Origin of the sequence: Actinocatenispora comari (genome assembly GCF_017312725.1) — a bacterium.
GTDB classification, from domain to species: domain Bacteria; phylum Actinomycetota; class Actinomycetes; order Mycobacteriales; family Micromonosporaceae; genus Actinocatenispora; species Actinocatenispora comari.
Window position 1 is genome coordinate 1 of record NZ_BOPO01000047.1, and the last position, 41,218, is coordinate 41,218.

The following is a 41,218-nucleotide window of genomic DNA, read 5'->3' on the forward strand; positions in this document are numbered from 1 at the left end:
CTCCGCGATCGACGGATACTCCCGGCTGGCCTACACCGAGGCGCTACCCGACGAGAAAGGCGCCACCGCCGTGGCGTTCCTCGCCCGAGCGCGGGTGTTTCTGGCCGCACACGGCATCAGCCGCATCAACCGGCTGGTCACCGACAACGGCGCCTGCTACCGATCGACCGCTTTCGCCCGCGCCGTGGCAGACCTCGGCCGCCACCAACGAATCCGGCCGTTCACACCCCGCCACAACGGCAAAGTCGAACGCTACAACCGCATCCTGGCCGACGAACTGCTCTACGCCCACACCTGGACCTCAGAACACGCCCGCACCAGCGCCCTGACCAGCTGGAACATCCACTACAACTACCACCGACCCCACACCGCCATCGGCAACCAACCACCCGCCACCCGACTCCACACCACCGTCACCAACGTCCAGACCGCGAACAGCTAGCAGGTCTGGCGGCGGGGCTGGCAATGCCTGTGTCGAGGTGGGTACTGGCGCTGGGTCGGTGTTGGTACGGGACACGAAGGACCGGGACGGTGGGACGTTGAGCGTGTCGCCGCGGGCGTTCCGGGCGTTCGTGACCGAGGTCAAGGCGCGGTACTGACGCCCCGAGGCCCGGCCGCACCCGGCTCGGTAGGGTGACGCGGTGCGTCTGTTGATTGCGGTTTGTCAGGTCGACTACATCGGGCGGTTGACCGCCCACCTGCCGATGGCGCCGCGGCTGATCCTGGTCAAGGCGGACGGTTCGGTGTCGGTGCACGCCGACGACCGGGCGTACAAGCCGCTCAACTGGATGAGCCCGCCGTGCCGGCTGACCGAGGAACCCGGCCTGTGGCGGGTCATCAACAAGGCCGGTGAGGAGCTGCGCATCACCATCGACGAGGTGTTGCACGACTCCGAGCACGCCCTCGGCAAGGATCCCGGGCTGCAGAAGGACGGCGTCGAGGCGCACCTGCAGGAGCTGCTGGCCGAGCACCCGGACACCTTCGGCGCCGGCTTCACCCTGGTACGGCGGGAGTACCCGACGGCGATCGGCCCGGTCGACCTGATGTGCCGGGACGCGTCCGGTGCGTCGGTGGCGGTGGAGATCAAGCGGCGCGGCGAGATCGACGGCGTCGAGCAGCTCACCCGCTACCTGGAACTGCTCAACCGCGACCCGCTGCTCGCCCCGGTCGCCGGCATCTTCGCCGCGCAGGAGATCAAGCCGCAGGCCAAGGTGCTCGCCACCGACCGCGGCATCCGGTGCGTCACCGTCGACTACCACAAGCTCCGCGGCATCGGCTCCGACGAGCTCACCCTCTTCTGACCGCCGGAGCGAAGAGCCGGTTGAGGTGGGTGTCGAGCGCCGCGACGAGCAGCGCCGCCCGGCGCTCGGCCGGTAGCGCCAGGGACTGGACGACGAGGCCGTCGACCACCGCCAGCAACAGCGCGGCCTCCAGGTCGGGATCGCGGTCGACAGGCAGCTCGCCGCTGGTCTGCGCCTCGCGCAGCAGCTCGGCGAAGCCGGTACGCAGGTCGGCGTCCAGGACGGCGTTGCTCGGCCCGAGGGTCGGCGAGGTGGCGGCGGCCGCGGTGAACGCCAGCCACACCCGCGCGGCGCGTTCCCGTTCCTCGTCGAGCGGCAGCCACACGTGCAGCAGGCCCCGCAGTACCTCCCGGGTCGGGCCGTTGGTGTCGACCTGCTCGGCGCGGGCCACCACGTCCGCGCTGACGTGCTCGAACGCCGCCGCCAGCAGCTCGTCCTTGCTGCGGAAGTAGTACTGCACCTGGGCCAGCGACACGCCCGCGGCGGTGGCGACGGTACGCATGCTCAGCGCGGCGAACCCGTCCTCGGCGATCACCCGCAGGGCGGCATCCAGCACGTGCGCGCCGCGCCGCGGTGGCGCGGTGTCCATCTACCGGCGGCCGTCGCCGTGCCGGGTCGACCGGCTGGCCAGCGCCAGCCCGGAGACCACCACCTCCAGTCCACCCAGGACCAGCAGCACCAGGCCGACCTTGCTCAGGGTGACGACCGGGGTCTCGACGCCCTCGGTGGTCAACCAGAGCACCAGCCCGACCAGTGCCATCGCCACGCCCACCATCACCGACGTCACGTGCTGTCGCATCGTCTCGCCTCCCGCCCCCCATACGTTCGTACAGGTCGATCGTACAGGGCGGTGTCGCCACGCAGCCGGGGTCGGGGTGCTGAGCGCCCCGGCCGCGGCGCAGAGCCGGGTTGCCGGGGTGGCTCATGATCTGGCTGTGGCGATGGCATCCGAGCAGCAGCGGTCCGGCCGGCGCAGCGCCGATCTCGTCGTGGTGCGCCGCCGCGACCTGCGACGCCGGTGGCGCACGCCGGGCCTGGTCGCCGGCGACCCGACCGCACAGTGGAATGCGCCGGGCCCGGTGTCCGGGGCGGTACCGGGGAGCACGCCGGGGTTCGTCCCGGGCCGGCCCGCGGCGTGGCGGCCACCGGGACGCGCGACCGGCGACGGCGTGCCGGCGTGGGGGTCGGACGGCACGGCCGACGCGCGGCGGCTGGTGCGGGGCGCGGCCGGCACCCTGGGCGTGGATCTGCGCGGCAGGTCCGGCGCGTCCGGTCGAACGGTGCCGCGCGTGCGTCGCGGTGCGGTGCACGGTGCGGCGGGGGATCCGCGGTACCCGTCGCCGCGGGAGCTGCGCAAGGTGCTGTCGTTCGGGCTGGATCTGGTGCTGCACCTGGCGATCGGGGTGGGTGTCGCGGCGGCGTTGCTCCGGCTCGGGCAGCCGGCCGTGGTCGGCGCGGTGGCCGGGATCGCCGGGTTCGTGGTCGCCTCGGCAGTGCACCGGATCGTGGTGCAGCGGTTGACCTCCGCGACGCTGGGCAAGGCGATCACCGGGCTGCGGATCATCCGGGACGACACCGGAGGCCCGGCGACGACCGGGCTGCTGGTCATGCAGTGGCTGTTCGGCGTGCTCCTGATCGTGGCCGGCCTGTTCAGCTGAGAACTCGCTGCCGGAGGCTGGGCCGGCATCGCAGACCCGTGGCCGGCGTGTTCGGCCGAGACGCGACCGCGCACGCGGCCGGCTGCTCCCGTCCGGCCCGAGGCCGCGACAGCGGGGTCAGGGGCGGACGAGGCCGTCGATGAGGCGGTCCAGGGTGCGGTCGAAGACCTCGTCGGCGTCGGTCGGCTCGGCCGGGGTCGACATCGCCCGGGCCAGGTGCGGGTAGTCGCCGCTGGCGAGCACGCTGGCGAGGTAGCTGGCCTGGTCGGCACGCCAGCGTTCGATGAAGTCGCCGCCGTCGGTGCCGGCGCCGGCCGTCTCGGCGTAGGTGTACGCGAAGCCGTTGAGCAGCGGCACGATCTCCATCCCGGCCGCCGGTGTCACCCCGGCACGCTCCAGTATAGACAGTGCGAAGTCCAGGTACCGCAAGCCGTTCGGGCCCAGTGACGGCAACCGGCGCAGCGCCGCGGACAGCCACGGGTGCCGCTTCGCGGTCCGGTACTGGCTGCGCACGGTGGCGCGCAGGTCGGCCCGCCAGTCGTCGGTCGGCTCCGGCAGCGCCAGCTCGCCGGCCACCTCGTCGATCATCAGGTCGTACAGCTGGTGCTTGCCCGGCACGTAGTTGTACAGCGACATGGTGCCGGCGCCGATCCGGCCGGCGATGCGGCGCATCGACACCGCGTCCAGCCCGTCGGCGTCGGCGATGGCGACGGCGGCGCGGGAGATGTCGCGGCGGGTGTGGGTGGGCCGCGGGCCGCGCGCGCCGCGCTCGGGCCGCAGCCAGATCACCGCCGGCTGCTCGGACGACACGGTGCTCACCACCCCCTCGGGCGACAGCCTAGGAGACCCGCGATAGCTGCGTACAGAGTACGTAGTATTCTGGGATCAGAAACAACGTACGACGTACCCAGTGGAGGCGGCATGAACGACGACGCCACCGTCGTGGCCCGCGGGCTGCGCAAGCGCTACGGCGACACCGAGGCGCTGCGCGGGCTCGACCTGCGCGTACCGGCGGGGACGGTGACCGGCCTGCTCGGCGTCAACGGCGCCGGCAAGACCACCGCGGTCAAGATCCTCACCACCCTGACCAGGCCGGACGCCGGCGAGGCGACGATCGCCGGGTACGACGTGGTGCGCGCACCCGAGCAGGTGCGCCGGCGGATCGGACTCACCGGTCAGCACGCCGCGGTCGACGACAAGCTCACCGGCCGGGAGAACCTCGCCATCTTCGGCCGGCTGTACCGGCTGAGCGGCCGCGCCGCGCGCACCCGCGCCGACGAGCTGCTCGCCGAACTCGATCTCGCCGATGCCGCCGACCGGGTGGTCTCCGGCTGGTCCGGCGGGATGCGGCGGCGCCTCGACCTCGCCGCCAGCCTGATCGTGCGGCCACCCGTGCTGTTCCTCGACGAGCCCACCACCGGGCTGGATCCGCGCAGCCGCAACGCCATCTGGGCCCGCGTCACCGACCTCGTCGCCGCCGGCACCACCGTGCTGCTGACCACGCAGTACCTGGAGGAGGCCGACCGGCTCGCGGACCGCGTCGTCGTGCTCGCCGCCGGGCGCGCTCTCGCCGAGGACACCCCGGAGGCGCTCAAGCACGGGCTCGGCAGCACCGTCGAGGTGGTCGCCGCGGCGGCCTCCGCGCTGCCCGCCGCGGCCCGGGTGCTGGCCGGGCTGACCGGCGCCGAACCGGACGTCGAGCCGGACACGCTGCGCCTCACCGCCCGCGCCGGCGCGCCGCTCGGGCTGCCCGCCGTCGTGCGCGAGCTCGACGCCGCCGGCGTGCCGGTGGTGGACGCGAGCGTGCACAAGCCGACCCTCGACGACGTCTTCCTGCACCTCACCGCCGCGGAAGGGAGCCTCGCATGAGCCGGCTCAGCGGTACGAGCACGCACCCGCCCGCCCTCGAAGGGAGCCTCGCATGAGCCAGCTCAGCGGTACCGACAGCGGGCCTGCCCGGGTGACCTGGGCGCTGCGCGACGGGCTGACCATCGTCCGGCGCAACGTGCTCTACCTGCGGCACGCGCCCGGCCTGGTGATCCTGATGGTCGCCGCGCCGATCGTGCTCACCCTGCTGTTCGGGTACGTGTTCGGCAGCGCCATCCAGCTGCCCGGCGGCGGTGACTACCGGGAGTACCTGGTGCCGGGGCTGTTCGCGATGGTCGCCGCGAACGGCGTGATCGGCGCCGCGTCGGTGGTCGCCACCGACGCCGGCCGCGGCGTGATGGACCGGTTCCGGTCGCTGCCCGCCTCCCGCCTCGCCGTACCGTTCGGGCACGCCGGCGCCGACTCCCTCGGCGGCGCGATCGGGTTCGCCGGCATGGCGGTGTGCGGCCTCGCCGTCGGCTGGCGAATCCGCGGTGGGGTGCTCGACGCGGTCGCCGGCTTCGCCCTGCTGCTGCTCTTCCGGTACGCGGTCAGCTGGGTCGGCGTGCTCCTCGGCCTGTCGGTACGCAACGAGGAGGCCGCCGGGCAGCTGTCGATGCTGGTGATGCCGATCGGCATGCTCGCCAACACGTTCGTCCCCACCGACGGGATGCCGGCCTGGCTGCGGGTGGTCGCCGACTGGAACCCGGTGAGCGCGGTCGCCGCGGCCAGCCGGGAACTGTTCGGCAACCCGACCGGGACCGCGCACGGCGCCTGGCCGATGGAGCACCCGGTCCTCGCCACGCTCGGCTGGTCGGCCCTGCTGCTCGCGGTGTTCGTCCCGCTCTCGGTCCGCCGCTACCGCACCGCCCGCTGAGCCGAGCCGGCCCGCCGCGGCCGGTGCCCGATGTCCGGGGCCGGTCGTGGCGGTGCCGGCGGTCGCAGGTCAGCCGCGGCCGTGCAGGAAGCGGACGAGCTTGGGGATCAGCGCGTCGGTGCGCGGGCCGCGGCGGAACGACATGATCGGCATCGGGGTGCGGAACCGGCGGCGCGCGATCGCCTTCGGCCGGGCGAACTCGCGCAGCCCGTCGGCGCCGTGGATGCGGCCGAAACCGGAGTCGCCGACGCCGCCGAACGGCAGCGCCGGCAGCCCGACGAAGCTCATCCCGCCGTTGATCGAGGTCATCCCGGACCGCAACCGGGTCGCCACGTCCATCCCGGAACGGCGGGAGAACACCGCCGAACCCAGCCCGTACGGGGTGGCGTTGGCGCGGCGGACCGCCTCGTCCAGGTCCGGTACCCGGGTGACGGTCAGGGTCGGCCCGAACGTCTCCTCGCGCACCGCGGCCGAATCCTCCGGCACGTCGAGCAGGATCGTGGGACGCACGTACGGCGGGTCGACGGCGTCGTTGCCGCCGAGCACGGCGGTGCCGCCCCGTTCGAGCGCGTCCGCGATGTGCCGGCGGATGATGTCGAGCTGGCCGGGCATGGTGATCGGACCGAGGTCCGCCTCGTCGTCCGAGCCGACCCGCAGCCGCTTCGCCCTCGCCACCAGCTTGTCGACGAACGCGTCCGCGACCGACTCGTGCACGTACACGCGCTCGATGCCGATGCAGGTCTGGCCGGCGTTGCTCATCCCGGCCCAGCAGGCGGCGTCGGCCGCGTCGTCGAGGTCGGCGTCGGCCGCGACGATCATCGCGTCCTTGCCGCCGCACTCGACCAGCACCGGGGTCAGCGTCTCGCTGCAGGCCGCCATGACCCTCTTGCCGGTACGGGTGGAGCCGGTGAACGCGAGCTTGTCCACGCCGGACGCGCACAGCGCCGCACCGGTGTCGCCGAGCCCGTGCACCACCTGGAACACCGGCTCGTCGCCGACCACCTCGGCGAACGAGTCGACCAGCCACTGCCCGACCGCCGGGGTGTACTCGCTGGGCTTGAACACCACCGCGTTGCCGGCCGCGAGGGCGTAGGCGATCGAGCCCATCGGGGTGAAGACCGGGTAGTTCCACGGGCCGATCACGCCGATCACGCCGAACGGCTGGTAGGTCACCAGGGCGCTCTGGTCGGGCAGCAGGATGCTGCCGCCGACCCGGCGCGGGCCGAGCACCCGGCGGGCGTGCCGGGCCGCCCAGGCGACGTGGTCGATCGCCGCGGTGATCTCGATGACCGCGTCGGCGACCGGCTTGCCGCCCTCGTCGTGCACCACCCTGGCCAGCTCCGGCATCCGCCGGGCCAGCGCCGCACGCCACCGGCCGAGCCGCTCCGCCCGGCCGCCGAAACCCAGCCCGGCCCACCAGCGGGCCGCCTCACCGGCCCGCCGCACCGCGGCCCGGACGTCGGCGTCGTCGGCCACCGGGAACTCGCCGACCAGGGCACCGGTCGCCGGATGGGTGGACCGGAGCCGCCCGCCCACCACCACCGGCAGCCCCGGTGTCTCGGTCTCCGCTGACTTGTGCACCTCGGCGGTCATGCGGCGAGTGTAGGCCGAAACCGTACCGGGCGGTAACCGCCGTTCGGGCCGATCGCCCACCGGTGGCGGCAGCGCCGATCACCCGCCGGGGGCGGCGGTGGAGACCTGTCCGGGCTCAGGCGCCGAGGGCCAGCTGGAAGGCCGCGAGCACGTCGTGGCACAGCGCCGGCGGCGGGGCGGCGCAGATGCGCCGGGTGTCCGCGTGCGCGCTGCGGATCGACCCGCCGCGCCGGACGAGCCGCAGGTAGCCCGCCGGGCTGCGGACCACCGCGTCGCCGCAGCCGACCGGTACCGGAGCGGCCTCGGTCGCCGGGCCGCTCGCGGTGCCGGCGGCGAGCTGGACGAGGCCCCGCACGTACCGGGAGTCGTGCAGGGCGCCGCGGTAGGCGACCAGCAGCGCGGTGTCGAAGTACTCCGGGCCGAACCTGTCCTGCCAGTCGGGGTCGAGCTCGACGTCGACCACCCGGTCGTCGGCGCCGAGCGTGACCCGGATCGTGCCGGACGGGTCCGCGCAGCGAAAGTACGACGGCGGCCGCTCGCCGAACGCGCGTACCTCGGCGATGGCCCAGGCTCGCAGGTCGCGCCGGGCACCGTCGCGCCGTGCGCGCGCCCGGACGTTGTTCACGGCCATGCTCCTGGTCCTCCTGCTGCGCTCGGCGCCGGTCCGCTGAACGGTACTCAGCGTCGGCAACCGGACGGGGGGGACGAGCAGGCAGTGTTCGGTCGAGCATGTGGTATCGCCGACACCACGGTCGACCGAGCTGCCCGGCCCGCCGGTGATGAGCACGGCCGGCCCAGGTCGGTGCGGACCGGCCGCGGCGGGGCGGCCCGGGGCCGTCGGCGGGCGCGGTCAGCGGGGGAGCGGGTCCGGGCCCGCGGTGAGGGCGGCGCGGGCGGCGGCGAGCTGGGCGGTGAGCGGGAGCATCCCGTCGACCACCGCGTCCGCGTGCGCCGACGACGGGGCGACGTATCGCTCGAACCGTTCCCGCCCGTGGCCGAGGTAGCGGCGGGCGAAGTCGGCGAGGGCGGGCGGGTCCGGCTCGGCGCCCTGCCGCAGCATCTTGCGGGCCAGCCGGACGTCGGCCGGGACGTCGAGCCACAGCCGGAGGTCGCAGCGCTCCCGCAGCGCCGGCAGCGCCAGGACGAGGTGGCCCTCGACGACGGCGCCGCCGGTCGCGGCCAGGTCCCGCAGCACCGCCGGCACGTCGACGTTGTCCGGGTCGTTGCGGTCCGGTATCCGCCGCCCGTCGACCACGACCCGCCGGGGCCGCGCGCGAAGGTACCCGTCCAGCGACAGCACCGGCAGGCCGAGCGCGCCGGCCAGCGCCACCGCCAGCGTCGTCTTGCCGGCTCCGGGTCCGCCGGCGAGGCCGACGATCATGCCGGGACGAGCCGCCGTGCGCGCAGCCGGTCGTAGTACGGGCGGTGGTGCGCGGCGAACTCGGCGAGCAGCGGCGTGTCGTGCACCGTGTGCGGATAGCGCGTGGCGGTCGCCGACAGGCCGGTGGAGGCGGCGACGTCGGCGTGCCATTGCGCGGTACGCCGCCACTCGGTGCGCTCGCCGGCACGCCAGTGCAGTGCCTCGGGCCGGAAGCCCAGTCCGACCGCGGCGCAGTACGCGGCCATCGTCGCGTCCGGGTGGGCGGCGAGATCGGCCGCGTCGACCACCGCCGGCGGGGTGTCGGCGTGCGCGGCGGCCGCGTCGTACAGCTCGGCCAGGTGTTCGAGCCCGAGGTCGGCGCGGCACATGTCCGGGTCGATCGCGTAGAACGACGCGGCGATCTCGGCCGGGTCGCGGATCAGGAACGTGTGCCGCACCTCGGCGAGGAAACGCTCGTCGGCGAGCACCGCCGGGTACCGGTTGTCGGTGGTGTCCTTGAAGAACACCCGGTCGGTGGCCGACGCCGCCCGCAGCGCGGCGATCAGCTCGGCGTGGTCGCGTACCGGTCCGGCCGGGCCGTCGGTCTCGCCGTGGTCGGCGACGTTGCAGAACGGCTCGTGCAGCGCGAGCAGGTCGCCGCGTTCCACCATGGCCCGGAAGAACGCGGTCGACCGGGACCGCGGCGCGCTCCACAACGCGATGATCATGGCGCCTGTCTACCGAACCGCGGCCCGGCCCGCAACGCGGTACCGGCCGGGGTCAGCTCAGGTGGTCGGCGACGATGCGGCGGGCGACGGTGGCGGGGGAGGGCAGCTCGCCGCGCTCGGCCAGGCCGCGGTACCGGGCCTGGTCGGGGAACCAGACGTCGTCGCTGGTGCGGATCAGCGCCTGCATCTCGGTGTCCATCACGCCCGGGTTGACGCTCGCCACCCGCACCCGGTCGTCGTCGGCGTACTGCTGGGCGAGCGCGGCGAAGAACATCTCGCCGCCGGCCTTGGTCGCGCAGTAGGTGGCCCAGCCGTCGACGACCCGGTGCGCCGCGCCGGACGAGACGAACAGCACGGTGGTCGGGCGGTCGCCGGCGGCGGCCAGTACCGCGCCGGTCAGCAGCATCGGGGCGAGCAGGTTGACGTGCACGCTCGCCGCGGTACGGGCCGGGTCCAGGGTGCCGATCGCGCCGATCGGCTCCACCGACCCGGCGTTGTGGATCAGCACCACCGGCTCGTCGGTGGGCCCGGCGGACAGGAAGCCGGGCAGCTCCGGCAGTTCCCCGTCGGGCCGGGACAGGTCCGCCGGGCAGAGCCGGACCCGGGCCGGATCGGCGGCCCGCTGCTGCGCGGTGAAGCCCCGGCCGATGGCGAACAGCCGGTCACCCCGCGCGTACAGCTCGTCGAACAGTGCCCGGCCCAGCCCGCGGGACACCCCGGTCAGTACGGTGGCGGTCATGGTCGGTGCCTTCCCTCGGGCCTGGTACGACCAGCCGATGCTACGAAACGGCGGCCGGCAGCGTGGCCGGGACGCCGCGAACACAGGAGGTCATGGGTGGCTGACGAGATCCGTACCGTCGGGGTGGTCGGGCTGGGCACGATGGGTGCCGGCATCGCCGAGGTGTTCGCCCGCAGCGGGCTGCCGGTGACCGCGCTGGAGATCGACGACGCGGCGCTGTCCCGCGGCCGCGACACCCTGCGCGCCTCCACCGACCGGGCGGTACGCAAGGGCAAGCTCACCGCCGAGCAGGCGGCGCAGATCCTGGACCGGATCACGTTCACCACCGACTACGCCGCGATGTCCGGTGCCGACCTGGTCGTCGAGGCGGCGCCGGAGCGGATGGCGATCAAGCGCGCCGTGTTCACCGAACTGGACCGGGTCTGCCCGGCACACGCGATCCTCGCCACCAACACCAGTTCGCTGTCGGTGACCGAGATCGCGCACCAGACCACCCGGCCGCACCGGGTGGTCGGGATGCACTTCTTCAACCCGGCGCCGGTGATGAAGCTGGTCGAGGTGATCTCCACCGTCGTCGCCGACCGGGACGCCGCCGACACCGTGGTGGCGCTGTGCCGGCGGCTGGGCAAGACCCCGGTCGCGGTGGGCGACCGGCCCGGCTTCGTCGCCAACTACCTGCTGCTCGGCTACCTCAACCAGGCGGCCTGGATGGTCTCCGACGGCTACGTCTCGCCCGCCGACCTGGACACCGCGATGCACGACGGCGCCGGCCTGCCGATGGGCCCGCTGACCCTGATGGACCTGATCGGCCTCGACACCATCGTGGAGATCCTCGACGTGATCCACACGTACGGCGGGGGCAGCCGGCGGCACGCCTGCGCGCCGCTGCTGCGCCAGCTCGTCGCCGCCGGCCGGTACGGGCGCAAGTCCGGGCACGGCTTCTTCCCGTACCCGAAGGCCGGCTCGGGAGCGCTCGCCGACGCCGACCCCGCCGCCGAGCCGTCTGCCACCGTACCCGGAACCGTTGCGGTACTGGGTGATCCGGCCGCCGCCGCGGCGCTGGCCGGGGCCGGCGTCACGGTCCGCGAACTGTCCGATGTGGACAAGTCCGCGCTGGCCGGGGTGGACCTGGTCGTGGTCGGTGCCGGCGCGGACGCGGCGACGTACGCGGCGCTCGGCGCGGCGACCGACGCGGTCCTCGCGATCGACTCGGCCACCGAACCGCTCGCCGCCGCCGGTGCCGCGAGCGGCCAGCCCGGGGCCGTCGTCGGCCTGCACCTGGTCGGCGAGCTCGTCGAGATCGCCCGTACGGTCGGCACCGACGACGCGGCGGTCGCGGCGGCGCGCGGGCTGGCCGAGGCGCTCGGGCGGCGCGCGATCGTGGTCGACGAGCGGGCCGGGTTGGTGGTCGAGGCGCTGCTGGTGCCCTACCTCAACGACGCGATCGGCATGCTCGCCAGCGGCTACGCCGACGCCGACGGCATCGACCACGCCATGACGCTGGGCTGCGGGTACCCGGAGGGGCCGATCGCCGCGGTCGACCGGCTCGGCCCGGCCGCGGTGCTCGCCGCCGCGCGGGCGCTGCACGCGGAGTCCGGTGAGCCGAGCCGCGCGCCGTCCCCGCTGCTCGCGCAGCTGGTCGCCGCCGGCCGTGGCGCCCGCGGCTGACCCTGCCGGTACGCCACGATGGCAGCCGCCCGCCCGGCCGGGGCCGGGCGGGCGGCTGCCGCGGCGCGGGTGCCCGCACCGGGTGAGCGCCGTCCTATGCTGGTGGGCATGCCGGAGGGTGCCGAGGCCGAGGGGCCTTCGATGGATGACGTGGCGGGCTCGATCGCGGCCCGCAAGGCGCTGGGGCCGGACGCCGAGGAGGCGGTCATCCGGGCGTTCCTGGAGCGCACCGGGCAGGAGATCGACCGCCGGGTGGACGAGCGGCTTGCCCGCACCCGGCCCGAGCCCCCCATGCCGGCTCCGGCACCGGCACCCCACCCGCCGCAGCGGCAGCCCAGCGGCGTCGACCACACGCCGTTCGTGCTGGCGATCATCTCGATCGGCGCGGGCATCCCGCTGACCGGCATCGCCACCCAGCTGCAGGGCCCCACCCTGCTGGGCATCGTGATCATCTGGGCCGGCCTGGTCCTGATCAACGTCGTCTACGGCATGCGCCGTCGCTAGGCGACTCGGGGCATGCGCTGCCGCTGGGCGGCCTGGGGCATGCGCCGCCGCTGGGCGACCCGGCGCGCCCGCCGCAGCACGCCGTCCGGTAGAGCACGTCGCGGTCGGGTCGGCCGTCACCGCCGGTCGGATCCGGCGCCGTCACCCGGCGCGGATGGCTCGGGGAGCCGGACCGTCCGGCCGGGCAGCGGCTCTCGCGCGGGTCAGGCGCGCAACAGGCGCAGCGACGGCGGGACCAGCGGGGCTTCCACCCACCGAGCGTCGAACGTGCCGGCGGTGACGTCGGCGGTCACCGACAACCGGTGCGGCGCCTCCAGGAACAGCGCGTCGACGGTCAGGTGCGTCCGGTCGGTCCAGCCGCCGCTGACCGCCACCGGGACCGGCTCGTCGGCGATGCTCCACCGGCCCGGTGCGAGCGACAGCCGCAGCTCGGTGTCGTGCTCGCACAGGACGATCTGCTCGTCGCGTACCGCCACGGCGGTCAACGGCGTCGCGCCCGGGGTGGCGGGCGTCAGCGACCAGCTGCCGGAACGCGGGGAGCCGGCCGGCAGCGGCGGCAGCGCGAGCCGGCCGAGCCGTTCGGCGAGGGCGGCGTCGTCGGCGGCCGTGCCCCGCCGGCCGAAGGCCGGCAACAGGTGCCGCCACGCGGCGTCCAGCACCGCCTGCATCTCGACCGTCGCCCCGGTGTACGCCACGGCCGCGTCCTGCTCCGGCAGCACCAGGCAGAACTGCCCGAAGGCGCCGTCGCCGCGGTACCCGTGCCGGGACATCCAGAACTGGAACCCGTAGCCCTCGCTCCAGTCCGGGTGCGCGTCGTCGGTGCGGACCTGTGGCCGGGTCGCCTCCGCGACCCAGTCCTCGGACAGGATCCGGTGGCCCTGCCAGATGCCGCCCCGCAGATACAGCTCGCCGAGCGTGGCGATCGCCTCGGTGGTGGTGAACAGGCCGATGAAACCGAGGTCGTGCCCCGATCCGTGCTGCTGCCAGGTCGCGGTGCCGATCCCGAGCGGGTCGAACAGCCGGGGGCGCAGGTAGCCGGTGAGCGTCGTGCCGGTGAGCCGCTGCAGGATCACCCCGAGCGTGTACGTGGCCGGCTGGTTGTAGGCGAAGACGGTGCCGGGTTCGCGATCGGGCGGAAGCCGAAGAAACCCGCGCACCGGGTCGGCGGGATCGGCTTCGAACACCTCCTGCCAGGTGTCCCGGGTGTGCCCGCTGCTCATCGACGCCAGGTGCCGCACGCGGATCGCTCCGGTCCCCGCGGCGGCCAGCTCGCGGTACTCGGGGAAGAAGTCGACGACCCGGTCGTCGAGCCGCAGCAGGCCCTCGTCCAGCGCCAGGCCCAGGGCGGTGGAGGTGAAGCTCTTGCTCAGCGAGTAGAGCATGTGCGGCCGGTCGGAGCGGTACGGCGACCACCAGCCGGCGGCCACCCGGTGTCCGTGCCGCAGCACCACGAGGCTGTGCGGCTCGATCCCCGGGGCCTCCTCCACGGCATCGAGGAACGCGGCGATGCCGCGGGAGTCGACGCCCTGATCGGCCGGTGCGGACGTGGGCAGCGAGTCGCTCATACGACGGGCAACGTCTCGTCTGGGCGGATGATTCCGTCGGCGCCCGCCACCACCGCAGACAGCGCGGACGTCGCGCGGCCGCAGGCGCCTGGCGATGGCCGGTTCGGCTGAGCAAATACGCTTGACAGCGTGAGTCCGCGACGCAACCGACGCCAGCAGGCGGTGACGCCGGTCGATACCGACCGGTCCCGGCACGGGGTCGACACCCTGGAGCACTGGCCGGACGGGCAGTGGCGGGTGCGCGCGGTCACCGGCAGCAGCGGCAAGACGTACCGCTGCCCGGGCTGTGACCAGGAGATCCGCCCCGGCGCCGGCCATCTGGTCTGCTGGCCGGAGGGCCGGATCGACGACCGGCGGCACTGGCACCCCGCCTGCTGGCGGGCCCGGCTGCGCCGCGGCCCGGTGATCCAGCGCTCCCGCAACGCCCCCCGCTACGGCTGACCGGCCGGCGCAGTCCCGCCCCGCTCCTGGCCCGCGGCCGACCCGACGCGGCCGGGCGCCGCTGGCTCGATCCGGGAGTTTCCGGCGGCGGGGACAACAAATCGGGGCCGAGTTGCGTGGGTAGGGGGAGACAGGCCACCACCCATCAGGAGGCTCGATTGCCGGCCGACTTCGAGGAGTTCGTCGCGCAGCGGCTGCCGGCGCTGCTGCGCTTCGGCACCGTACTGTGCGGCGACCCGGGTACCGCCGAGGACGTCGTCCAGGAGGTACTGATCCGGGCACACCTCAAGTGGCGCCGGATCTCCCGGTACGACCGGCCCGAGCAGTACGTGCGTCGGATGGTCGTCAACGAGTACGTCTCGTTGCGCCGCCGGCTGTGGCGCTGGGTGCCCGCCGCCACGGTCGAGCCGGCCGAGCCGGTACCCGACCCGGCCACCCACCACGCCGAGCGGGCCGCGCTGGACGCCCACCTGGCGCTGCTGCCGCCCCGCCAGCGGGCGGTGTTGGTGCTGCGGTTCTACGTCGGGATGCCGGACGGCGAGATCGCCGAGGTGCTCGGCTGCCGCCCGGCGACCGTCCGTGGCCACGTCTCGCGGGCGCTCGCCACGCTCCGCGCCCGGATGAGCGATGCCCGACCCGTCCCCGCGCCGCGGCCACGGGCCGACTCACCCCTGGAGGGAACATGATCACCGCCGACCGGGTCCGAGACGCGCTGCGGGCCCAGGAAGCCCGGACCCCGGACGCGCCCGGTCTGCTCGGCCGGGTACTCGCCGAGTCCAGCCGCCGGCGCCACCGCCGGCGCACCGTCGGCGCGGTCACGGCGGTGACAGCGTTGGTCCTCGCCGGCGGGGTGGCCAGCGGCGTCACCCGGCACCCGGCCGCGCCCGGGCCGGCAACGGATCGACCGGGCCCCCCGGTGGCCACCGCGAGCGGCGCGCCGGACCCGTCGGTACCCGCCCCGCCGCGGGCGACGGGAGCGACCACCGCGCAGGACGATCCGACCGTACTGGGTGCCGACCTCGGGCTGGTCCACCTCGGCCTGGGCCGGATGCCGGCCCCGGTGCAGACCGTGACCTGGACCGTCGAACCGGGCCGGGAGTCGGCGACGGTCGATCTGCTGGACGCCGGCCGGACCGACGCGGTGCGGGTGCTGGCGGCCCGGACCGAGGCGGTACTGGCGCGCGACGTGCGGGGCGCCGGTGGCGCCGGCCACACCACCGTGCGGGGCCGGCCCGCCGCCTGGTACCAGCGGGCCGAGCGCGCGGACGGCGACGGCCCGGCGACGTACCTGCGCTGGCAGCCACGACCGGGAGTCTGGATGCAGGTGGCCGGTTCCGGCCGGGCCCGGCTGGCGGCGGTGGCCGCGGCGGTGCGCCTCGACGCGGTCCACCGCTGCCCGTACCCGAGCCGGATCACCTGGCGCCCGGCCGGCAGCACCGGCGTGCGGTGCGCGCTGGAGATCGTCCGGGACGCCGCCGTACCGGGTGGGCTGAGCTACTGGCCGACGTACGCGATCGGTGCGGGGGGCCAGAACGGCACGATCGTCGTGTCCATCGGACCGGCGGGATCCGCCACCGGCCCGACCGCCGCGCCGAGCGGCGCCGTGCGGGTCGGCGCGGCCGTCGGCTCGTTCGCCACCGGCTACCGCGGCTCGGCCCGGCTGTGGTCGCTCGACCTGCGGTATCCGCGGACCGGGCGGCACGTGTCGATCGAGACCGTCGGCGGCAGCTACCGCGACGACGACCTGTTGCGGGTCGCCCGCGGGCTGCGGGGCGTCGAGACGGCACCGGACGATCCGTCCGGGTGGCCGGCCGACCCGCTGCGCTGACGCGCGCCTGGCGATCGGGTACGACTGCCGCCGCGCCGAGGGTGCGTGCCAGACTGGGGGATCGTGAGTGCTGTGATCCGGGCCAATTCGATCCTGCCGGCCACCCGGACCGACATCGAGCTGACCACCGCCGACGGGGTGACGCTGGTCGGTGAGCTCGCCACCCCGGTCGACCGGCCGCCGGTGGCGACGCTGATCTGCCTGCACCCGCTGCCCACCCACGGCGGCATGATGGACTCGCACCTGTACCGCAAGGCGGCGTGGCGGCTGCCGGCGCTGGCCGGCGTCGCGGTGTTGCGGTTCAACACCCGCGGCACCGGCAGCCTGCGCGGCACCTCCGGCGGCACGTTCGACAACGGCGTGGCGGAGCGGTACGACGTGGCCGCCGCGATCGAGTACGCCGAGTTCCACGACCTGCCGGAACTGTGGTTGGTGGGCTGGTCGTTCGGCACCGATCTGGCCCTGATGTACGGCTGCGACCCGGCGGTGCGCGGGCTGATCCTGCTGTCCCCGCCGCTGCGGTACGCGAAGCCCGAGCACCTGGCCAGCTGGGCCGCGTCCGGCCGGCCGGTGACCGCCCTGGTGCCGGAGTTCGACGACTACCTGCGGCCGGCCGAGGCGAGGCGGCGGTTCGCCGCGATCCCGCAGGCCGAGGTGGTCGGCGTGCCCGGCGGCAAGCACCTGTGGGTGGGTCACTCGGAGCTGATCCTGGACGAGATCGTGCGCCGGGTCGCGCCCGAGTCCGCGCCGCTGCCGCGCTCCTTCGACGGTCCGATGGAGTTCGGCGACGCCTCCGCGTACGCGAACCGCACGGTCGCCGCGTTCGCCGGCAAGCCGCTGCCCGGCCCGGCCGCCGGCGAGGCTCCGGGCGGCGAGTGACACCGCAGGTGAGGCGGTACGGGCCGGCCGGCCGCGGCCGCCGCCGGTGCCGGCCGCCGGAGCCCGACCGCCCGGCCGCGCCGCCCTGCGCTGCGCGAACCGGACCGGTACCGGCAGGATAGGACGATGCGGATCGGACATACCGAGGCCGGCCACGGCGTACCGCTCGTCCTGCTGCACGCGTTTCCCCTGAACGCGGCCATGTGGGCGGCGCAGCGCGACGGGCTGGCCGCCCACGCCCGAGTCATCACCCCCGACCAGCGCGGCTTCGGCGACAGTCCCGAGCTGGGCCGGGTCGAGCCGGATCTGGACGTGGCGGCCGACGACCTGCGCGACCTGCTCGACGCGCTGTCGCTCGACACGGTGGTGCTCGGCGGCATCTCGATGGGCGGCTACGTCGCGCTGGCGTTCCTGCGCCGGCACCCGGAGCGGCTGGCCGGGCTGCTGCTCGCCGACACGAAGGCGACCGCGGACACCGACGAGGCGGCCGCGAACCGGCGGCGCATCGCCGACACGGTCGAACGGGCCGGCTCCAGCGAGTCGCTGCGCCGCGAGGTGGTGCCGAACCTGATCGGCTCGACCACCCGCTGGCAGCGCCCCGACGTGTACGAACGGGTCGCCGCCACCGCGGTCGCGGCGCCGCCGGCGGCGGTGGCCTGGGCCGAGCGGGCGATGGCGGTACGCCGCGACGCCACCGACCTGCTCGCCGGCGTGCGGGTGCCGACGCTGGTGGTGGTCGGCGAGGACGACGCGCTGGCCGCCCCGGCCGAGGCGGCCCGGATGGCGGACGCGATCCCGGGGGCCCGGCTGCGCCGGATCCCCGGCGCCGGCCACCTCACCCCGGTCGAGGCGCCCGAACGGTTCAACACCGGCGTCCGCGCCCTCCTCGCCCGCATCGGCTGACCACCCGCGACACAAGCCGACCACCCGCGCCACCGGTCTACTGTGGACGGTTGGGGGCGATCAGGTCGCGGTACCAGTGGTACGAGGACTTCGGGGTGCGGCGCTGGTTCGCGTAGTCGACGTGCACCAGCCCGAACCGCTGGCCGTAGCCGGCGGCCCACTCGAAGTTGTCCAGCAGCGACCAGACGAAGTAGCCGCGCACGTCGACCCCGGCGTCCCGGGCCGCGGCGAGCGCCGCCACGTGCCCGGTCAGGTACTCGACCCGCTCCGGGTCGGCGACCGTGCCGTCGGCGGCCGGCGCGTCCGGGTAGCTCGCACCGTTCTCGGTGACGTACAGCGGGGGCAGCCGGTTGCCGTAGCGCCGGGTCAGGTCGCCGAGCAGGTCGCTCAGCCCGCGGGGGACCGACGGCCAGCCGAACCCGGTGCGCGGCACCGAGGCGTCGAACGGCGCGAACCCGAACGGCAGCGGCGGCAGCGAGTCGGTCAGCTCCGGCGGCAGCTCCGCGGCGAGCGCACCCGGCGCGCAGATCCGGGTCGGCTGGTAGTAGTTGACGCCGTAGAAGTCCAGTGGCGCCGCGATCGCGGCGAGCGCCTCGGTGTCGGCGGCCAGCTCGTCCAGCGACTCGAAGCCGGCCGGCGCGGTCGGGTAGCGCCCGAGCAGCACCGGATCGGCGAACAGCCGGTTGTGCAGCAGGTCGTACGCGGCGGCCGCGGCGAGGTCGGCCTGGCCCGGCGCGGTCCCCGGCGTGGCGCCGGCCGGCACCACCGGGGTGTGGTTGTTCGCGATGCCGATCCGGCCGGTCACCCCGGCGGCGCGCAGGGCGGCGACGGCGAGACCGTGGCCGTACAGCTGATGGTGTGCGGTGGGCAGCGCGTCGAGCAGCAGCTGCCGGCCCGGTGCGTGCACACCGACGCCATAGCCGAGCATCGTCATCATCGCCGGCTCGTTCAGCGTCACCCAGTACGCCACCCGGTCGCCGAGCCGCTCGGCCACCAGTGCGGCGTAGTCGGCGAACCGGTGCGCGGTGTCCCGGGAGGTCCACCCGCCCGCGTCCTCGACCGGCTGCGGGGTGTCCCAGTGGTACAGGGTGAGCATCGGGGCGATGCCGTGCGCGGCCAGCTCGTCGACCAGCCGGTCGTAGAAGCCCAGCCCGGCGGCGTTGGCCGGGCCGCGGCCGGCCGGCTGCACCCGCGGCCAGGCCACCGAGAACCGGTACGCCCCGACGCCGAGGTCGGCCATCAGCGCCACGTCCTCGCGGTACCGGTGGTAGTGGTCGCAGGCGGTCTCGCCGGTCTCGCCGTTCGCGATCCGGTTCGGCTCGGCGCAGAAGGTGTCCCAGATTGACCGGCCCCGGCCGTCGGCGTCCACCGCCCCCTCGATCTGGTAGGCGGAGGTGGACACGCCCCAGACGAAGTCGGTCGGAAACTGCACTGCCATGATCATCCTCCCCGGCTCGCCGACGTGAGAATTCCTCGCACTCTAGCGCCTGCGCCCGGCCCGCGCCGCACCTCGCTGCTCGACTGCCCGGCCAGCCGCCGGGCATGCCTCGGCGAGCGGACTACCGGGTCGGAGCGCCCGACCGCGTGACACGATGGGGCCGTCGGCGGAGCGAGGGATGTGGCGATGCGGGACAACGCGGACACGGCCGGCGCGGCGCCGCCGCGGACCACCGTGATGTGGACCCCGGACCTGCTCCGGTACGACTTCGGCGACCACCCGATGAACCCGGTCCGGGTCGAGCTGACCATGGCGCTGGCGCGTGATCTCGGCGTGCTGGACCGCCCCGGGGTACGCCTGGTCGAGCCCACCCCGGCCGACGACGCCACCCTGCGGCTGGTGCACACCGCCGACTACCTGGCCGCGGTACGGGCCGCGTCGGTCGACCCGGACGTCACCGGGCACGGCCTCAACACCGCCGACGACCCGGTGTTCCCGCAGATGCACGAGGCGAGCGCGCTGGTCGTGGGCGCCAGCGTGGCCGCCGCCCGGGCGGTCTGGTCCGGCGCCACCCGGCGCGCGGTCAACATCGCCGGCGGTCTGCACCACGCGATGCCCGACCACGCCAGCGGCTTCTGCGTGTACAACGACCCGGCGATCGCGATCCGCACCCTGCTGGACGCCGGCGCCGAATCCATCGCGTACGTGGACGTCGACGTGCACCACGGCGACGGCGTGCAGCAGGTGTTCTACGACGACCCGCGGGTACTGACGATCAGCCTGCACGAGAGCCCGTACGCGCTGTTCCCCGGCACCGGTTTCCCCACCGAGACCGGCGGCGACGCCGCCCCCGGCAGCGCGGTCAACGTCGCCCTGCCGCCCGGTACCGGCGACGCCGGCTGGCTGCGCGCCTTCCACGCCGTGGTGCCGGGCGCGGTCCGGGCGTTCAAGCCGCAGCTGCTCGTCACCCAGTGCGGCGCCGACGCGCACCGGGCCGACCCGCTGGCCGACCTGCGGCTGTCGGTGGACTGCCAGCGCACCGCCTACCTGGCGCTGGAGCAGCTGGCCGAGACGGTCTGCGGCGGCCGCTGGCTCGCGTTCGGCGGCGGCGGGTACGCGCTGGTCGAGGCGGTGCCGCGGGCCTGGACGCACCTGCTCGCGGTCCTCACCGGCGCGCCGATCGAGCCGGACACGCCGATCCCGGCGACCTGGCGCGCGCTCGCGCAGTCCCGCTGCCCGCAGGGACATCCGCCGGCGACGATGAGCGACTTCCCCGGCGCCGCGGCGGCGGCCGTACCGTACCGGCCGTGGGACCCGGGAGAACCGGCCGACGCGGTCGACCGGGCCGTCCTCGCCACCCGGCGCGCGGTGTTCCCGCTGCTCGGGCTCGACCCGTACGACCCGAGGGACTGAGCCGCGATGGCCGCCGACGATCACCCGGCCGACCGTGCCGCCGAGGGCTACCCGGCCGACCGTGCCGCCGACGTGGCGCTCGCCGACGGCGGCACCGTGCACCTGCGGCCGATCCGCCCGGAGGACGCGCCGCGCATCGTCGCGATGCACTCGCGGTTCTCCGAACGCACCCGCTACCTGCGCTACTTCTCGCCGTACCCGCGGATCCCGGAACGCGACCTGCGCCGGTTCACCACCGTCGACCACCACGACCGGGAGGCCTTCGTCGCCGAGCTGGGCGGCGAGCTGATCGCGGTCGGCCGGTACGAGCGGATCGACGCCGACGAGGCCGAGGTGGCGTTCGTGGTCGAGGACGCGCACCAGGGCCGGGGGCTGGGTTCGGTGCTGCTGGAGCACCTGACCGCGGCGGCCGGGCAGGAGCACATCGCCCGGTTCGTCGCCGAGGTGCTGCCGGAGAACGGCACCATGCTGCGGGTGTTCTCCGACGCCGGGTACACCGTGGACCGCAGCTACGCCGACGGCGTGGTGCACCTGACCTTCGAGATCGCGCCGACCGAACGCTCCGTCGAGGTGGCCCGCGACCGCGAGCAGCGCACCGAGGCCGCGGCGATCCGCCGGCTGCTGACCCCCCGTACCGTGGCGGTGGTCGGCGCGTCCACCCGGCCCGGCACGATCGGGCACACGCTGCTGCGCAACCTCACCGCCGGCAGCTACACCGGCACCATCGTGCCGATCCACCCGACCGCGAAGACCGTCCGCGGGCTGCGCGCGTACCCGTCGGTGGCCGCGGCGCCGGAGCCCATCGACCTGGCGCTGGTCGCGGTACCGGCCGAGGCGGTCCCCGCCGTCGTCGCCGACTGCGCCCACGCCGGGGTGTACGCGCTGGTCATCGTCTCGGCCGGGTTCGGCGAGCAGGGCGCCGAGGGCCTCGCCCGGCAGCGCGACGTGGTCACCGCGGCCCGCGCGAACGGGATGCGCATCGTCGGGCCCAACTGCCTCGGCATCGCCAACACCGACCCGGACCTGCGGCTCAACGCGACGCTCGCGCCGGCGCTGCCGGACCGCGGCCGGGCCGGGTTCTTCTGCCAGTCCGGTGCGCTCGGGGTGGCGCTGCTGGCCGAGGCGCACCGCCGCCGGCTCGGGCTGTCCAGCTTCGTGTCCGCCGGCAACCGGGCCGACGTGTCCGGCAACGACCTGCTGCAGTACTGGCTGGACGACCCCGGCACCGACCTGGTGCTGCTGTACCTGGAGACGTTCGGCAACCCGCGCAAGTTCGCCCGACTGGCCCGGCGGCTGGCCCGGCGCAAACCGGTGGTTGCGGTCGCCGGACGGTCCCGGCCACCGGCCCTGGCCGGGGTCGGCCCGGCGCCCGACGAGCGCTCGGTCGAGGCGCTGTTCGCCCGCTCCGGCGTGATCCGGGTCGACACCGTACCGGAACTGTTCGACGTCGGGCTGCTGCTCGCACACCAGCCGCTGCCCGGCGGCCGGCGGGTCGGCGTGGTCGGCAACTCCACCGCGCTGGGCGTGCTCGCGGTCGAGGCGCTCGCCGCCGCCGACCTGGCCGTACCGGCCGGCTACCCGGTCGACGTCGGCCCCTCCGCCACCGCGCACCAGTTCGCGACCGCGCTGCGCCGCGCCGTCGCCGACGAGTCCATCGACGCGCTCGTCGCGGTGTTCGTCCCGCCGCTCGCGGTGCCCTCCGCCGCCTACGCCGAGGTCCTGGTCGCCGAGACCGCCGGCGGCAGCAAACCGGTCGTCGCCACGTTCGTCGCCGGCGACGTCGCCGCCACCGCCGGCCGCGCCACCGCCGGCGAGCCGGCGCAGGCCAAGCTGGTACGCCCCGGGCCGGACGGCGGCCCCGGCCCCGGCACCGTCCCGGCGTACGACTCGGTCGAGGAGGCGGTGCGCGCGCTGGCCCGGGTCGCCCGGTACGCGCAGTGGCGCCGCCGGCCCGCCGGCCGGGTACCGGTGCTGCCCGACACCGACCCGGCCGCCGCCCGCCGGCTGATCGCCACCGCGCTGGCCGAGTACCCGGCCGGGATCGCGCTGCCCGACGAGGCCGCCGCGCCGATCCTCGCCCGGTACGGCATCGCCGTGGAACCGTCGATCCGCGCCACCGACGCCCGCGGTGCCGTCGCCGCCGCCGACCGGCTCGGCTACCCGGTCGCGCTGAAGGTGGCGGAGGGGCCGCTGCGGCACCGGGTCGACCTGGGCGGGGTTCGGCTGGAACTGTCCGACGCCGGCGACGTGCGCCGCGCGTACGCCGACACGGCCGCCCGCTTCGGCGCTGGGATCGCGGTCGTGGTGCAGCGGATGCGCCCGCCGGGCGTGGCCTGCGTGGTGGATCTGGTGGAGGACCCGGCGTTCGGGCCGGTCGTCGGGTTCGGTCTGGCCGGCGTCGCCACCGACCTGTTCGGCGACCACGCCTGGCGCGCCGCGCCGCTGTCCACCTCGGACGCCGAGGCGCTGGTCCGCGCGCCGCTCGCGGCACCGCTGCTGTTCGGCCGGCCGGTGTCGCCGGACGATCCGCTGCCGGCCCACGGCACCGACGCCGACCTCGGTGCGCTCACCGACCTGCTGGTCCGGCTCGGGCTGCTCGCCGACGAGCAGCCCGAGGTACGCGCGGTGCAGCTCAACCCGGTGCTCGCCGGTGCCGACGGGGTAGCGACCCTGCACGCCACCGTGCACGTCGGCCCGCCCGGCTCGCGCCCCGACACCGGCCCCCGCCGGCTGCGCTGAGCACGGCCCGCCGAGGTCCGGTGGCCGGGCGCGGGCGCCAGGCCGGGCGGGCACGGCCGGGCCGGCACGGCCGGGCGCGAAGCGCGGGCGGCCGCTACGCCTGGCCGACGAGCAGGCAGAACGGGTGGCCGGCCGGATCGGCGAGCACGTACAGCGGTTCGTCCGGGTCGTCGCTGCGGTCGTAGCGCAACGTCGCCCCGAGCGCCTCGGCCCGGCGCCGCTGCCGTTCCAGCTCCTCGACGCTGGACACCCGGAAGTCGTGGTGCAGCTGTTTCGGCACCGTGTCGGACGGCCACGTCGCCGGCGCCAGCGTGTCGACCTTGTTGATCGCCAGCACCCGGCCACCCGCCGAGTCGACCAGCACCAACCAGTCCGCGTCGTCGGCGCCGTCGGCGGGCGGCTCGTCGCCCGGCCGGTACCGCAGGCCGAGGAACCGGCGGTAGAACTCGGCGAGGCCCCGGCAGTCGGTGGTGTCGATCGCGGTGTGCATGAGGCTCGGGAACGTCGACATGCCACCACGATCGCAGCCGGGGCGAGAAACGGCGATGCCCCGGGCCGGCGATGGTCCGGGGCATCGTGGCGGTGCGGATCAGGAGACGTACTCGCGGAGCAGTTCGGCGGTGCCCGGCTCGCGCAGCTTGATCAGGGTGTGCTTCTCGATCTGGCGGATCCGCTCGCGGGACAGGCCGAACTCGTGACCCACCTCGTCGAGGGTGCGCTGCCGACCGTCGTCCAGCCCGTACCGCAGCCGGATGACGGTGCGCTCGCGGTCGGTCAGGGTGCCGATCACCCGCTCCATCGTGTGCCGCAGCAGGCTGTAGGACACGGTGTCGTCGTCGGTGACGTCCTCGGTGCGGCAGAGGAAGTCGCCCAGGGTGGACTCGCCGTCCTCGCCGACCGTCTGGTCGAGGCTGACCGGATCCCGGTCGTACGACGCGAGCTCCAGCACCTGGAACGGGGTGATGTCGAGCTCGGCGGCGATCTCGTCGTGGCTGGGCTCGCGGCCGAGCGAGGCGGTCAGCTCGCGCCGGGCCCGGACCATCCGGTTGACCTGCTCGACCATGTGCACCGGGATGCGGATGGTGCGGGCCTGGTCGGCCATCGAGCGGGTGATCGCCTGCCGGATCCACCAGGTCGCGTAGGTGGAGAACTTGAAGCCCTTGGTGTAGTCGAACTTCTCCGCGGCCCGGATCAGGCCGAGGTTGCCCTCCTGGATCAGGTCGAGGAACGGCATGCCGCGGCCGGTGTAGCGCTTGGCGATCGAGACGACCAGCCGCAGGTTCGCCGACAGCAGCCGCTTCTTCGCGGCGCGCCCCTCGGCGACGATGGTGGCCAGGTCGGCGCGCAGGTCGGCGTCGTCGAGCGGGCCGTTGTTGAGCTTCTCCTCGGCGAACAGCCCGGCCTCGATCTGCTTGGCCAGCTCGACCTCTTCGGCCGCGGTGAGCAGCCGGGTGCGACCGATGCCGTTCAGGTAGGCCCGGACCAGATCGCCGGTCGTGCCGCGGTCCGCCGAGCGGTCCGGTGTGCTGTTGTTCCAGATGGTCGCGGACTCCTCGGCCAGCGGAAGGGCCACCGGTTTTCGCCTCCCCGTGTCGGTGTGCCTGGTTCTGCTCTTCCAGGGTCCCGGCGGTGGCGTGAAACCACGGTGAGGCGGGCGTGAGATCCGTGTGAGGTCGCGCGGACGCAGTCGGCACGGCAATCGCACCATGCCCGCGCAACCCCGGTCGTGGATCCGGTACCGGGAGCGACGCCGCCCCCGGGTGCGACCCGATCTTTCTACGGTGCGTAGAATGATGCTCGTACACAGCGGCGGAAAGGGGACCGGAATGGCTCGGCTCGGCGAGCTGGAGCGGGCGGTGATGGAGGTGCTGTGGTCGGCACCCGACTCGTGCACCGCGCGCGACATCGTGGCGGCGCTGCCCGACCGGGACCTCGCCGCGACCACGGTGCTCACCGTGCTGTCCCGGCTGGAGCGCAAGGACCTCGTCGCGCGCGACCGCGACGGCCGGGCCCACCGGTACCGGCCGACCGCGACCCGCGAGCAGCACGCCGCGACGCTGATGCACGAGGCGCTGGACACCGCCGAGGACCGCACCGCCGCGCTCGCCTCGTTCGCCGAGCAGGTCAGCGCCGGTGAGGCCGAACAGTTGGCGGCATCTCTGGTCGAGGCCTTGCGGCGCCGCTCCGGAGCGCGAGACGGTTGAGACATGACGCTGACCGTGGTCGCGCTGACGCTGCTCGCCGTTGCCCTGCTCGGCCCGGTCTCGCACCTGCTGCCGCGGGCCCGGTGGGCGGCCGCGGAGCCGCGGGCCACCCTGGTGCTCTGGCAGGCGGTCGGGCTGTCGGCCGGGCTGGCCGTGCTCGGCGCCGCGGCCGCGATGGCGGTCGCGCCGCTGTCCGACACCCTGCTCGGCGCGTTCCGGATCTTCTTCGCCCGCCTCGCCGCGGGTGACCCGACCGGCGGTCTCGGCCCCTTCCACACCGTGGTGCTGCTCGTCGCGCTGGTGCTGACCGCGCGGCTGCTCGGCGTGCTGGGCCTGTCCACCTGGCGCACCGTGCGGGCCCGGGGCCGGCACCGGCGGATGGTCGACCTGGTCGGTCGGCCGCTGCGGCCCGGCCCGGCCACCGGCACCGGGTCGGCGCAGCGCGAGTCGTTGGTGCTCGACCACCCCGCCCCGGCCGCGTACTGCCTGCCCGGCGGCACGCCGCGGGTGGTGCTGACCTCCGGCGCGGTGGAACTGTTCGACGACGAGGAGCTCGCCGCGGTGCTCGCGCACGAACGCGCCCACCTGGCCGAGCGGCACGACCTGGTGGTGCTGCCGTTCGCCGCCTGGTCCAAGGCGCTGCCGTGGCTGCCGACCGTGCGCCGCTCCCGCACCGCGGTCGACCGGCTGGTCGAGATGGTCGCCGACGACCGCGCCTGCGCCGACTGCGACCGGACGGTGCTCGCCTGCGCGCTGGCCCGGTTCGGCGCGGTGTCGCACGCGCCGGACGGTGCGCTCGCCGCTACCGGCACCGGCACCGTGCTGGCCCGGGTCGACCGGCTGCTCGACCCGCCGCGCCGCTCCGCCCGGCTACGCTCCCTGCTGATCGCCGCCGCGGCGACGCTGCTGGTCCTGCCGACGCTGGCGCTGCTGACCACGACCCTCTGAGCGTCCGATCACGCCGGTTCGGGCGCGCCGTCCGGCCACGCCGTCCGAGGCCGCGGCGCCGGCCCGGTCCCTCGGACATTCCGCCGCTTTCGACCGTTGCGGCGGGTAACGTCGATCGTGATCACCCCCCGTTGGCTCGCGTTCCGGTGGGGGGCGGCGGCGATGGTGCTGGCGGAGGCGCTCAAGATCAAGTGGGCCGAGATGCCCACGTACAACACGATCATGGCGGTCGCGGCCGGCGCCGGGCTGCTGCTCGTGGTGACGCTCGGCTACCTCGTGGTGCGGGGGCGGAAGATCACCCCGGACGGCTGGGCGCTCGCCTTCGGCGTACTGGGTCTGATCCTGACCGTCACCGGCCTGCACATGACGCTGACCTGGCCGCTCGCCGCGCAGGGGTTCCCGTTCGACAACGTGATCTTCGGCGAGCCGGCGCTGGCCTTCGGCGTACTGCAGCTCGCCGCGGCGGCGTTCCTGTGGAAGCGGGGCGCGGTGCTGTTCGGTGCCGGTGGCGGCGGCAGCCAGGCGGCACCGGTCGACGACTCCGACGACGCGCGCGCCGACGTGGTCGCGCGGGTGTCGCGGCTCGCCGGGCCGGTGTCGGTGTTCGTGTTCGGCATGGGGCTGGGGTGCTTCGGCATCGCCGCCGCCGGCTGGCGGTACACGCTGTTCGCCGCGCCGCCGCAGGAGCCGATCTCCGGCACGTTCGCGAACGTCCCGGTGCTGGAGGCCACGTTCATCTCGATGCTGTACGTGTTCGTCGGGGTCGGCGCGGTGCTGTTCCCGTTCGTACTGCGCGGCCGGCAGCCGGTGCTGCTGGCGGTCACCGGCGTTGTCTGGGGGCTGGCGGGGCTCGCGTTCCTGTTCTTCGGCGGGCTGAACTACTTCACCCACATCGGGCTGATCATCAACACGATGTGACCGCGCGCCTGGTCAGGCCGGCGCGTCCTCCTCCAGCAGGATCGTGCGCGGGCCGACGTTGGTCGAGTCGACGAGCATGTGCGCCTGGAACCGTCCGGTCGCCACCGTCGCGCCGAGTGCCCGCAGCGCCGCGACGAACGCGTCCACCAGCGGCTCGGCCACCTCGGCCGGAGCGGCGGCGTTCCAGGACGGTCGGCGGCCCTTGCGGGTGTCGGCGTAGAGGGTGAACTGGCTGACCACCAGCACTGGCGCGGCCAGCTCGGCGGCGGAGCGCTCGTCGTCCATGATCCGCATCCGGTACGCCTTCGCCGCGAGCTTCGCCGCCACCGCTGCGGTGTCGGTGTGCGTGACGCCGAGCAGGATCAGCAGCCCGTCGGTGACCTTCCCGACCGACTCGCCGTCCACCGTCACCTCGGCCCGGCTCACCGTCTGCACCACGGCTCGCATGAATGTCTCCGTTCCCCGACCCGGTCCGCCGGTCAGTCCGCGGGGAGCAGGATGCCACGCTCGACCAGGCCGGCGACCACCGGCACCGCGGTCGCGACCAGCAGGTCCCGGTCCAGGCCGTACCCGGCGGCGAGCAGGTCCAGCACGTCTCCGAGCGGCAACCCGCGGCACCCGGCCACCAGCGCCGCGACCAGTTCGTCGGTCTCCTCGACGTACCGGGCGCCGGAGTCCAGCGCGAACCGGCGCACCTGGCCGGTCCAGCCGTCGTCGGTCAACCGCGACTCGGTGTGCAGCGCGAGCGTGTCCGCCGGTCGCAGCCGGGTGGCCAGCAGCGCCAGGCCCGGATGGGCGCGCAGCCAGTCGGCCCGGGCGAACCACTCCGGTACCAGGCCGCCGATCGGATCGGTGGGCTGCCGCAGGTCCTCGATCCGTACCGTCGGATCGGCGTGGCCGCCGGCGCGCAGCGACACGACGCCGAACCCGACCGCCTCGATGCCCTCCGCGGCGAACCAGTCCAGCCATTCGTCGGCCGACGTGTTTCCCGCCGCGGCGGCCGAGCTGGCCCCGCCCGACGTGTGTCCCGGCGCGGAGGCCGCGGTGGTCCCGCCCGCCGTGTGTCCCGCCGCGGCGGCGTCGGCCGATGGGGTTCCCGCCTCGTCGGCCTCGCCGGTGTCGGCGAGCCAGAGCCGGACGTACTCCTCGGGCGTGCTGACCTCGCGCTGGATCACCCAGGCGTCCAGCCCGGTGGGCGCGATCAGGTCGGCCAGCCGCTGCGCCCAGTCTCCGTCGGCCGGATGGATCCAGTTGGCCAGGAACTGGGCGTGGCCGCCGTCGGTGAGCATCGCCGGCAGCGCCGCGAGCAGCTCGGCCACGACGGCGTCGCCGGCCCGGCCGGAGTCCCGGTAGGTGTAGTGGGCCCGCCCGGTCGGCCCGACGATGAACGGCGGGTTGCTCACCACCAGGTCGTACCGACGGCCGGCGACCGGCTCGACCAGATCACCGGCGAGCAGCTCGAACCGCTGGCCGGACAGCGCCGCGGTGGTCGCCGCGAACCGCAGCGCCCGGGTACTGATGTCGGTGCCGGTGACCGCGCCGGCGTGCCGGGACAGGTGCAGCGCCTGCACCCCGCAGCCGGTGCCCAGGTCCAGTGCGGTACGCACCGGGGTACGCATGGTGGCGAGGGCGAGCGTGGTCGAGGCGCCGCCGATGCCGAGGACGTGGTCGGTGGGCAGCGGCCCACCCCGCAGCGCCGCGGGCAGGTCGGCCACGATCCACCACGGCTCGGCCGCGTCGGCGTCGCCGTACGGCTGGACCTCGACCCCGGCGCGCACCGTGTCGCCGGCCGCGACGAGCAGGCCGGCCTCGATCGCCGACTCCAGCGGTACCGACGGCAGCGCCCTCGCCGCGACCGGCGCCGGCACCCGCGCACCGGCCAGGAACAGCCGCACCAGGACGGCCAGCGGGTCGTCGGCGGTCGCGAGCCGGCGCCGCACCCGGGCCGCGTCACCCCGGCGCACCGCCCCGGCGGTACGGGCGTCCAGCCGTGCGGCCAGCCCGGCGTCGGTGAAGTCCGCGGCGAGCAGGTCGGCCCGCAGGCGGGCCGCCCCGTCGGTACCCAGCAACGGTTCGATCACCCGCCCATCCTCGCCGCAGCGTCACTCGCCGCCGGGGTCGGGGTGTTGATCGGTGCGGTAAGTGGGAGGATCGGGAAAGGGACGAACGCCGAGGTGAATCGAGGCACAGGTGAAGCGCTCCGCGACCCGGCCGGTGCTGATCACCGACGCGGAGAAAAGCCAGGACCAGCAGCTGCACTCGCGCGAGATCCGGTACGCGGTGATGATGGGGATCCGGGTGGTCTGCCTGATCACCGGCGCCCTGCTGGCCTACTATCGGGTGCCGTTGTGGGGCGTCTGGTCGTCGCTGTGCGTGGTCGGCATGGTGCTGCTGCCGTGGATGGCGGTGATCATCGCCAACGACCGGCCGGCGCGCACCGAGCACACCCTGCGGGGCCGGATGCGGCGCGGCCGCACCGGCGACGAGCAGCCCGCCACCGCCTCGCTGCCCACCGCCGAGCACCGCACGTTCGATCCGGACGACCACTCGTGAGGTCGTAGCGAAGCCGCGCGCGGCCCCGCCGATCGACGACCCGCGCGCGTCAGGGGCGGGCGCCGAGCTGGGACACGGCCCGGGCGCCGAGTGCGGCGCCGGCCCGCAGCGCGGTCATCGCATCGGCCCCGGCCAGTTCGGCCGCGAGCAGCCCGGCGGCGAACGCGTCGCCGGCGCCGGTCGGATCCACCACCTCGACGGGGACGGCGTCGACCCGTACCAGCCGGTCGCCGTCGACCCGGATCGCCCCGGCGGCACCCAGCTTCACCACCACCGACCGGGCCAGGACGGTCAGGCTGCGCGCGGCGTCGACCGGGTCCGCGGCCGGATCGCCGACCAGTACCCGTGCCTCGTCCAGGTTGGCGAACAGCAGGTCGATGCCGCGCAACCAGTCGTGCGCGGCGCCGCCGGCAGCGGCGAGCGGCCCAGCCGACGCGGCGTCCACGCTCACGCGCAGCCCGACCTCCCGCGCCGTGGCCAGCGCGGCCAGCGCGGCCGGCGCCGAACCGGGATCGAACAGCGGGTACGCGGACAGGTGCAGCCACGCGGCCCCACCGGCGACGTCGGCACCGCGGGTTCCGCCCGCCGGGCCGGCACGGCCAGCCGCGTCGACCAAGTCGGTATTGCCCGGCTCGCCGGCCAAACCGGTACCGCCCGACCTGCCGGCCAAGTCGGAACTGTCCGACCTGCCGGCCAAGTCGGGACTGTCCGACCCGTCGGCCGGGCCGGTACTGCCCGGCCCGTCGGCCGGGCCGGAACCGGCGGGGTGGGCGGCCGCGCGCACCGCCGCGGTGACGTGCTCGACCGGCAGCAGCTGGTTCGCGCCCCGGTCGCACAGCATCGTGCGCTCCTGCGGGTCGCTGAGTACCACGATCGCGCCGGTCGGTGCGGCGACCCGGGCGACCGCCGGCCGTACCCCGGCGGCGGACAGCTCGGCCAGCCGCGCGTCACCGGCCGAGTCGGCGCCGACCGCGGCGATCAGCGTCACCGGGGTGCCGGTACCGGCGAGCCAGGTCGCCGTGTTCGCGGCCGACCCGCCCGGCGTCAACCCGATGCGTACCGCGGTGTCGGTGCCGAGCGCCAGGCCGCCGGCGAGCGGCGCCGGCAGTACCGCGACGACGTCGGTGGCGATGTCGCCGACCACCAGCACCCGACCCGGCGCGGCCCCGTCGCCGGACGGCGCCGCGGGGTGGTCAGCCGGCATCGGCGGACGCCACCGCGATCGCCGCGGCCAGTTCGGCGTTGCGCAGGATGATCCGGACGTTGACCGCGAGGCTCTCGCCGCCGGTGTGCTCGTGCAGGTACGACAGCAGGTACGGGGTGACGTCGTGCCCGGTCACCCCGGCCGCGGCGAGCCGGTCCAGGGCCTCGTGCAGTACCCGGTCGTGCAGCTGCGGGTCGATCTGCTCGGTCTCCGGCAGCGGGTTGGTGACCAGCACCGCGCCGCGGTGCACGCCCTGCTGACCGCGGGCGGCGAGCACCGCGGCGATCTGCTCGGCCGAGTCGACCCGCCAGTCGACCGGGTGACCGGAGTCGGTGAGGTAGAAGCCGGGGAAGCGGTCGGTCCGGTAGCCGAGCACGGTCACGCCCAGCGTCTCCAGCCGCTCCAGCGTCGCCGGTACGTCCAGGATCGACTTGACCCCGGCGCTGACCACACAGAGGGAGGTGCGTGACAGGGCCGCGAGGTCGGCCGACTCGTCCCAGGTGTCGCGGGCCTCCCGGTGCACGCCACCCAGCCCGCCGGTGGCGAACACGCCGATCCCGGCCGCCTCGGCGATCGCCGAGGTCGCGGCGACGGTGGTGGCGCCGGGCACGCCGGCCGCGGCGGCGGGCGCGAGATCACGCACCGACAGCTTGACCACGTCGTCGCGCTCGGCCAGCTCGGTGACGCCGGCGTCGTCCAGGCCGACCACGATCCGGCCGGCGAGCATCCCGATCGTCGCCGGTACGGCGCCGCCGGCGCGCACCTGCTGCTCGATCTCGCGGGCCACCCGCAGGTTGTCCGGGCGGGGCAGCCCGTGCGAGATGATCGTGCTTTCCAGGGCCACCACGGGCCGGCCGGCCCGCAGCGCATCGGCGACCTCGTCGCCGTAGCTGATCTCGTACGTCACGCGGCCACGGTACGGTGCCCCGACGGCACCGGGCCGCAGGACCGGGCGGAGTGTGCGCCGGCTCGCCACCGGACCGACGCCGCCAGTGCTGGTGCCGGCTCCCCGCATCCGGTACCAGCGTTGGCGGCGCGGCCGGTCCACCTGAGACACTGGACCCCGACACCCGGACCGGACCGGATTCCCGGGCGGCGCCGCGACGCGACCGGCGCGGATCGACTTGGAGGCTGATGTGAGCACGCTGACCGAGGTGCGGCCGGAGGAGAGCGACACCGACACCGGTCCGGACATGTTCCACTACGTGAAGAAGGACAAGATCGCCGAGAGTGCGGTGATGGGTACCTTCGTGCGCGCCCTGTGCGGGGAGAAGTTCCCGGTCACCAAGACACCGAAGCCCGGCTCGCCGGTGTGCCCGCGGTGCAAGGAGATCTACGAGTCGATGGCGCACTGAGCGCGCCCCCGCCGCCGGACGCATCGTGCCGCTGGGCGCGGCTCAGGACGCGGCGCGGCGCCGGCCCGCCGCCCGGCGTTGGTTGGCCGGCCGCCGTCGGCCGGCCAACTCGGTACCCTCCGCTGGCTGGTCCGGCGCGGTCGGCAGGTTCGCGGTCCGCTCGTCGTCCGCCTCGGGCTCGGCGCCGGCCGCCCGCTCGCTGGACCGGTCGCGCTCGGGGCTCGGTTCGCCCTCGTCGGGCTCCTGGTTCGGCTCGCGCCCGCCGTTCGGTTGGGCCCCGGTCGCGCTGCGTCGCGTCGGTTTCCGGTCGTCGGCGGGCTCGCCCCGCCCGGTGGGCGCGGGATCGACGGGTTCCCCGCCCTCCGGTTCCCCGCCGTCCGGTTCGCCGCCGTCCGGCTCGTCGCCGGCCGGGTCGCCGCCACGGCGGCCGAGCACCTGGTCGCGGATCCACTGGCCGGGCCGCGGCCGGGTACCGCGGGGCCAGCGCTCCTCCAGCGCCGCGTTGAACTCGGCGCCGAGCAGGATCGCGAACGCCAGCGCGTAGAAGTACATCAGGGTCAGGATCGGCGCGGCGAGCGTGGAGTAGACCCGCAGGTTGTTCGCGATCGTCGAGAAGTAGCCCTGCAGCCCGTAGGACAGGATCAGGAACAGCACCAGCGCGACCGCGGCGCCCGGGAACGCCCGCCGCCAGCGCAGCCGGATCGGTGTCGCCAGGTGGTAGAACGTGCTGATCCCGGCGAACACCACCACTCCCAGCACCGGCCAGTACAGCACGTGCACGACCGCCGAGATCACCGCGTGCCAGTTGCCGGAGAACAGCCGGTCCAGCGCGCCGGGGCCGAACACCACGGCCGGCAGCACGACCACCCCGGCGGCGACCGTGAACAGGTACAGCCGCAGCGCCACCAGCCGGCTGCGCACCGCACCGCGCAGGTCCCGCTGGCCGTACGCGATGGTGATGGTGTTGACGAACGTCGCGGTCGCCGACGAACCGGACCACAGCGCGATGATCGTGCCGATCCCGATCACGTCGGTACGGTTCTCTTCCAGGATCTGGCTCATCACCGGCGCCACGACCTGGTCGACCACCCGCGGGTTGAGCACCTTGCCGGCGGTGTCGATGCCCCAGTCGCGGATCTGCTCGACGGTGTCCGGGCCGATCCAGCGGGCCGCGTAGCCGAGCGCGCCGAGCAGCGCGATCAGGATCGAGGGGAGCGACAGCAGCTGCCAGAACGCGGACTCTGCGGACATCCCGAGAATCCGGTCCTGCCAGGCCTTGCTGAGCGTCCGGCCGAGGATCGCGAACCCTGCGCGCACCCCGGCGAAAACGCGACGTCTGAGCGTACGCGGCATCCCCACCACCGGCGCAGACCCCCCGACGGTGGCATCATCGGGTGCTGCACGCGATGCCATCGACAAGACGGTACGTTGTCTCCCTCCCCAGTGTGCGTCAGGTCCCTGGCTTCCGGGGTGTCGCAGACGCTGGACGGTGACCCCCGCTAGGCTTGCCCGCGGCTTTCGTCGGGCCGCGGCGCGCATCGGCGCCGCGCAGCCGGGTCGCGTGCGGTGCGAGGTCTCGCACCGCACGACCGGCGAACAGCCGGGACGCAGAGGTCGAGTTCGTTGCGGCGGTTCCGCCTGCCCGGACCGGCCGGAGACGGGGGGAGTGCATCGTGCCGCCGGAAAGACCGTCCACCGAGGCCGGGCCGGCTCTGCGGGAGTGGCAGCGCCGGGCGCTCGTGGCCTACCTGCGGCGCCCGCGGGAGGACTTCCTCGCGGTCGCGACCCCCGGCGCCGGCAAGACCACGTTCGCGCTGCGGATCGCCGCGGAGCTGCTCGCGGACGGCACCGTCGAGGCGGTCACGGTGGTGACCCCGACCGAGCACCTGAAGACCCAGTGGGCGCAGTCGGCGGCCCGGGTCGGCATCCAGCTCGACGCGGCGTTCCGCAACGCCGACGTGCACAGCTCCAGCGACTTCCACGGCGCCGCCGTGACGTACGCGCAGGTCGGGATCGCGCCGGCGGTGCACCGGCGACGCACTATGACCCGCCGCACCCTGGTGATCCTGGACGAGATCCACCACGCCGGCGACGCCCGCAGCTGGGGTGACGGGGTGCGCAGCGCGTTCGAGCCGGCGGTGCGGCGGCTGTCGCTGACCGGTACCCCGTTCCGTTCCGACGACAACCCGATCCCGTTCGTGACCTACGAGCCGGGCCCGGACGGGTTGCTGCGCTCGGCCGCCGACAGCGTGTACGGCTACTCCGACGCGCTCGCCGACGGCGTGGTGCGCCCGGTGATGTTCCTGGCGTACTCCGGGGAGGCGCGCTGGCGCACCAGCGCCGGCGACGAGCTCGCGGTGCGCCTGGGCGAGCCGCTGACCAAGGACCTCACCGCGCAGGCCTGGCGTACCGCGCTGGACCCGCGCGGCGAGTGGATGCCGCAGGTGCTGCGGGCCGCCGACAACCGGCTGCGGGTGCTGCGCGCCGGCGGCATGGCCGACGCGGCCGGGCTGGTGATCGCCACCGACCAGAACGCCGCCCGGTCGTACGCGAAGCTGCTGCACACGATCACCGGCGAGCCGGCGGTGGTGGTGCTGTCCGACGACGACGGCGCGAGTAGCCGGATCGCCGAGTTCGCCGGCTCCGACGCCCGCTGGATGGTCGCGGTACGGATGGTGTCGGAGGGCGTGGACATCCCGCGGCTGGCCGTCGGGGTGTATGCGACGAGCGCGTCCACGCCGCTGTTCTTCGCGCAGGCGATCGGCCGGTTCGTCCGGGCCCGGCGGCCCGGCGAGACCGCGAACGTGTTCCTGCCCTCGGTGACCCCGCTGCTGGAGCTGGCCAGCGCGATGGAGGCCGAGCGCGATCACATCCTGGGCGCCCCGAAGAAGGAGGGGTGGGACGACGACGCGCTGGCCGAGGCGCAGCGCACCGAGGACGCGTCCGGCGAGCTGGAGCGCGGCGTCGAGCATCTGTCCGCCACCGCCGAGCTCGACCAGGTGATCTACGACGGCACGTCGTTCGGCACCCCGATCGCAGCCGGCACGCCGGAGGAGGAGGAGTTCCTCGGGCTGCCCGGGCTGCTCACCCCCGACCAGGTGCAGACGCTGCTGTCCAAGCGGCAGGCCGAGCAGCTGGCCCGGCAGCGCAGCCAGAAGCCGCCGGCGGCACCGCCGTCCGGCCCGTCCGCCCCGATGAGTACCGCCGAGCGCCGGGTGCACCTGCGCCGCCAGCTCAACGCGCTGGTCGCGGCCGAGCACAACCGCACCGGGCGGCCGCACGGCCAGGTGCACGCGGAGCTGCGCAAGCGGTGTGGCGGCCCGCCGAGCGCCCAGGCCACCGTCGAGCAGTTGGAGGAGCGGATCGAGACGATCCGCTCCTGGTAGGGCCGGCGACCGCACGAGAAACGCCCCGGACCGATGGTCCGGGGCGTTTCGTGGTCGTTATGGCTTCGTGGGGTCAGTTCTCGCTCATCAGGGGTGTACCCCGCCAGTCGAGCTCGGGATCGACCGAGACGTCGGTGGCGATCTTGACGAGCTGCTCGGCGTACTTGTTCGCGTGGTGGCCGCAGAACACCAGGTCACCGCCGCCAGCGACGGCCACCCGGAGCTTGCCTGCTGCGCCACACCGGTCGCACTGCTCGCCGGCGGCCGGCGGCACCGCCGTCTCGGACGGCGGGGTCAGGGTCGGGGTCATACGCCTCCTCCTCTGCTCGTCACCGGTCGGGGCCCCGTCGCGGCGTGCGCCGCACCGAAACCCCGATCTGCCTTCGATGCCCGACCGGCTGCCAGGCACTGTGCTTGCTTCACACATGCTGCAACACGGGCGGCGGCTCGGTCGTTCCCCGCATCGGGGCCGGGGAGAAACGTCACAGCCGACCGTGCCGCCAGACTGCCATGCCCGCACCGGTTCCGTCGACTCCGAACGGCCCTCGACGGGCCGTTGGCGCGGAATTACGCTCTGAGTGAAAACGGACCGGCGCCCGGCGCTCAGTCGAGATAGTCCCGAAGTACCTGGGATCGGGACGGATGCCGCAACTTGGACATCGTCTTCGACTCGATCTGGCGGATCCGTTCCCGGGTCACCCCGTAGACCTGGCCGATCTCGTCCAGGGTGCGCGGCTGGCCGTCGGTGAGCCCGAACCGCAGCCGGACCACGCCCGCCTCCCGCTCCGACAGAGTCTGCAGCACCTGCTGCAACTGGTCCTGCAGCAGCGAGAACGACACCGCGTCCACCGCCACCACGGCCTCGGAGTCCTCGATGAAGTCACCGAGCTGGCTGTCGCCCTCGTCGCCGATGGTCTGGTCCAGCGAGATCGGCTCCCGCGCGTACTGCTGGATCTCGACGACCTTGTCCGGGGCGATGTCCATCTCCCGGGCCAGCTCCAGCGGGGTCGGCTCGCGGCCGAGGTCCTGCAGCAGCTCGCGCTGGATCCGGCCGAGCTTGTTGATCACCTCGACCATGTGCACCGGGATCCGGATCGTGCGGGCCTGGTCGGCCATCGCCCGGGTGATCGCCTGCCGGATCCACCAGGTGGCGTACGTGGAGAACTTGTAGCCCTTGGTGTAGTCGAACTTCTCCACCGCGCGGATCAGGCCCAGGTTGCCCTCCTGGATCAGGTCGAGGAAGGCCATCCCGCGCCCGGTGTACCGCTTCGCCAGGCTCACCACCAGCCGCAGGTTCGCCTCCAGCAGGTGGTCCTTGGCCCGCTCGCCGTCCCGGAGCACCCAGCGCAGGTCGCGCAGCGACTGGGTGTCCAGCTCACCGTCGGCGGCGGAACGGATCCGCTCCGCCGCGTACAGCCCGGCCTCGATCCGCTTGGCCAGGTCGACCTCCTGCGCCGCGTTGAGCAGCGGCACCTTGCCGATCTGCTTGAGGTACGCCCGGACCGAGTCGGCCGACGCGGTCAGCTCGGCGTCCTTGCGGGCCTGGCGCAGCGCGGTGGAGTCCTCGTCGTCCCAGTCGAACTCGGAGTGCCCCGGCTCCTTCTCGGTCGCGGCCGGCGTCGCCTTCTCGGCCGTCTTCGCGCCCCTGCTCGTGGCGCTCCTCTTCGCGGCGGGCTTCGCGCTCTTCTTCGCGGCGGGCGGCGGCTTGGGCGTCGCCGCCTTGCCGACGACCGCGCGGGATGCCGGGGTCGCCGCACGGGCGGCGTGTGCGGCCCCGCGCCGCCGGGCCGTGTTCGGGTCGCGACCGGTTGCGTGCTCTGCTTCTGTCACAGACGACCTTCCCGAGCGGCGACACGTGCACGGTCGATCCGGCGAGGCACGGCCGGGCCGCCACGCGCAGCGGGCCCTCTGTGGGACGTCACACGTGGGGCAGGCGTGAATTGTAACGCTCGTCTCGTCGCGCCATCCTCTTCGTCATCCGCGCGGCCGCCCGGCCCGGTCCGTACCGTCCGTGCCGGTACCGGCGGGACCCGGCGGGGGCGCTGCCGATACGGTCGGACCAGCAGCGGTCGCGCATCGGCCGCGGGGATGGCGGAGGTGTCCGGTGTCGGTGGATCTGCAACAACTGCTCGAACTGGCGATCGACCTGACCGGCCAGGCCGGCACCCTGGTCCGGGACACCCGGGAGCGGGCGATCACCGAGGTCGACACCAAGAGCAGCTCCACCGACGTGGTGACCGCCGCGGACAAGGCGGCCGAGCGGCTGGTCGTCGACGGGCTGCTGGCCGCCCGGCCCGGCGACGCGATCCTGGGCGAGGAGAGCGGCGACCACGCCGGTACCGACGTCGGTGCCGGCACCGTGCGCTGGATCCTCGACCCGATCGACGGCACCGTGAACTACCTGTACGGCATCCCCCAGTACGCGGTGTCGCTGGCCGCCCAGATCGACGGCGAGATGGTCGTCGGCGTGGTGCGCAACCCGGTGTCCGGCGAGGTGTACACGGCGATCCGGGGTGCCGGCGCCTACCGGGACGGCATCCGGCTCACCGGCCCCGGCCGCACCGAGCTGGCGCAGGCGCTGGTGGCCACCGGCTTCGCCTACGACCGGCAGCGGCGCGCCCGGCAGGCCCAGGTCGTCGCCGGGCTGCTGCCGCTGGCCCGCGACATCCGCCGGTTCGGTGCCGCGGCGCTCGACCTGTGCGCGGTGGCCGAGGGGCGGGTCGACGCCTACTACGAGCGCGGCATCCAGCCGTGGGACCACGCCGCCGGCGGCCTGATCGCCACCGAGGCGGGCGTACGGGTGGCCGGGCTGCACGGTGCGCCCGCCGGCCGCGAACTGGTGCTGGCCGCCGCCCCGGCGCTGTTCGACACGCTGCACGACACGCTGGTCGAGCTCGGCATCGAGAAGGTCTGACCCGGCCGGGTGCTCAGCAGGTGCCGGGCGGCGGGGTCGGGTCGCCGAGGGTGACCTCGGCCTCCTTCACGTCGCTCGGCCCGCGGATGTCCTCGAACTTCTCGCCGAGCACCAGGTCGATGGTGTCGGTCTCCCGCCCCGGGTCGTACTGCATGGTGGCGCCCGGCACGTACGCCCGCATCAGCTGGGCGGCGCCGACCGCCTTGCGGCCGAACCGGACCTGCGCCGAGCCCTTCACCACCGTGCCGGTGGGGTCCTGCTTGACCGACACGACGTGGAAGCCGACCGCCTTCAGCTTGGTCGAGGTGCCCTCGGCCAGGCCGGCCCGGTCGGTGGAGTTGTAGACGTTGAGCTTGACCGCCTGCTCCTTGGGCATGGTCGTGTTCGCCGGCTTGGCGCCGGGCGGGCAGCTGTGCCCGCCGTCGGCCTGACTGCTCTGTTTGTCCGAGAGCAGGGTCCAGGTGACCACGACCACCGCGATGAGCACCAAGGCGCCGAGAATCGCCAGCGACCGGACCCGCGACAGGCTCATCCCCGACCCCCCATTTGCCCGCCGAGCCGCGCCGCGTACGCGCCTCGCGCAGAGGTTAACGTGTGCACCCCGAACGTGCGGTACAGGCGTCCGGCGCGGCGTGTGTGACCTCGCCCCCGGACAGCTTAGTGTGTCGCCTCGGTCACATCGGGAACAACGAACGGAGGCAGGACGTACATCCCTCCGAGAGGGAAGGTAAGGTTCCCGGCCCGGCGGGGTCGTTTCCTTCCACTCGGCTTTGTAGGGGAGGGCCGAACGACCGGTCACCGGTATCCGTGGGGGGAAGCGGATGCGGTACGGGACTGCGACCGGTCCGCGCGGCGTTACACCGGGCGCACGGATGTGAAAACGGGAGAGTGAAATCGATGGCCACCGACTACGACGCTCCACGGCGCGACGAGGTCGAGCTGGGGGAGGACAGCCTTGAGGAACTCAAGGCACGTCGGCAGGACGCGCAGTCGGGCAGTGTCGACGTCGACGAGACCGAGGTTGCCGAGAGCTTCGAGCTACCCGGTGCCGACCTCGCCGACGAGGAACTGACCGTCAAGGTCCTGCCGATGCAGCAGGACGAGTTCCGCTGCTCGCGGTGCTTCCTGGTGCATCACCGCAGCCAGCTCGCCGCCCAGAAGAACGGGGAACTGATCTGCGTCGAATGCGTGGCATGACCGCAGGCGTCGGTTGATCCGACGCCGGTGGTTACGCCCACGACCGTGCCCCGAGGTGATGCCGATGCGCACCACGCCGGGGCACCATGGTGAAAGCGGCAGTTCTCCGGCGGTCGGTGCCGCCGGTGTGCCGGGCCCCGTCGGCCCCGTGCACCGGCGCGCCGACCGCGGCGGACTGCCGGGTCGACGGCGGACGAGGGCGGGTGACACGGATGAGCGGTGACGAGGATCGCGCCGACGCGGCGCTGTCCGGTGACGTGCTCGCCGCCGACGGCCGGCCGGTCGCCTCGGCCGCCGAGCTGCCCGTCCGCGACGACCTGGCGGCGACCATCGCCGACCTGACCGCCGACGATCTGCCGTCCGCCGAACGCCGGCGGTTGCTCGGCCGGCTGGCCGGGCAGGCCGGTCGCACCGGCTGGCGGCTGCTGGCCCGGCCGCGCGGCGCGCTGCGCTGGATCGGTGCGACGGTCCTCGAGGTCGCGCCACATGTGCCGGTGCGTGACCTCGCCACGCTGCAGCGGCACTACCCGGGGCCGGACGGTGAGGCGCTCGCCGAGCGGCTGGTGCGCAACGCCAGCCGGGTGACGGCCGCGATCGGCGCGACCGGCGGCGGGCTGTCCGCGGTCGAGTGGACCGCGCCACCGACCCTGCTGACCGCTCCGGTGCTGCTGTCCGCCGAGACGGTGGCCGTGGTGGCGGTGGAGCTGAAGCTGATCGGCGAGCTGCACGAGGTGTACCGGATTCCGGTGCCCCGCGGCCCGAGCCGGGCGGTCGCCCTGGTCGGCTCCTGGGCCGGTCGCCGCGGCATCACGCTGGCCAAGGCCGGCCGCGGCCTCGGCGCCTCGCTGGGCCTCGCCGCCCGGCGCGAGCTGGCCGACCGGCTGCTGCGCCGGTTCGGCCGCAACCTGACCACGCTCGGGCCACTGCTGACCGGTGCCGCGGTCGGCGCCGAGCTCAACCGGCGGGCCACCCGCGCGGTCGGTACCGCGGTTCGCCGTGACCTGGCCCGCCGCGCCATCCGACCGAGCCCGCCGCCCGG

Annotated in this window: 44 protein-coding genes; 24 read left to right on the forward strand and 20 right to left on the reverse strand. The window is 74.6% G+C overall.

From position 1 onward, the window contains the following. From NUM_RS13880 to nucS, 3 genes are all read left to right on the forward strand, one after another. Positions 1–442, forward strand: a 442-nt coding sequence (locus NUM_RS13880) for an integrase core domain-containing protein (RefSeq protein ID WP_207124742.1), incomplete at its 5' end; no start/stop codon positions are given. Between the two features lie 37 nt (positions 443–479). Further along, positions 480–599, forward strand: coding sequence for a DUF397 domain-containing protein (locus NUM_RS13885; RefSeq protein ID WP_308440570.1), 120 nt, complete (start codon positions 480–482; stop codon positions 597–599). A gap of 42 nt (positions 600–641) precedes the next feature. Beyond that, on the forward strand, positions 642–1,301 hold the full coding sequence (gene nucS, locus NUM_RS13890) for an endonuclease NucS (protein WP_207125249.1): 660 nt from the start codon (positions 642–644) through the stop codon (positions 1,299–1,301). On the opposite strand, the gene NUM_RS13895 is transcribed toward nucS, so the two are convergent. Together NUM_RS13895 and NUM_RS13900 are read right to left on the reverse strand one after the other, a co-directional pair. Continuing rightward, positions 1,288–1,890: a TetR/AcrR family transcriptional regulator gene (locus NUM_RS13895; protein WP_207125250.1), complete on the reverse strand. Its 603-nt coding sequence runs from the start codon at positions 1,888–1,890 to the stop codon at positions 1,288–1,290. The two genes, nucS and NUM_RS13895, sit on opposite strands and share 14 nt — an antisense overlap. Beyond that, positions 1,891–2,100 carry a DUF5708 family protein gene (locus NUM_RS13900; protein WP_207125251.1) on the reverse strand — a complete coding sequence of 70 codons (210 nt, stop codon included), beginning with the start codon at positions 2,098–2,100 and terminating at the stop codon, positions 1,891–1,893. It abuts the gene before it with no gap. Positions 2,101–2,242: 142 nt separating this feature from the next. On the opposite strand from NUM_RS13900, the gene NUM_RS13905 reads away from it, so the two are divergent. Continuing rightward, positions 2,243–2,959 carry an RDD family protein gene (locus NUM_RS13905; protein WP_225918561.1) on the forward strand — a complete coding sequence of 239 codons (717 nt, stop codon included), beginning with the start codon at positions 2,243–2,245 and terminating at the stop codon, positions 2,957–2,959. A gap of 117 nt (positions 2,960–3,076) precedes the next feature. On the opposite strand, the gene NUM_RS13910 is transcribed toward NUM_RS13905, so the two are convergent. After that, positions 3,077–3,781, reverse strand: a complete 705-nt coding sequence (locus tag NUM_RS13910) for a TetR/AcrR family transcriptional regulator (protein WP_207125253.1) — start codon at positions 3,779–3,781, stop codon at positions 3,077–3,079. A gap of 99 nt (positions 3,782–3,880) precedes the next feature. On the opposite strand from NUM_RS13910, the gene NUM_RS13915 reads away from it, so the two are divergent. Further along, the gene (locus NUM_RS13915) at positions 3,881–4,828 is read left to right on the forward strand and encodes an ATP-binding cassette domain-containing protein (protein ID WP_207125254.1); all 948 of its coding nucleotides are present in this window, start codon (positions 3,881–3,883) and stop codon (positions 4,826–4,828) included. 52 nt (positions 4,829–4,880) lie between these two features. Beyond that, positions 4,881–5,702 carry an ABC transporter permease gene (locus NUM_RS13920; protein WP_207125255.1) on the forward strand — a complete coding sequence of 274 codons (822 nt, stop codon included), beginning with the start codon at positions 4,881–4,883 and terminating at the stop codon, positions 5,700–5,702. A gap of 69 nt (positions 5,703–5,771) precedes the next feature. On the opposite strand, the gene NUM_RS13925 is transcribed toward NUM_RS13920, so the two are convergent. From NUM_RS13925 to NUM_RS13945, 5 genes are all read right to left on the reverse strand, one after another. Continuing rightward, positions 5,772–7,295 (reverse strand): aldehyde dehydrogenase family protein, encoded by a 1,524-nt coding sequence (locus NUM_RS13925; protein WP_207125256.1) that lies wholly within the window; start codon positions 7,293–7,295, stop codon positions 5,772–5,774. A gap of 115 nt (positions 7,296–7,410) precedes the next feature. Continuing rightward, complete coding sequence (locus NUM_RS13930; protein ID WP_207125257.1) at positions 7,411–7,926, reverse strand: hypothetical protein; 516 nt, start codon at positions 7,924–7,926, stop codon at positions 7,411–7,413. Between the two features lie 219 nt (positions 7,927–8,145). Continuing rightward, complete coding sequence (locus tag NUM_RS13935; RefSeq protein WP_207125258.1) at positions 8,146–8,676, reverse strand: uridine kinase family protein; 531 nt, start codon at positions 8,674–8,676, stop codon at positions 8,146–8,148. Then, a complete protein-coding gene (locus tag NUM_RS13940; protein WP_207125259.1) occupies positions 8,673–9,383 on the reverse strand; it encodes a sulfotransferase-like domain-containing protein in 711 nt (236 codons plus the stop codon). Before NUM_RS13940 ends, NUM_RS13935 begins: the two co-directional genes overlap by 4 nt. A 52-nt stretch (positions 9,384–9,435) precedes the next feature. Then, positions 9,436–10,122, reverse strand: a complete 687-nt coding sequence (locus NUM_RS13945) for an SDR family NAD(P)-dependent oxidoreductase (RefSeq protein WP_207125260.1) — start codon at positions 10,120–10,122, stop codon at positions 9,436–9,438. Positions 10,123–10,218: 96 nt separating this feature from the next. Between NUM_RS13945 and NUM_RS13950 the strand changes: the two genes are divergently transcribed. Together NUM_RS13950 and NUM_RS13955 are read left to right on the forward strand one after the other, a co-directional pair. Beyond that, positions 10,219–11,790 (forward strand): 3-hydroxyacyl-CoA dehydrogenase, encoded by a 1,572-nt coding sequence (locus tag NUM_RS13950; RefSeq protein ID WP_207125261.1) that lies wholly within the window; start codon positions 10,219–10,221, stop codon positions 11,788–11,790. 141 nt (positions 11,791–11,931) lie between these two features. Further along, complete coding sequence (locus tag NUM_RS13955; RefSeq protein ID WP_207125262.1) at positions 11,932–12,294, forward strand: hypothetical protein; 363 nt, start codon at positions 11,932–11,934, stop codon at positions 12,292–12,294. Between the two features lie 203 nt (positions 12,295–12,497). On the opposite strand, the gene NUM_RS13960 is transcribed toward NUM_RS13955, so the two are convergent. After that, positions 12,498–13,859 carry a serine hydrolase domain-containing protein gene (locus NUM_RS13960; protein WP_207125263.1) on the reverse strand — a complete coding sequence of 454 codons (1,362 nt, stop codon included), beginning with the start codon at positions 13,857–13,859 and terminating at the stop codon, positions 12,498–12,500. A gap of 129 nt (positions 13,860–13,988) precedes the next feature. On the opposite strand from NUM_RS13960, the gene NUM_RS13965 reads away from it, so the two are divergent. The 5 genes from NUM_RS13965 (at position 13,989) to NUM_RS13985 (ending at position 17,910) form a co-directional block, all read left to right on the forward strand. Then, positions 13,989–14,300: a hypothetical protein gene (locus NUM_RS13965; RefSeq protein ID WP_207125264.1), complete on the forward strand. Its 312-nt coding sequence runs from the start codon at positions 13,989–13,991 to the stop codon at positions 14,298–14,300. 158 nt (positions 14,301–14,458) lie between these two features. Then, the gene (locus NUM_RS13970) at positions 14,459–14,986 is read left to right on the forward strand and encodes a SigE family RNA polymerase sigma factor (protein WP_207125265.1); all 528 of its coding nucleotides are present in this window, start codon (positions 14,459–14,461) and stop codon (positions 14,984–14,986) included. Continuing rightward, positions 14,983–16,128 (forward strand): serine/threonine-protein kinase, encoded by a 1,146-nt coding sequence (locus NUM_RS13975; RefSeq protein ID WP_207125266.1) that lies wholly within the window; start codon positions 14,983–14,985, stop codon positions 16,126–16,128. Before NUM_RS13970 ends, NUM_RS13975 begins: the two co-directional genes overlap by 4 nt. Before the next feature lie 63 nt (positions 16,129–16,191). Continuing rightward, positions 16,192–17,007: an alpha/beta hydrolase gene (locus NUM_RS13980; protein ID WP_207125267.1), complete on the forward strand. Its 816-nt coding sequence runs from the start codon at positions 16,192–16,194 to the stop codon at positions 17,005–17,007. A gap of 126 nt (positions 17,008–17,133) precedes the next feature. Continuing rightward, entirely contained in the window at positions 17,134–17,910 is a 777-nt protein-coding gene (locus tag NUM_RS13985; protein ID WP_207125268.1) for an alpha/beta fold hydrolase, read from the forward strand. 37 nt (positions 17,911–17,947) lie between these two features. Here the strand turns inward: NUM_RS13985 and NUM_RS13990 are convergent, their stop codons facing one another. Then, positions 17,948–19,348 carry a GH1 family beta-glucosidase gene (locus NUM_RS13990; RefSeq protein ID WP_225918554.1) on the reverse strand — a complete coding sequence of 467 codons (1,401 nt, stop codon included), beginning with the start codon at positions 19,346–19,348 and terminating at the stop codon, positions 17,948–17,950. A gap of 186 nt (positions 19,349–19,534) precedes the next feature. Here NUM_RS13990 and NUM_RS13995 point away from each other — a divergent pair, with 186 nt between their 5' ends. After that, a complete protein-coding gene (locus NUM_RS13995) occupies positions 19,535–20,761 on the forward strand; it encodes an acetoin utilization protein AcuC (protein WP_207125270.1) in 1,227 nt (408 codons plus the stop codon). Positions 20,762–20,767: 6 nt separating this feature from the next. Continuing rightward, positions 20,768–23,500 (forward strand): bifunctional acetate--CoA ligase family protein/GNAT family N-acetyltransferase, encoded by a 2,733-nt coding sequence (locus NUM_RS14000; protein ID WP_207125271.1) that lies wholly within the window; start codon positions 20,768–20,770, stop codon positions 23,498–23,500. 94 nt (positions 23,501–23,594) lie between these two features. Here the strand turns inward: NUM_RS14000 and NUM_RS14005 are convergent, their stop codons facing one another. After that, complete coding sequence (locus NUM_RS14005) at positions 23,595–24,011, reverse strand: VOC family protein (RefSeq protein ID WP_207125272.1); 417 nt, start codon at positions 24,009–24,011, stop codon at positions 23,595–23,597. A 78-nt stretch (positions 24,012–24,089) separates the two neighbouring features. Beyond that, positions 24,090–25,061 (reverse strand): RNA polymerase sigma factor SigB, encoded by a 972-nt coding sequence (gene sigB, locus NUM_RS14010; RefSeq protein ID WP_308440571.1) that lies wholly within the window; start codon positions 25,059–25,061, stop codon positions 24,090–24,092. A gap of 229 nt (positions 25,062–25,290) precedes the next feature. Between sigB and NUM_RS14015 the strand changes: the two genes are divergently transcribed. From NUM_RS14015 to NUM_RS14025, 3 genes are all read left to right on the forward strand, one after another. Beyond that, on the forward strand, positions 25,291–25,704 hold the full coding sequence (locus NUM_RS14015) for a BlaI/MecI/CopY family transcriptional regulator (protein WP_225918555.1): 414 nt from the start codon (positions 25,291–25,293) through the stop codon (positions 25,702–25,704). A gap of 3 nt (positions 25,705–25,707) precedes the next feature. Next, on the forward strand, positions 25,708–26,652 hold the full coding sequence (locus tag NUM_RS14020) for a M56 family metallopeptidase (protein ID WP_207125274.1): 945 nt from the start codon (positions 25,708–25,710) through the stop codon (positions 26,650–26,652). Between the two features lie 117 nt (positions 26,653–26,769). Then, positions 26,770–27,570, forward strand: a complete 801-nt coding sequence (locus tag NUM_RS14025; RefSeq protein WP_207125275.1) for a DUF981 family protein — start codon at positions 26,770–26,772, stop codon at positions 27,568–27,570. A gap of 12 nt (positions 27,571–27,582) precedes the next feature. Here the strand turns inward: NUM_RS14025 and dtd are convergent, their stop codons facing one another. Together dtd and NUM_RS14035 are read right to left on the reverse strand one after the other, a co-directional pair. Next, positions 27,583–28,017: a D-aminoacyl-tRNA deacylase gene (gene dtd, locus NUM_RS14030; RefSeq protein ID WP_207125276.1), complete on the reverse strand. Its 435-nt coding sequence runs from the start codon at positions 28,015–28,017 to the stop codon at positions 27,583–27,585. A gap of 32 nt (positions 28,018–28,049) precedes the next feature. Further along, entirely contained in the window at positions 28,050–29,651 is a 1,602-nt protein-coding gene (locus tag NUM_RS14035) for a DUF7782 domain-containing protein (protein WP_225918556.1), read from the reverse strand. A 109-nt stretch (positions 29,652–29,760) separates the two neighbouring features. Between NUM_RS14035 and NUM_RS14040 the strand changes: the two genes are divergently transcribed. Next, a complete protein-coding gene (locus NUM_RS14040; protein ID WP_207125277.1) occupies positions 29,761–30,123 on the forward strand; it encodes a DUF3099 domain-containing protein in 363 nt (120 codons plus the stop codon). Between the two features lie 49 nt (positions 30,124–30,172). On the opposite strand, the gene NUM_RS14045 is transcribed toward NUM_RS14040, so the two are convergent. Together NUM_RS14045 and NUM_RS14050 are read right to left on the reverse strand one after the other, a co-directional pair. Continuing rightward, positions 30,173–31,327, reverse strand: a complete 1,155-nt coding sequence (locus NUM_RS14045) for a carbohydrate kinase family protein (protein WP_225918557.1) — start codon at positions 31,325–31,327, stop codon at positions 30,173–30,175. Continuing rightward, on the reverse strand, positions 31,317–32,234 hold the full coding sequence (locus NUM_RS14050) for a pseudouridine-5'-phosphate glycosidase (protein WP_225918558.1): 918 nt from the start codon (positions 32,232–32,234) through the stop codon (positions 31,317–31,319). Before NUM_RS14050 ends, NUM_RS14045 begins: the two co-directional genes overlap by 11 nt. 217 nt (positions 32,235–32,451) lie before the next feature. Between NUM_RS14050 and NUM_RS14055 the strand changes: the two genes are divergently transcribed. Further along, complete coding sequence (locus NUM_RS14055) at positions 32,452–32,682, forward strand: DUF3039 domain-containing protein (RefSeq protein ID WP_030444737.1); 231 nt, start codon at positions 32,452–32,454, stop codon at positions 32,680–32,682. Between the two features lie 42 nt (positions 32,683–32,724). On the opposite strand, the gene NUM_RS14060 is transcribed toward NUM_RS14055, so the two are convergent. Continuing rightward, positions 32,725–33,999 (reverse strand): YihY/virulence factor BrkB family protein, encoded by a 1,275-nt coding sequence (locus tag NUM_RS14060; RefSeq protein ID WP_207125278.1) that lies wholly within the window; start codon positions 33,997–33,999, stop codon positions 32,725–32,727. Between the two features lie 356 nt (positions 34,000–34,355). Here NUM_RS14060 and NUM_RS14065 point away from each other — a divergent pair, with 356 nt between their 5' ends. Next, a complete protein-coding gene (locus tag NUM_RS14065) occupies positions 34,356–36,068 on the forward strand; it encodes a DEAD/DEAH box helicase (protein WP_207125279.1) in 1,713 nt (570 codons plus the stop codon). A gap of 73 nt (positions 36,069–36,141) precedes the next feature. On the opposite strand, the gene NUM_RS14070 is transcribed toward NUM_RS14065, so the two are convergent. Further along, complete coding sequence (locus NUM_RS14070; protein ID WP_030444734.1) at positions 36,142–36,378, reverse strand: DUF7455 domain-containing protein; 237 nt, start codon at positions 36,376–36,378, stop codon at positions 36,142–36,144. A 293-nt stretch (positions 36,379–36,671) separates the two neighbouring features. Beyond that, positions 36,672–38,009 carry an RNA polymerase sigma factor gene (locus tag NUM_RS14075; protein ID WP_440588072.1) on the reverse strand — a complete coding sequence of 446 codons (1,338 nt, stop codon included), beginning with the start codon at positions 38,007–38,009 and terminating at the stop codon, positions 36,672–36,674. A gap of 163 nt (positions 38,010–38,172) precedes the next feature. On the opposite strand from NUM_RS14075, the gene NUM_RS14080 reads away from it, so the two are divergent. Beyond that, on the forward strand, positions 38,173–38,982 hold the full coding sequence (locus tag NUM_RS14080) for an inositol monophosphatase family protein (protein WP_207125280.1): 810 nt from the start codon (positions 38,173–38,175) through the stop codon (positions 38,980–38,982). A 13-nt stretch (positions 38,983–38,995) separates the two neighbouring features. On the opposite strand, the gene NUM_RS14085 is transcribed toward NUM_RS14080, so the two are convergent. After that, complete coding sequence (locus NUM_RS14085) at positions 38,996–39,514, reverse strand: LytR C-terminal domain-containing protein (protein WP_207125281.1); 519 nt, start codon at positions 39,512–39,514, stop codon at positions 38,996–38,998. A 365-nt stretch (positions 39,515–39,879) separates the two neighbouring features. Between NUM_RS14085 and NUM_RS14090 the strand changes: the two genes are divergently transcribed. Continuing rightward, positions 39,880–40,179 carry a DUF4193 domain-containing protein gene (locus NUM_RS14090; RefSeq protein WP_207125282.1) on the forward strand — a complete coding sequence of 100 codons (300 nt, stop codon included), beginning with the start codon at positions 39,880–39,882 and terminating at the stop codon, positions 40,177–40,179. Positions 40,180–40,391: 212 nt separating this feature from the next. Beyond that, a partial coding sequence (locus NUM_RS14095; protein WP_225918560.1) for a hypothetical protein occupies positions 40,392–41,218 on the forward strand: 827 nt, incomplete at its 3' end.

Bases quoted from the DNA above. Each gene is read 5' to 3' on its own strand.
- NUM_RS14045 (WP_225918557.1), bottom strand. From the start codon at position 31,327: ATGCCGGCTGACCACCCCGCGGCGCCGTCCGGCGACGGGGCCGCGCCG.
- NUM_RS14020 (WP_207125274.1), top strand. From the start codon at position 25,708: ATGACGCTGACCGTGGTCGCGCTGACGCTGCTCGCCGTTGCCCTGCTC.
- NUM_RS13920 (WP_207125255.1), top strand. From the start codon at position 4,881: ATGAGCCAGCTCAGCGGTACCGACAGCGGGCCTGCCCGGGTGACCTGG.
- NUM_RS13960 (WP_207125263.1), bottom strand. From the start codon at position 13,859: ATGAGCGACTCGCTGCCCACGTCCGCACCGGCCGATCAGGGCGTCGAC.
- NUM_RS14005 (WP_207125272.1), bottom strand. From the start codon at position 24,011: ATGTCGACGTTCCCGAGCCTCATGCACACCGCGATCGACACCACCGAC.
- NUM_RS14015 (WP_225918555.1), top strand. From the start codon at position 25,291: ATGATGCTCGTACACAGCGGCGGAAAGGGGACCGGAATGGCTCGGCTC.
- NUM_RS14000 (WP_207125271.1), top strand. From the start codon at position 20,768: ATGGCCGCCGACGATCACCCGGCCGACCGTGCCGCCGAGGGCTACCCG.
- dtd (WP_207125276.1), bottom strand. From the start codon at position 28,017: ATGCGAGCCGTGGTGCAGACGGTGAGCCGGGCCGAGGTGACGGTGGAC.
- NUM_RS13940 (WP_207125259.1), bottom strand. From the start codon at position 9,383: ATGATCATCGCGTTGTGGAGCGCGCCGCGGTCCCGGTCGACCGCGTTC.
- NUM_RS13995 (WP_207125270.1), top strand. From the start codon at position 19,535: ATGCGGGACAACGCGGACACGGCCGGCGCGGCGCCGCCGCGGACCACC.
- NUM_RS14070 (WP_030444734.1), bottom strand. From the start codon at position 36,378: ATGACCCCGACCCTGACCCCGCCGTCCGAGACGGCGGTGCCGCCGGCC.
- NUM_RS14085 (WP_207125281.1), bottom strand. From the start codon at position 39,514: ATGAGCCTGTCGCGGGTCCGGTCGCTGGCGATTCTCGGCGCCTTGGTG.
- NUM_RS13905 (WP_225918561.1), top strand. From the start codon at position 2,243: ATGGCATCCGAGCAGCAGCGGTCCGGCCGGCGCAGCGCCGATCTCGTC.
- NUM_RS13925 (WP_207125256.1), bottom strand. From the start codon at position 7,295: ATGACCGCCGAGGTGCACAAGTCAGCGGAGACCGAGACACCGGGGCTG.
- NUM_RS13895 (WP_207125250.1), bottom strand. From the start codon at position 1,890: ATGGACACCGCGCCACCGCGGCGCGGCGCGCACGTGCTGGATGCCGCC.
- NUM_RS13945 (WP_207125260.1), bottom strand. From the start codon at position 10,122: ATGACCGCCACCGTACTGACCGGGGTGTCCCGCGGGCTGGGCCGGGCA.
- NUM_RS14090 (WP_207125282.1), top strand. From the start codon at position 39,880: ATGGCCACCGACTACGACGCTCCACGGCGCGACGAGGTCGAGCTGGGG.
- NUM_RS13900 (WP_207125251.1), bottom strand. From the start codon at position 2,100: ATGCGACAGCACGTGACGTCGGTGATGGTGGGCGTGGCGATGGCACTG.
- NUM_RS13930 (WP_207125257.1), bottom strand. From the start codon at position 7,926: ATGGCCGTGAACAACGTCCGGGCGCGCGCACGGCGCGACGGTGCCCGG.
- NUM_RS13955 (WP_207125262.1), top strand. From the start codon at position 11,932: ATGGATGACGTGGCGGGCTCGATCGCGGCCCGCAAGGCGCTGGGGCCG.
- NUM_RS13915 (WP_207125254.1), top strand. From the start codon at position 3,881: ATGAACGACGACGCCACCGTCGTGGCCCGCGGGCTGCGCAAGCGCTAC.
- NUM_RS13985 (WP_207125268.1), top strand. From the start codon at position 17,134: ATGCGGATCGGACATACCGAGGCCGGCCACGGCGTACCGCTCGTCCTG.
- NUM_RS13935 (WP_207125258.1), bottom strand. From the start codon at position 8,676: ATGATCGTCGGCCTCGCCGGCGGACCCGGAGCCGGCAAGACGACGCTG.
- NUM_RS13975 (WP_207125266.1), top strand. From the start codon at position 14,983: ATGATCACCGCCGACCGGGTCCGAGACGCGCTGCGGGCCCAGGAAGCC.
- NUM_RS13990 (WP_225918554.1), bottom strand. From the start codon at position 19,348: ATGGCAGTGCAGTTTCCGACCGACTTCGTCTGGGGCGTGTCCACCTCC.